The organism is Streptosporangium sp. NPDC006930 (assembly GCF_040635605.1).
In the GTDB taxonomy this organism is placed as follows: Bacteria; Actinomycetota; Actinomycetes; order Streptosporangiales; family Streptosporangiaceae; genus Streptosporangium.
Genome location: NZ_JBEYID010000002.1, coordinates 1 through 57,671, shown reverse-complemented (window position 1 = coordinate 57,671; position 57,671 = coordinate 1). Strand labels below are relative to the sequence as shown.

The 57,671-nt window shown below is 70.9% G+C and carries 43 protein-coding genes; 28 read left to right on the top strand and 15 right to left on the bottom strand.

Annotated features, from left to right (window positions below):
* Positions 1-91: 91 nt before the first annotated feature.
* Positions 92-460, bottom strand: a complete 369-nt coding sequence (locus ABZ664_RS03580) for an STAS domain-containing protein (protein ID WP_362502384.1) — start codon at positions 458-460, stop codon at positions 92-94.
* 57 nt (positions 461-517) lie between these two features.
* Positions 518-2,011, bottom strand: a complete 1,494-nt coding sequence (locus ABZ664_RS03575; protein ID WP_362502381.1) for an LCP family protein — start codon at positions 2,009-2,011, stop codon at positions 518-520.
* Positions 2,012-2,077: 66 nt separating this feature from the next.
* On the opposite strand from ABZ664_RS03575, the gene ABZ664_RS03570 reads away from it, so the two are divergent.
* Positions 2,078-3,109: a glycosyltransferase family 2 protein gene (locus ABZ664_RS03570; RefSeq protein WP_362503902.1), complete on the top strand. Its 1,032-nt coding sequence runs from the start codon at positions 2,078-2,080 to the stop codon at positions 3,107-3,109.
* A 151-nt stretch (positions 3,110-3,260) separates the two neighbouring features.
* On the opposite strand, the gene ABZ664_RS03565 is transcribed toward ABZ664_RS03570, so the two are convergent.
* Entirely contained in the window at positions 3,261-4,805 is a 1,545-nt protein-coding gene (locus tag ABZ664_RS03565) for an SDR family NAD(P)-dependent oxidoreductase (protein ID WP_362502378.1), read from the bottom strand.
* Positions 4,806-4,960: 155 nt separating this feature from the next.
* On the opposite strand from ABZ664_RS03565, the gene ABZ664_RS03560 reads away from it, so the two are divergent.
* The 7 genes from ABZ664_RS03560 to ABZ664_RS03530 all read left to right on the top strand — a co-directional run bounded on the left by ABZ664_RS03560 (position 4,961) and on the right by ABZ664_RS03530 (position 11,863).
* Positions 4,961-6,502 carry a CDP-alcohol phosphatidyltransferase family protein gene (locus ABZ664_RS03560; RefSeq protein ID WP_362502375.1) on the top strand — a complete coding sequence of 514 codons (1,542 nt, stop codon included), beginning with the start codon at positions 4,961-4,963 and terminating at the stop codon, positions 6,500-6,502.
* Positions 6,503-6,641: 139 nt separating this feature from the next.
* Positions 6,642-7,265: a DUF5941 domain-containing protein gene (locus tag ABZ664_RS03555; RefSeq protein WP_362502372.1), complete on the top strand. Its 624-nt coding sequence runs from the start codon at positions 6,642-6,644 to the stop codon at positions 7,263-7,265.
* Between the two features lie 106 nt (positions 7,266-7,371).
* Entirely contained in the window at positions 7,372-8,106 is a 735-nt protein-coding gene (locus ABZ664_RS03550; RefSeq protein WP_350946451.1) for a phosphocholine cytidylyltransferase family protein, read from the top strand.
* A 5-nt stretch (positions 8,107-8,111) separates the two neighbouring features.
* Positions 8,112-9,152 (top strand): iron-containing alcohol dehydrogenase family protein, encoded by a 1,041-nt coding sequence (locus tag ABZ664_RS03545; protein ID WP_362502369.1) that lies wholly within the window; start codon positions 8,112-8,114, stop codon positions 9,150-9,152.
* Positions 9,130-9,897: a CDP-alcohol phosphatidyltransferase family protein gene (locus tag ABZ664_RS03540; RefSeq protein ID WP_362502366.1), complete on the top strand. Its 768-nt coding sequence runs from the start codon at positions 9,130-9,132 to the stop codon at positions 9,895-9,897. The genes ABZ664_RS03545 and ABZ664_RS03540 overlap by 23 nt, the downstream gene beginning before the upstream one ends.
* A 195-nt stretch (positions 9,898-10,092) precedes the next feature.
* Positions 10,093-10,974: a glycosyltransferase gene (locus ABZ664_RS03535; RefSeq protein WP_362503899.1), complete on the top strand. Its 882-nt coding sequence runs from the start codon at positions 10,093-10,095 to the stop codon at positions 10,972-10,974.
* A gap of 13 nt (positions 10,975-10,987) precedes the next feature.
* The gene (locus ABZ664_RS03530) at positions 10,988-11,863 is read left to right on the top strand and encodes a sugar kinase (protein WP_362502363.1); all 876 of its coding nucleotides are present in this window, start codon (positions 10,988-10,990) and stop codon (positions 11,861-11,863) included.
* Positions 11,864-12,022: 159 nt separating this feature from the next.
* Here ABZ664_RS03530 and ABZ664_RS03525 read toward each other — a convergent pair whose 3' ends face one another.
* The 5 genes from ABZ664_RS03525 to ABZ664_RS03505 all read right to left on the bottom strand — a co-directional run bounded on the left by ABZ664_RS03525 (position 12,023) and on the right by ABZ664_RS03505 (position 19,529).
* Complete coding sequence (locus ABZ664_RS03525) at positions 12,023-12,760, bottom strand: acetoacetate decarboxylase family protein (RefSeq protein ID WP_350946455.1); 738 nt, start codon at positions 12,758-12,760, stop codon at positions 12,023-12,025.
* Entirely contained in the window at positions 12,745-13,848 is a 1,104-nt protein-coding gene (locus tag ABZ664_RS03520) for a glycosyltransferase (RefSeq protein ID WP_362502359.1), read from the bottom strand. Before ABZ664_RS03520 ends, ABZ664_RS03525 begins: the two co-directional genes overlap by 16 nt.
* Positions 13,849-13,948: 100 nt before the next feature.
* The gene (locus ABZ664_RS03515) at positions 13,949-16,051 is read right to left on the bottom strand and encodes an acyltransferase family protein (protein WP_362502356.1); all 2,103 of its coding nucleotides are present in this window, start codon (positions 16,049-16,051) and stop codon (positions 13,949-13,951) included.
* A gap of 247 nt (positions 16,052-16,298) precedes the next feature.
* Entirely contained in the window at positions 16,299-17,915 is a 1,617-nt protein-coding gene (locus ABZ664_RS03510) for an LCP family protein (protein ID WP_362502353.1), read from the bottom strand.
* Positions 17,916-18,071: 156 nt separating this feature from the next.
* Positions 18,072-19,529 carry a hypothetical protein gene (locus ABZ664_RS03505; RefSeq protein ID WP_362502350.1) on the bottom strand — a complete coding sequence of 486 codons (1,458 nt, stop codon included), beginning with the start codon at positions 19,527-19,529 and terminating at the stop codon, positions 18,072-18,074.
* 356 nt (positions 19,530-19,885) lie between these two features.
* Here ABZ664_RS03505 and ABZ664_RS03500 point away from each other — a divergent pair, with 356 nt between their 5' ends.
* The 3 genes from ABZ664_RS03500 to ABZ664_RS03490 all read left to right on the top strand — a co-directional run bounded on the left by ABZ664_RS03500 (position 19,886) and on the right by ABZ664_RS03490 (position 24,481).
* Complete coding sequence (locus ABZ664_RS03500; protein WP_362502347.1) at positions 19,886-22,312, top strand: hypothetical protein; 2,427 nt, start codon at positions 19,886-19,888, stop codon at positions 22,310-22,312.
* A gap of 171 nt (positions 22,313-22,483) precedes the next feature.
* Positions 22,484-23,377 carry a glycosyltransferase family 2 protein gene (locus ABZ664_RS03495; protein WP_350946463.1) on the top strand — a complete coding sequence of 298 codons (894 nt, stop codon included), beginning with the start codon at positions 22,484-22,486 and terminating at the stop codon, positions 23,375-23,377.
* The gene (locus ABZ664_RS03490) at positions 23,378-24,481 is read left to right on the top strand and encodes a glycosyltransferase family 4 protein (RefSeq protein ID WP_362502343.1); all 1,104 of its coding nucleotides are present in this window, start codon (positions 23,378-23,380) and stop codon (positions 24,479-24,481) included.
* Here the strand turns inward: ABZ664_RS03490 and ABZ664_RS03485 are convergent.
* Entirely contained in the window at positions 24,421-25,389 is a 969-nt protein-coding gene (locus ABZ664_RS03485) for a lysylphosphatidylglycerol synthase domain-containing protein (protein ID WP_362502340.1), read from the bottom strand. The genes ABZ664_RS03490 and ABZ664_RS03485 overlap by 61 nt on opposite strands.
* A gap of 123 nt (positions 25,390-25,512) precedes the next feature.
* Here ABZ664_RS03485 and ABZ664_RS03480 point away from each other — a divergent pair, with 123 nt between their 5' ends.
* The 6 genes from ABZ664_RS03480 (at position 25,513) to ABZ664_RS03455 (ending at position 33,740) form a co-directional block, all read left to right on the top strand.
* On the top strand, positions 25,513-26,352 hold the full coding sequence (locus ABZ664_RS03480) for a class I SAM-dependent methyltransferase (protein ID WP_362502337.1): 840 nt from the start codon (positions 25,513-25,515) through the stop codon (positions 26,350-26,352).
* Positions 26,353-26,461: 109 nt separating this feature from the next.
* The gene (locus ABZ664_RS03475) at positions 26,462-27,379 is read left to right on the top strand and encodes a lysylphosphatidylglycerol synthase transmembrane domain-containing protein (protein ID WP_362502334.1); all 918 of its coding nucleotides are present in this window, start codon (positions 26,462-26,464) and stop codon (positions 27,377-27,379) included.
* 92 nt (positions 27,380-27,471) lie between these two features.
* Complete coding sequence (locus tag ABZ664_RS03470; RefSeq protein WP_362502331.1) at positions 27,472-28,593, top strand: glycosyltransferase family 1 protein; 1,122 nt, start codon at positions 27,472-27,474, stop codon at positions 28,591-28,593.
* A 17-nt stretch (positions 28,594-28,610) separates the two neighbouring features.
* Positions 28,611-29,705 (top strand): NDP-sugar synthase, encoded by a 1,095-nt coding sequence (locus tag ABZ664_RS03465; RefSeq protein WP_362502328.1) that lies wholly within the window; start codon positions 28,611-28,613, stop codon positions 29,703-29,705.
* Between the two features lie 23 nt (positions 29,706-29,728).
* Entirely contained in the window at positions 29,729-30,625 is an 897-nt protein-coding gene (locus ABZ664_RS03460) for a DNA-3-methyladenine glycosylase 2 family protein (protein WP_362502325.1), read from the top strand.
* A 505-nt stretch (positions 30,626-31,130) separates the two neighbouring features.
* On the top strand, positions 31,131-33,740 hold the full coding sequence (locus tag ABZ664_RS03455) for a bifunctional FO biosynthesis protein CofGH (protein ID WP_362502322.1): 2,610 nt from the start codon (positions 31,131-31,133) through the stop codon (positions 33,738-33,740).
* A 217-nt stretch (positions 33,741-33,957) separates the two neighbouring features.
* On the opposite strand, the gene ABZ664_RS03450 is transcribed toward ABZ664_RS03455, so the two are convergent.
* Positions 33,958-35,277, bottom strand: coding sequence for a coenzyme F420-0:L-glutamate ligase (locus ABZ664_RS03450; RefSeq protein WP_362502319.1), 1,320 nt, complete (start codon positions 35,275-35,277; stop codon positions 33,958-33,960).
* Positions 35,277-36,311, bottom strand: coding sequence for a 2-phospho-L-lactate transferase (cofD, locus tag ABZ664_RS03445; protein ID WP_362502316.1), 1,035 nt, complete (start codon positions 36,309-36,311; stop codon positions 35,277-35,279). Before cofD ends, ABZ664_RS03450 begins: the two co-directional genes overlap by 1 nt.
* Positions 36,312-36,562: 251 nt before the next feature.
* On the opposite strand from cofD, the gene ABZ664_RS03440 reads away from it, so the two are divergent.
* The 4 genes from ABZ664_RS03440 to ABZ664_RS03425 all read left to right on the top strand — a co-directional run bounded on the left by ABZ664_RS03440 (position 36,563) and on the right by ABZ664_RS03425 (position 44,144).
* A complete protein-coding gene (locus ABZ664_RS03440) occupies positions 36,563-39,046 on the top strand; it encodes a hypothetical protein (protein ID WP_362502313.1) in 2,484 nt (827 codons plus the stop codon).
* 228 nt (positions 39,047-39,274) lie between these two features.
* Complete coding sequence (locus ABZ664_RS03435) at positions 39,275-39,535, top strand: WhiB family transcriptional regulator (protein WP_037969494.1); 261 nt, start codon at positions 39,275-39,277, stop codon at positions 39,533-39,535.
* A 314-nt stretch (positions 39,536-39,849) separates the two neighbouring features.
* Positions 39,850-42,732 (top strand): glycosyltransferase family 2 protein, encoded by a 2,883-nt coding sequence (locus ABZ664_RS03430; RefSeq protein WP_362502309.1) that lies wholly within the window; start codon positions 39,850-39,852, stop codon positions 42,730-42,732.
* The gene (locus ABZ664_RS03425) at positions 42,729-44,144 is read left to right on the top strand and encodes a DUF5719 family protein (protein WP_362502306.1); all 1,416 of its coding nucleotides are present in this window, start codon (positions 42,729-42,731) and stop codon (positions 44,142-44,144) included. Before ABZ664_RS03430 ends, ABZ664_RS03425 begins: the two co-directional genes overlap by 4 nt.
* Positions 44,145-44,270: 126 nt before the next feature.
* Here ABZ664_RS03425 and ABZ664_RS03420 read toward each other — a convergent pair whose 3' ends face one another.
* Positions 44,271-44,726 (bottom strand): metallopeptidase family protein, encoded by a 456-nt coding sequence (locus ABZ664_RS03420; protein WP_350946475.1) that lies wholly within the window; start codon positions 44,724-44,726, stop codon positions 44,271-44,273.
* 413 nt (positions 44,727-45,139) lie between these two features.
* Between ABZ664_RS03420 and ABZ664_RS03415 the strand changes: the two genes are divergently transcribed.
* From ABZ664_RS03415 to ABZ664_RS03395, 5 genes are read left to right on the top strand one after another with little or no spacing between them, the layout of a single operon-like run.
* Positions 45,140-45,508: a DUF3499 domain-containing protein gene (locus ABZ664_RS03415; RefSeq protein WP_350946476.1), complete on the top strand. Its 369-nt coding sequence runs from the start codon at positions 45,140-45,142 to the stop codon at positions 45,506-45,508.
* A 47-nt stretch (positions 45,509-45,555) separates the two neighbouring features.
* Positions 45,556-46,911 carry a phosphomannomutase/phosphoglucomutase gene (locus ABZ664_RS03410; protein ID WP_362502302.1) on the top strand — a complete coding sequence of 452 codons (1,356 nt, stop codon included), beginning with the start codon at positions 45,556-45,558 and terminating at the stop codon, positions 46,909-46,911.
* 4 nt (positions 46,912-46,915) lie between these two features.
* Positions 46,916-47,089 (top strand): Trm112 family protein, encoded by a 174-nt coding sequence (locus ABZ664_RS03405; RefSeq protein ID WP_350946478.1) that lies wholly within the window; start codon positions 46,916-46,918, stop codon positions 47,087-47,089.
* On the top strand, positions 47,086-48,192 hold the full coding sequence (locus ABZ664_RS03400; RefSeq protein ID WP_362502298.1) for an SIS domain-containing protein: 1,107 nt from the start codon (positions 47,086-47,088) through the stop codon (positions 48,190-48,192). Before ABZ664_RS03405 ends, ABZ664_RS03400 begins: the two co-directional genes overlap by 4 nt.
* Before the next feature lie 49 nt (positions 48,193-48,241).
* Positions 48,242-49,171: a cation diffusion facilitator family transporter gene (locus ABZ664_RS03395; protein WP_362502295.1), complete on the top strand. Its 930-nt coding sequence runs from the start codon at positions 48,242-48,244 to the stop codon at positions 49,169-49,171.
* Between the two features lie 68 nt (positions 49,172-49,239).
* On the opposite strand, the gene ABZ664_RS03390 is transcribed toward ABZ664_RS03395, so the two are convergent.
* Positions 49,240-49,581 carry a MerR family transcriptional regulator gene (locus ABZ664_RS03390; RefSeq protein WP_362502292.1) on the bottom strand — a complete coding sequence of 114 codons (342 nt, stop codon included), beginning with the start codon at positions 49,579-49,581 and terminating at the stop codon, positions 49,240-49,242.
* 219 nt (positions 49,582-49,800) lie between these two features.
* On the opposite strand from ABZ664_RS03390, the gene ahcY reads away from it, so the two are divergent.
* Together ahcY and ABZ664_RS03380 are read left to right on the top strand one after the other, a co-directional pair.
* Complete coding sequence (gene ahcY / locus ABZ664_RS03385) at positions 49,801-51,228, top strand: adenosylhomocysteinase (protein ID WP_362502289.1); 1,428 nt, start codon at positions 49,801-49,803, stop codon at positions 51,226-51,228.
* A gap of 86 nt (positions 51,229-51,314) precedes the next feature.
* Positions 51,315-52,565 carry an adenosylhomocysteinase gene (locus tag ABZ664_RS03380; protein ID WP_362502286.1) on the top strand — a complete coding sequence of 417 codons (1,251 nt, stop codon included), beginning with the start codon at positions 51,315-51,317 and terminating at the stop codon, positions 52,563-52,565.
* 69 nt (positions 52,566-52,634) lie between these two features.
* Here ABZ664_RS03380 and ABZ664_RS03375 read toward each other — a convergent pair whose 3' ends face one another.
* Entirely contained in the window at positions 52,635-53,693 is a 1,059-nt protein-coding gene (locus tag ABZ664_RS03375) for a DUF916 domain-containing protein (protein ID WP_362502283.1), read from the bottom strand.
* 155 nt (positions 53,694-53,848) lie between these two features.
* Positions 53,849-57,094: a M14 family zinc carboxypeptidase gene (locus ABZ664_RS03370; RefSeq protein ID WP_362502279.1), complete on the bottom strand. Its 3,246-nt coding sequence runs from the start codon at positions 57,092-57,094 to the stop codon at positions 53,849-53,851.
* Positions 57,095-57,671 lie beyond the last annotated feature (577 nt).

Here is a 57,671-nt window from a genome sequence, read left to right as displayed (position 1 = left end):
AGCCGTGTCCCCGAAGGGCTGTCAGGGCGGTTCCCGAGTGGCGGGAGAGGGCCCTGCGCCGGGTGGGAAAGCGGGCCTGAGCTGGGCGGGGTCAGCCTGCGGAATGACTCGGGGCCATGGCGTCCAGCGCGTCGCGCAGGGTGGCTCGCGTCTCGAAGTGCCTGTCGAGATTCGTGATCGTCAACAGGTGTGTGATCATGCCGGGACTCACCACCAGCATGAGGTGACCGTGGGCCTCCTTGATCCGGGTGAGCGTGCCCACGATGACCCCCAGCCCCACCGAGTCGCAGAACGGCACGCCCGTCAGGTCCAGCACCAGGTGCGGGCTTCCGGCGTCCTCCAGGGCGTGGTCGATCTCCGCGCGCAACCGCGGAGCCACGGCCATGTCGAGCTCGCCCGCCGCCTGTACGACCACACAGGTGCCACTGCGCCACGTCTGAACGTCGAATGTCGAGATCACAATCATCACCTCCGTGCCTTTTCAGCTGCCCTGGCAGAAGGTTGTTATGCACGTAGCTCACTTTTTGCAGATATTGTCCGTCGCTGTTCTTGCTGTCGGAGTTGCGGTAGGAGTGGCGACCGGTGTAGGCGCGGCGGTCTCCTTCACGGTGACCTTCTTCGCCCGCTCGTGTTTCCGGCCGACGACCACCTCGATCTTGTCGCCGAGGCTCTCCACCGGGCGCAGGTTCGCCCCGGGCAGCGCGGCGGCGACGGTGCGTGCCGAGTCCTCGCGGCCGGGGCCGTACCGGATGACGGTCTTGTCGAAGTCCTTCTGCGGGGTGTTGCCGGGGATCTCGGGCACCAGGAAGCCGACCCTCTGCAGGTCCGCCTTGGTCTGCGCGCCCAGGCCCGTGATCGTGGTGCCGTTGAGCACGGTGAGGGCGATCCGCGAGGGCGCGACGGTCAGCGCGGGAGCCGAGGGGGAGGCCGTCGGGGTGGGCGTGGCCTTAGGGGGCTTGGAGGGCTTGACGAGCGTCTCGTCGGCGGCGATCCTGCGGAACAACTCCTTGGCCGCCGCTTTGTCCCAGAGGACGGCGGACTCGCCGGTCGGCGTCTTGTAGTCGACGTCCGCGAGCGGGACCGTGGCGAAGGTCACGTCGTCGGTGGAGACGTCCTTGAGCTGGTCGGCCAGGCCGAGCAGGTCCCCGCGGAGCGCGTCGTCCACCCGGATCGTGTCGAGGGCCGTGTCGACGAACGAGGCGAGCCTGACCGGGTTGGTCAGCGTCTCGCCGCTGAGCGCCTGATTCAGCAACGCGGAGATCACCTGCTGCTGGCGATCGATGCGGTCGAGGTCGGAGCGGGCGGTGGCGCGGGTGCGGGCGTAGGCGAGCGCCTTGACGCCGTCGAAGGAGTATGTGCCCGGCTCCAGGTTGAGCGCGGTCTTCGGGTCGTTGATCGGGACCGGGGTACAGACCGAGATGCCGCCGAGGGCGTCGACCACCTCGATGAACCCCAGTACGTTGACCTCGACGTAGTGATGGATGGTCAGGCCGGTGACGGCCTGCACCGTGCGAGTCGTGAGCTTCGGGCCGCCGAACTGGTAGGCGGCGTTGATCTTGTGCTCGCCGTTGCCGGGGATCGCCGTCCAGGTGTCGCGGGGGAGGCTGACCACGGTGACCTTGCGGTGGTCCTCCGACACGTGGATCACCATCATGGTGTCGGTGCGCTCGCCGGTCTCGCGGCCCAGCTTGAGCTGGTTCTGCTGTTTGCGGGTGAGGTTGTCGCGCTTGTCGACCCCGACCACCAGGATGTTCATGGCGCCGGTGCTCGACCGCGATCCCTGGATCCCGGCGTCGACCGCCTCGATCTTCGTCGTGGCGTAGTTGGTCAACGCCCAGGTCACTCCCGAACTGCCCAGGACCAGGCAGGAGAGTGCGCCGGCGATCACCAGGCCGCGCCGTCTGGTGCGGGCGCCCCTCGCCGACCTGCGAACACGCCTCGGGTTCACCCGGACGCTTCCGTAGGCGTCACCGCCCACGTGCACACCCGAATCCTCCTCCGGGTCGCGCATGCATGGCCCCCTAGGCTCCAGCTGGGTCGATGAGGTACCCGTTCGTACAGTAGCGTGAGCGACGCCATGAAGCAGTTCCCCGACTCGCCCTCGCCGGCGTCGTCTTCCGAGACACGTGTCTGGCCCCCCATCTCCATCGTCATCCCGGTGCTGAACGAGGAGCGCCATCTGAGGGAGGCGGTGCGTCAGGTGCTGTCGCAGCGATACGCGGGACCGATCGAGGTCGTGCTCGCGATCGGCCCCTCCCACGACCGTACCCAGGAAGTCGCCGACGAAATCGCCGCAGCCGACCCCAGGGTGATCGTCGTTCCCAACCCGACCGGCCGCACCCCCAACGCGCTCAACGCGGCGATCGCCGCGTCCGGTAACTCGATCATCGCGAGGGTGGACGGCCACGCGATGCTCCCCGAGGACTACCTCCAGGTCGCGGTGGAGACCCTTGAGGAGACCGGCGCCGACAACGTGGGCGGCGTGATGGCGGCCGAGGGCGTCACTCCCTTCGAGCAGGCCGTGGCCCGCGCGATGACGTCCAAGATCGGTGTCGGCGGCGCCCGGTTCCACACCGGCGGCACCGCGGGCCCGGCCGACACGGTCTACCTCGGTGTGTTCCGCCGAGACGCGCTGGAGCGGGTCGGCGGCTACGACGAACACTTCCAGCGCGCCCAGGACTGGGAGATGAACCACCGCATCCGCGAGTCGGGCGGCCTGGTCTGGTTCCAGCCCCGGATGCGCGTCTCCTACCGGCCGAGGCCCAACCTCAGGGCCCTCGCCAAGCAGTACTTCCACTACGGCCGCTGGCGCAGGGTGGTCGCCCGCACCCACGAGGGCACGATCAACCTGCGCTACCTGGCGCCTCCGCTCGCCGTGCTCGCCATCCTGGCGGGCCTGGCGGTCTCTCCGTTCTTCTGGCCGGGGCTGTTGATCCCCGGTGGCTACCTGGTGGCGATCCTCGCCGGTTCCGCGATCACCGGCAGCGGCCTGCCCACCCCGGCGCTCGTCCGGCTGCCGCTGGTCTACGTCACCATGCACATGTCGTGGGGCTGGGGTTTCCTCACCAGCCCGAGAAGGTTGGGAAAGCCCGGCCACGCGGGCGGCTGACCCCTGTCGAGGCGCGCTCGGACCGGCCCTCGCCGGAGCGCGTCCGGGCTGACCTCGCCGGGGCGCGTGCCCGTCAGAGCGGAGTGAGCGTCCGAGGGGGGCGCATGTCTGCCAGAGGGGGCGCGTGCCCGTCAGGGCGGGCGCGCGCCGGTCAGGGGCGGGCGTCGATCACCTGACCGGTGACGCCGGAGGCGAGCACGTCCAGCGAGGTGCGGGCGACGGCGCGCGGGGAGGACGGACCCGAAGGGCCCGACGGCGTCGCGGCTCCGGCCCGTCCGGGGTTCACGCAGTTGACCCGAACCCCGTACTCCGCCCACTCCCTGGCGAGGGCGAGGGTCAGCCCGGCCACGGCGGCTCCCGCGAAGGAGCGCAGGCCCTCGCCCGCCCCGTCCCCGCCGGGAGAGGGGGAGTGGAACAGCAGCTGCCCCCGCGTCTCGCGGAGATGGGGGAGTGCCGCCCTGGCGACGGTGACGGGGCCCAGGTGGTCGGCGTTCACGGTCCCGGCGATCGCGGCGTCGTCCACCGCGTCGAGCCTGCCCGATGGTGGCGCGCCCGCCGCCCCGACCACGTAGTCGATCCCGCCCGTCTCCTTGACGACCCGGGCGAGCGCGTCGGCCACCGCCCGGGGGTCGTCCACGCGCACTTCGCCGGACGCGCCGGAAGGGCTCGGCATTTCGGAGAAGTCCGGTGCGCCGGAGGGACCTGGCGTTCCCGAGGTGTCCGGTGCGCCGGAGGGACCTGGCGCTCCGGAAGGGCTTGGCGTGTCGGAGGGGCCTGGCGTGTCAGGGGAGCTTGGCGTTCCCGAAGGGGCCGGTGATCCGGAGAAGGGGAACACCCGGGCGCCGTACTCTCCGGCGAGTCGTGCCACCTCGGCGCCGGCGCCGTCGTCCGCGCGGAAGACCACCACGGTCCTGCCCTCCAGCGCCTCACGCAGGGCGGTGTCCGAACGGGAGGGGACCTCGCTCGCGGCGAGCCTGAGGAGCTTGTCGGCGACGAAGAGGTCCACCGGGTGCGTGACCTTCATGTTCCGCTCGCTGCCCGGCACCACGTGGATCGGCACGCCGGGCAGGTAGCGCAGCACCACGCCGCAGTCGTCGGTGGCCGGTCGGTCGCCGAAGCCGGGATCGGCGAAGGCACGCTCGTACGCCTCGCGGATCACCGAGAGCCGAAAACACTGCGGGGTCTGGACGCGGCGCAGGCCGGCACGGTCGGGGACGTCGCTGACGATCTCTCCGTGCGGTCCCGGCGAGGTCACCACGATCGTGTCGGAACTCGGGATCGCCACCTCGACCGCCGAGAAGGTCCTCAGCGCCTCGACGCAGTCGGTGATGATCCTTCTGTCCGCCAGCGGCCGTACGGCGTCGTGCAGCAGCACGTGGCACTCCCGCGTCCCCAGGGCCTGCAGCGCCCGCCAGGTGGTCTCCGGGCGGCTCGCGCCGCCCTCCAGGATCCTGCCGACCTTCGTGAAGCCGCCGCGCTCGACGATCCGCTCCACCTCGCCGGTGAAGCCGGGCGCCATCAGGACCATGATCTCGTCGATCTCCGGTGCCCCCTGGAACAGGGCGAGGGTGTGTTCGAGGATCGTCCTGCCCGCTATCTCCAGCAGCTGCTTGGGGGTGTCGTTGCCGACGCGTCGGCCGACGCCGCCCGCCAGGACCACACCGACGGTTCGGGGACGCGGTTCAGGTTCGGCCACAATCGGATTCCTTTGACAGTTCGGGTATGGCGAGCGTAATGGGTGTGTACCTGATCGTCCGGCGTGCTCCCGTGCTATCCCGTCAAGATCTAGCTACGCTGAGTGCGCACTCCCCGATTCGTACGGTGATCCCGTCGGATACGAAGGAGCCCGGATTGCCTGACTCTCGCGCCACCGTCTCGTCCGACGCCTCGCAGGCGGTCGCGGTCGTGCTCGCCACCACCGAGGCGTCCGACCTGCGATGTTCCGCTGGGACGCTCCTCGACAGGCTGACCGGCCAGCTCGCCGCGCTTCCCGTACGGGATGTGCACGTGGTGGCCCGTTCCAGTGACATCATCCACGTGCCGGGCGGCACCCACATGATCGGGACGGAGGGGCCGAAAGGGCTCGCCGACGACCTGCGCAGGGTCGCGAAGGTGGCCCGCTCGTCCGTCGGGCCGGTGCTGGTGGTCGCCGGTGACCTGGTGGCGCACACCGAGGCGCTGGCCATGCTCGTGGAGCACCCGGCCCGCGACACCTGCGCGCTGGTGGGTGGAAAGGACGAGCCGCCGGGGCCGACGCGACCGCCGGTCAGGATCGAGGGCAGGTCGGTGGTGGCCGCGGGCACCTCCTTCCACGAGGTGGGCGAGACCAACGGCACCTTCAGGGGGGCGCTCCAGGTCGGCGTGCCCGACCTCGCGGGCTTCGCCGAGACCACCGAGACGCTCGCCGAGCTCGCCGAGGCGGGCGGCTTCGGCCCGACGGACGGCGGCGAGGCCCCCGGCCTGCTCCTGGTCGGACTCGTCCGCTCCGGCGTCCAGGTGCGCGCGGCGAGGCTGGGCCGCCTCCGCGCCGACCGGATGACCGTGCAGGCGGACGCCGACGTGGCCGTGCCCCGACTGGCCGAGGTCGACGAGAACGAGGCCAGGCTGGACGCCGCGGTCAAGAGCGACGACGGCTTCTTCGCCACGTACGCGGTGAGCTCCTGGTCCAGGCACCTGCTGAAGCCGATCGCCGGACTCGGCCTGACGCCGAACGCGGTCACCGGCATATCCGTCGGTCTCGCCGCGCTCGCGGCGGTCTGGTTCTCCGAGGGCACCAGGCCGGGGCTGATCGCGGGGGCGGTCCTGCTCTACCTGTCGTTCGTGCTCGACTGCGTCGACGGGCAGCTCGCCCGCTACACCCGCACCTTCTCTCCGCTCGGGGCGTGGCTGGACGCCACCTTCGACCGTGTCAAGGAGTACGCCGTCTACCTGGGCCTCGCCGTCGGGTACGCGGCGGGGACGGACGTCGCGGACGGCCCTGACGGCATCTGGGCACTCGCGGTGGCCGCGATGATCCTGCAGATGCTCCGCCACATGATCGACTTCTCGTACGCGGGGGCACGCGCCGACGCGAGCCGGGTGGGCGCGGCCTGGACCAGGGCGGCGGGCTCGCCGGGGAGGGCGGACTCCCTGGGCAGGGCGGCCGCCGCGGACGACGCCTGGCCAGGGGTAGGCAACCCGATCCTCCGGCTCTCGCGGACCATGGAGAAGGCGTCGCCCACCCGCTGGTTCAAGAAGATCATCGTGTTGCCCATCGGGGAACGGATGGCCCTGATCGCGGTGACCGCGGCCTTCTTCAACGCCCGGGTGACCTTCGTCGCGCTGCTGGTCTGGGGCGGGATCGCGGCCCTCTACGTCCTCTCCGGCCGGACCGGCAGGTCACTCAGCCGATGACCGGAGGCCGCGGGCTCGATGACCGGCGAGGGCGGATGTCCCGCCAGACGAGGGACGAATCTGTCCTCAGGTCTCTCCTCACCCGGGACGGATCTCCCGTCAGGCGACCCTCAGGTAAGTGGAAGAAGCAGGTGCGATCATGATTTCTGTGCATATGGCGCCGGTGCCGCGGAGCGCCGTGGTCGCCTACCGGGACGACGGGGTGCTGTCGAGGGGCATGGGCGCCATGGTGGCCGGGCAACTCCCGCCGCTGCCGCCCGCGATCGTCGGGATGTTCGTCACCGGAGTGCTGCTCCTCGTCGGCGTGGCCGGCAGCGACGGGCCCGCGGTGTTCGCCCCCGCGGTGGCGCTGCTGCTGGCCGGTCCCGGCAGCTCCCATCCGCACGACGGCCGGCTCGACTGGCTGGTGCCGCCGATCCTGCGCCTCACCGAGTACGGCTTCGTGGCCTCGGTGGGCTTCGCGCACGACGTGCCGCCGTGGTTGATCTTCATGTTGCTCGGTGCGATGGCCTTCCACCACTACGACGTCGTCTACCGGCTGAGGCAGCGGGTCTACCCGCCCTCCTGGCTGGCCACATCCGGCCTCGGCTGGGACGGCCGGATGCTGCTCATCGCCCTCGGCGGGCTCGCCGGGCAGGTCACGCTGACATTCGCCCTGCTCTCGCTCTACCTGTGGTGCCTCTTCTCCTGGGAAAGTGTCACCTGCTGGCTGGCCGCCCCGAGGTTCGGGGTGGCCGCGGCCGAACTCGGCGCCCACGATTGAGAACGCCCGGCGAACCCTCGATTACACGATCAGGGCGTGAAGGCAACTAATCTTTGGGGCCTAGGAGTGCCCGCCGGGAGGCTCTCACCCGAATGAGGAGTGCACGTTGCTGGGAATGGTGCTGGCCGCCGGGGCCGGACGACGCCTGCGGCCGTACACGGACACGCTGCCCAAGGCGCTTGTGCCGGTCGACGGCGACACCACGATCATGGACATCTCGCTGCGCAACCTCGCGGCGGCCGATCTTCGTGACGTCGTGGTCATCGTCGGCTACCAGGCGCAGGCGGTACACGAGCGCAAGGCCGAGCTGGAGCGGCGGCACGGTGTGAAGCTCACCCTCGTGCACAACGACAAGGCCGAGGAGTGGAACAACGCCTACTCCCTGTGGTGCGCGCGCGACTACTTCGACCAGGGCGTGCTCCTGGTCAACGGTGACACGGTGCACCCCGTCTCGGTGGAGGAGACGCTGCTCTCCGCGCCGGCGACCAGCGACATCCTGCTCGCGGTCGACGACGTCAAGAAGCTCGCCGACGAGGAGATGAAGGTGACCCTCGACGACGACCGCCACCTGCGGCTGATCACCAAGTTGATGGACCCGGCCGCCGCCGCCGGTGAGTACATCGGCGCCACGCTCATCCGTTCCGGCATCGGCGACCGCCTCGCCGACGCCCTCCAGGCCACCTTCGAGCGCGACCCGCAGCTCTACTACGAGGACGGCTACCAGGAGCTCGTCGCCCGCGGTGAGAAGATCGCCGTCGCTCCGATCGGCGACGTCCCGTGGGTCGAGGTAGACAACCACGACGACCTCGCCAAGGCGCGGGAGATCGCGTGCCGATACTAGCCAGGATGCTCCCGGCACCCCTGTCCATGGAGGTGCGCCGGGGCGCCGTCGCCCAGCTCGGCTCGTTGCTGGCCGACAGCAGGGTGGCGACCTCCGGGCGGGTGGCGGTGGCCGTGGGCGCGGGCCAGGGAGACAGGATCGCCTCGGTGATCACTCCCTCGCTCGGCCAGGCCCAGGTCTTCCGGGTGCCCGACGGCTCGGTCGACGCGGCGATCTCGCTCGGCGCCGACCTGCGCAAGGGGGCGTACGAGGCGGTCGTGGGCATCGGTGGCGGCAAGACCATCGACGTGACCAAGTACGCCGCGTCGCTGGCCGGGATCCCGATGGTGGCGGTGGCCACCAACCTGTCGCACGACGGGATCTGCTCGCCGGTGGCCTCGCTCACGCACGACGGAGGCAAGGGCTCCTTCGGCGTCCCCATGCCGCTCGCCATCATGGTCGATCTCGATTTCGTGCACGACGCGCCCGCCTCGCTGGTCAGGTCCGGGGTCGGTGACGTGGTCAGCAACCTCTCGGCGATCGAGGACTGGCAGCTCGGCGCGGGTGAGCGCGGGGAGCCGATCGACGGCCTGGCCTGCGCGATGGCCCGCACCGCGGCGGAGGCGGTGATCGGCAGATCCGACTCGATCGAGTCCGACGCGTTCCTGACCGTGCTGGCCGAGGCGCTTATCCTGTCGGGCATGTCGATGGTGGTCGCCGGATCCTCACGTCCTTCGAGTGGCGGAGATCATGAGATCCTGCATGCCGTGGATCAGCTTTTTCCCGGCACCTCCAACCACGGCGAGCTCGCCGGGATAGGTGCCGCGTTCTGTTTCTTCCTCCGCGAGGACTCACGGAGGCTCAATCAGGTCGTCGACTGCCTGCGCGGGCACGAGCTGCCGGTCACCCCCGCCGATGTGGGGCTGTCTTCGGCCGAGTTCACCGAGGCGGTCGCGCTGGCCCCGGCCACGCGTCCCGGCCGCTATACGATTCTTGAGCACCTGCGCCTGTCGGAGCCGGAGATTCGCGATCGGGTGGAGGATTATGTCCGGGCCGTCGGTCGCTGAGCTCCGTGCGGTGGCCCAGCCGCACACGACCATGGACCGCAACAGCGGCGAGCACTGGGCCGGCTCTCTCTACATGCGCAAGCTGTCGATCTACGTCACCTGGTTCCTCGCCAAGACGCCGATCACGCCCAACCAGACCACCTGGCTGATGATCTTCACCGGCCTGCTGGCCGGAGCGGTGCTCGCGCTGCCCGGACTCTGGGCGGCCGTCCTCGCGGCCCTGCTGGTCCAGCTCTACCTGCTGCTCGACTGCTCCGACGGCGAGCTGGCCCGCTGGACCGGCCGCACCTCCATCACGGGCGTCTATCTCGACCGGGTCGGCCACTACTTCGCCGAGGCCGCGATCCTCATCGGGCTGGGCTTCCGGGCGTCGGAGGTCCTGCCCGACTGGTACACCGTGACGGGGTTCGCCGCCGCGCTCGGCGCGATCCTGATCAAGGCGGAGACCGACCTGGTCGACGTGGCCCGCGCCCGCTCCGGGCTGGTCGCGGCGACCGAGGCCTCGGCCGAGCACTTCCGGTCGCGCGGGCTGGGCGTGGCGCGCAAGGCGGCCGCGGCGCTGAAGTTCCACCGGATCGTGCAGGCGGTCGAGCTGTCACTCCTCATCGTGGTCGCCGCGATCTGGGACGCGATCAACGGAGGACTGGCGGCGACGAGGATCCTCGTGGTGGCCTGCGTGATCGTCGCCGTGCTGCAGATGATCCTGCATCTGATCAGCATTCTGGCGTCCAGGCGGCTTTCATGAGGAACCGGATGGCGTCCCGGCGCGTCGTAGGTGCGAACACACCGCCGTTTGGCGGGTGTTCGTCGGCGGTTCCGATACGCTTGTGCCCCGGTATACCTGGAAACTCCAGCCCTGCCAGAATTCCCGACCCAGCAGACTCGGTGATCATGAAAGTATGCTCCGTACGTGCTCTCGACGCGTCAGGACGATGACCCGTTGAAGATCTCGTGCGTCATCCTCACCATGGGCAACCGTGTCCCCGAACTGGACCGGGCGGTCGAGTCCGCGCTGAACCAGGTCGACGGTGACGTCGAGGTGGTCATCGTCGGCAACGGCGCGGACGTCCCCGAGCTCTCGGCCACCGTGCCCGCGGGGTCCTCGGCCTCGATCAGGAGTGTACGGCTGAACCACAACGCGGGCATTCCCGCGGGCCGTAACCGAGGCGTCGAGGAGTGTTCCGGCGACGTCGTCCTCTTCCTCGACGACGACGGCTGGTACGCCGACACCGGGCTCGTATCCCACCTGCGGGAGCGCTTCTCCACCGAGCACGATCTCGCGGTCGTCTCCTTCCGGGTGAAGGACCCCGAGGGCGGCATCGGCCAGCGCCGTCACGTTCCCCGCCTGCGCGCGGGCGACCCCGAGCGGTCCTCCCCGGTCACCACCTTCCTGGGCGGCGCGTGCGCCATCCGCCGTTCGGCCTTCCTCCAGGTCGGCGGGCTCCCCGAGCGGTTCTTCTACGCCCACGAGGAGACCGACCTGGCGTGGAGGCTCCTCGGCGAGGGATACCGCATCGAGTACGACGCCGAGACGGTCATGTACCACCCGCAGGTCCCCCCGACCCGGCACACCGACTTCTACCGCCTCAACGCCCGCAACCGGGTCTGGCTCGCCCGTCGCAACCTTCCCTGGCCGCTGGCCGGGCTCTATCTCCTCAACTGGATGGTGCTCACCCTCGTCCGCGAGCGCTCCGGGCCCGCCCTGCGCGCGTGGTTCAAGGGCTTCACGGAAGGGCTCCGCGAGCCGGCGGGAGAGCGTCGTCCCATGGGCTGGAACACCGCCTGGCGCATGCTCCGCCTCGGTCGTCCACCGATCGTCTGACCCCCGATCACCAGTGGACGTATACACCCTCGGCGAGGCGTTCGGCGTCGTCACCAGCGGCCGGATCCGCCACGAGCACGAGGCCAGGCTGGACGTCGCCGGGGCCGAGTTCACCGTCGCGGTCGGGCTGTCCAGGCTCGGCCACCGGGTGGGCTGGCTGGGCAAGGTCGGCGGCGACGAGCTGGGAGCGAGGATCCTCACCGTGCTGCGCGGCGAGGGCGTGGACGTCTTCGACGCCCGGGTGGACGAGGGGTCACCGACCGGGATCCTCCTGAAGGAGTCGAGGCTCGGCCAGGCGGCGAGGGTCACCTACTACCGCACCGGCGTCAGGCTGGCCCAGGGGAACGTTCCCGTGGATCGGATCGCGGCCTCCCGCATCCTGCACGTGAGCGGGATCACCGCCGCGCTGAGCGCGCGCGACGCCATGCACGCGGCCGTACGCGCCGCGCGGACCGCCGGGGTCGCGGTCTCGGTGGCGATCGACTACCACGACCAGCTCTGGCCCGACCTGCGCGAGGCGGAGGAGATCCTCAGCGTGCTGGCCTGCTCCGCCGACGTGCTGTTCGTCCGGCAGAGCGAGCTCGACCTGGTCAAGCCCGCTCTCACCGGGGATCGCGAGGTCATCGTGACGCGCGGTGCCCGAGGGGCGAGCGTGCGGGTCGACGGAGTGCGCCACGACGCCGCGAGCCTCTCCGCGCCCGTGGTCGACCCCAACGGCGCGGGGGACGCCTTCGTCGCGGGCTATCTCAGCGCGCTGCTCGAAGGTCTCCACCCGGCCGACCGGCTGCGCAGGGGCGGCCTGCTCGCGGCCTTCGCCTCGTCGGGGCCGAGTGACTGGCAGGGCCTGCCGACGAGGGCCGAACTCCCCCTCCTGGAACTCGACACCTGACCCGCCGATCCGCGCGGCTCTCGCCGTGCGCGGGCGGCCAGGGCCTTTTCGAGGTCCGGTGCCTGATTTCTCGCCGTGCGGGGGCTCCCCGAGCGCTCCGCAGGGAACTCGGCGGCCGGGACGGTCGGGGCCGTCCGGCCGGACCTCTCGCGGGAAGTCTCAGGGCTCCTTGGCCTCGCCGAGGGTCATGGCCAGGTGGGAGATCGTGCTCGTCATCAGGGCGCGTTTGGGCAGACCGAGCTCGCTCAGCTCCTTGGCGATCGGGTGGTTGCCCAGGCGGATGAGAGCGCCCCCGGGACGCGTGCGGACCCCGCGGGGAGAGAGCGACCACGGGATGCGGCGGGTGACGCCGTCCAGATGGCTGTAGGCGTCGAGGGCGGTCATCATCCCGGTGCCCGGCACCGGGACGCCGGGCTTGATCAGCAGGTCCAGCACCAGGCGGCCGTCCTTGCGCAGGACGCACCGTTTGTAGGGGGAGGAGATCCGCAGGTCGATGTCGGCCAGCTCCTTGGGAAAGCCCCAGATGGCGCGGCCCGCCTCCAGGGTGAAGTCCTGGTCGACCGGGAGCCAGTGGACGAACGCCCCGGCGCCGGTGCGGCGCAGCTCGGACAGGTTCGCGCGCAGCCCTCCGCCGGGAACGTGGCCCGCGCCGGGCGGCCTCGCCAGGAAGGCGACGCCGAACTCGTGGTAGCGGCCCAGATCACCGTCGCGGTAGTCGGCGAACACCAGCGTGCACAGGGCCTTGCGGGGTAACACCTCGGCGACGTCCAGGTGCGAGTAGGCGATCACGGCCCGCGCGGCGTCCGCCCGGACCAGGTAGGACGCGCTGCAGACCATGACGTCGCGGACGCGGACCGGCATGGTGACCTCGCGCCCCTGGATCAGATGGCGTGCCATGCCTCCAGTACACCAATCTCCTGGCCGGACGTCACTGGTTTGCCGGCCCATTCCTCAAGCCGCCCGACGAAGGCGCCCGCGTGATCCGGCCAGTTGTGGCGGGCGAGGGCCTCGGCGTGGCCGCGCGCCCCCATCTCGGCCGCCCCTTCCGGGTCGTCCCGCAGCGCCAGCACCGCGCGTACCGTCGCCTCGGCGTCCCCGAAGGGTACGACGACGCCGCACCCGACCCTCTCGACCATGGACGCGGCGGCGGGCAGGGGGGTGCTGACCACGGGAACTCCCCTGGACATGTAGTCGATGATCTTGGCGGGTACGGGCCGGGTGCCGGGTGCGTCGTGCGGGAGCGACAGACCGGCGATCGCCCCCTCGGCCATCCGCAGCGCGTGCCGGTTGGGCACGTAGCCGTACCAGTCGAGCAGGCCCTCCCGCTGCGCGTCCCGCAGCAGCGGCCTGACGCGGACGTCGGCGGAGCCGATCAGGTCGAGCCTGATCCCGTGCGGGAGCAGCCGCCTCGCCGATTCGATCAGCTCGCCCACGCCTCCGGCCTTGGAGAGGTGGCCCACGTGGACCACCCGGTTCCTGCCGGGCGGCGCGGGCGGGCGCGGGGAGACGTAGGCGGTGTCGGGAACGACCTGGTGGGGGCCGGAGAACCGTTCCCGGTAGGAGTCCTCGGCCAGGATCAGGTGCAGGCGGTGCTTCGCGGGAGCCCCGATCCGGCGCGCGAGCGCGGGCAGGGCGCGGCTCAGGTGGCCGGGGAGGGTGAGGCCGACGCCGAGCGCGGCGGTCGCGCCCCAGCCGCCCCAGCCGTCCCCGATGTCCTCGCGCACGTCCAGGACGGTGACGGGACGGCGCCTGGGCAGGCGGAACAGCAGTTCCCTGTCGTGCACGACCAGCAGGTCCGCGCCCTCCACCCCGCGCTTGAGAGCCCCCCGCGCGGCCTTCAGCGCGCGTCTGCGACGGTTGGCGGTCGCCCGGGGCACGTCGATCGCGCGGATACCGGGATCCGGGGTGACGTTGCAGTCGGTGAAGGGGGCGACATAGGTGATCTCATGCCCGGCGTCGAGGAGCGCCCGGATCTGCCGATGCATGATCCGGGCGTCCTCTGGGTGATGAGCGATCGTCGCGACGCATACCCGCATGTCCCGATGTTGAGTGTTCGTTCCGTCATCACCGGATGTGTTGCGTTAATTACCGGGGAACTGAGGCTGAACTCTCCTTGGCGGCGGGTGCGTCCTCGGCCGGTGCGGTGGTAGCGGCGGGGGGAGGGGACGGTCGGCGGTAGAGCCATACGAGTCTGGGTTCGAGCATCCACTTGAAGAGCTTGCGGGTCTCGGGCAGGCACAGCACGATGGCGAGGGCGAGCGAGCTCGACGCGATCGCCGCCACGCCCAGCGGGCCGTACAGCCAGGGGAAGCTCAGCCAGCCCTGGTCCTTGGCGATGACCACCACGACGCCGTGGAGCAGATAGGCGTACAGGGTGCGGGTGCCGAGGTCGGAGAACCAGGTCTCGCCCCGGGGCACCAGCGCGAGCAGCGCCACCGTCATGGCGAGTGCCGCGATCAGCAGGGCGCCTCGCACGCCGAGGCCCAGCCACCAGGACATGTCCATCGCCTTGAAGCTGTAGCGGAAGTAGATCGGGTCGCGCGGGACGTGGGGCGCGATGAGGATCGCCACCCCGGCGGCGCCGAGGAGGACGACCGCTGAGGTGATCTTGACCCAGAGGGGCTTGAGCAGGTCGAAGTGCTCCGGCTTGAGCAGCAGGCCGAGCACGTAGAACGGCAGCAGGCCGAAGAAGCGGTCGATGCTGAAGTCACCGGAGATCTCCGAGAAGCCCGCGACCAGGTAGATGACCACCGCGACCAGCAGGGGCTGTCGCATCCGCGTCCAGATGGGCGTGGAGATCCGCCAGAGGACAAGGGCCACCAGATACCAGTTGAGCCAGGCCGGATCAATGATCGTCAGCGTCCACTTCTGGCCAAGCCCGTAGCGGAGCAGCGCGTAACCGATCTCCACGACGATGTACGGGATCAACAGGGTGTCGACCAGCTTGTTGATCTTCGCGTTGGAGTTCCAGAAGTTGCGCCCCAGATAACCGCTGATCAGCACGAACGCCGGCATGTGGAACGTGTAGATGAACAGGTACGCGGCCTCCGACGAGTGCGCCTTCAGGGTGGGGACGAGCGAGTGGCCCATCACCACCAGGGCGATCAGGACGAACTTCACGTTGTCGAGGTACGGCTCGCGCTTCTTCTTGACCGGAGGGGCCGGGGGCTCCTCCTCGGCGACCGTCTCGCGCTCGCGCTCCGCCCGCAGCTCCTGCTCGGCCTGCGGTCCCTGGTTCCAGAACGAGGGGCCGCCATCCCTCGTGGTGTTCTCCCAGTACGAGGGACCGCCGTCCCTGGCGGTGTTCTCCCAGTACGAGAAGGGGCGCTCACCGGACGGTCGCGGCTCCTGCCGGGGGCTCGGGGCCTCCGCGTTCGGAAACCGCACGGGAGCCTGGGGCTCTCCGGGGAGCCTGGGGCGTCCGGGAAGCTCGGATTCCTCGGGGAACCGGGGCTGCCCCGGAGCGGGCGCCCAGCCGGGAGCCTGAGGGGGCGCGACTCCTGGCGGTGGGGAGGCCGGTGCGGGGACGCGCGGCGTCGTGGGTGGCGGGGCCCAGTCGGGCCGGGGGGACGGCGCACGGGGGGCGCCCTGCGGAGGGGTGGGACCCTCCGCCCACGACGGCGTCTCCTGTGCCCACGGCGACTCCCGCGTCCACGACGGGCCGTCCTGCGCCCAGGCGGGCTCCTCGCGGTCCCACGAGGGGTCCTGGAGGACCGGCTCGGGCGCGAGGGGCTTCGACAGGTCGAGCGGGTCGTGGGAGCCGTGGGCCCCGCCGAACGAAGGGCCGCCGGGACGCTCGCCGAAGTAGGACTCGCCGGGACGGGGCTCGCCGGGGTAGGTCCCGCCGAAGGGGGGTCCGCCCGGGTGGGATTCGCCGACGGGAGGGCCGCTGGGACGGGTCCCGCCGGGGTGGGGCTCGCGATACGCCGGGTAGCCCCCCCACTCGGTGACCTCGCCGGGGCTCTCCTCGCGACCGTCCCCGGCGTCGCGCCGGGACGCCCCGCCGGAGGTGACCGGTCCCGGTGGCTCCGGCCACGAGGGCTGGGATCCACCGGACGCCTGCGCGTGACCGGGCATGGGCCACGGAGCGGACCTCCGGCCCTGCCCGCCGCTGGACCCACCGGAGCCGGGGTCGGAACCGCCGTCGTCCTGGGGGGCAGGCACCTGGAAGGGTCGGATGTCGCTCACGAGGGGGAGGCTCAGCTATCTGTCGGAGACCGGGGGAAGTGTCGGGCAGATCGGCGGGGCGCCCAGGGGAGGGTCGGGGACGCGGGCAGGTGTTCGCCTCGCCGCCTTGACCAACCCTAAACCGACTGTGCGCCCTCTGTCGCACGCATGCACTTTGATTCGGACGGTTCTCGGGTAATCGTGACTGTCCACGGGGTCACGGGCCCGGCCGTGCCCCCTCGGGGTGGCCGGGGTGAGGGGAGGTGTCTCAGCTGCAGGGGTTGGTCTTGCTGTCGACGACCTTGTCCGTGAGGGCGTCGGGGATCTTCGGGAGGGCGCGGACGCCCGGCCAGTCGGCGCCGATGACGAGCTGGATGATCGGCCCGGTCGGAGCCTTGCCCTCCGGGGTGGGCGGGGGCGCCACGGCCGGGACGTACTTCTCGGTGGTGACCGGCTTGACCTTGCCCGCGACCGGGGTCCGCTTGTCGCCGGAGAGTCTGGCGGCCACCGCGTCGCCGTACGAGAGGCCGTCGGCGGCGTCCTTCTTGGCGTAGCGCACCGTGGTGGTGGGCACGTTGGCGGTCGCCGGGCGGGCGTTACCGACGTGGGTGACCACGAACCCCTGGTCGGCCAGCTCGGCGGCGACCTCCCTCGCCCTGTTCGGTGTGTCCGTGCCGTTGAAGACCTGGAGTCTGACCTGCTCGCGCTTGACGGCCGGCTTGGCCTTGGGGTCGGGGGGCGGGGTGACCTCGGTGTCGTTCTTGATCGCGGCGAACAGCTGGTTCGCGTACGGCTGCACCCAGGCGACTCGGTTCGGGTCGTCGGGGTGGGGGCCCCACGGGACGGTGATCAGCTTGACGCCGCTCGCGGTCAGCTTCTGAGCGCTCTGCCCGATCTGGAGCAGGGTGTTGGTGTCCCTGGCCAGTTCCTCGTCCATCCGGACGGATTTGGCGGCGGTGGTGATGAAGTTCAGCATCTTGGCGGGGTCGGTCAGCAGCTCGCTGCTGGTCGCCTTCTTCACCACCTGGCTGAGGAAGACCTGCTGGCGCTTGATGCGGCCGATGTCGCTGCCGTCGCCGTAGTTGCGCAGCCGGACGTAGCCCAGCGCCTTCTCGCCCGCGAGGAGGTGCCAGCCCGCGGGGAGGGTGAGCTTGGACTTCTTGTCGTCGACCGGCTTGGTCAGGCAGATCCTGACGCCGCCGAGAGCGTTCACGATGTTCTTGAAGCCGGTGAAGTCGACCTCGACGAAGTGGTCGATGCGGATGTCGGTGAGCGCCTCGATCGTGGTGATCGTGCAGGTGATGCCGCCCTCGTTGTAGGCGGCATTGATCATTTCGGTGCGGGCCGCGACCGGCGCGCCGGTCTCCGACTTGCAGGGGGGCATCTCGACGACCGAGTCGCGGGGGAAGCTGATGAAGGTCGCCTTGTCGCGGTCGGGGGAGACGTGCATGAGGATGATCGTGTCGGTGCGCTTGCCCGCGTCGGCCATCTTCTGGCCGTACTTCAGGTTGTCGCCCTCGCGGGTGTCGGAGCCCACGATCAGCACGTTGAGGGCGCCCTTCACGGCCGCCGGCCGGTTCTGGCCGAGTTTGCCGCTGAGGTCGACGGTCTGGAACTCGCCGAGGGTGTCCCGGTAGACCTTGTAGCCGCCGAGGGTGCTGAGCACCAGCACTCCGGTCGCCGCGATGCCGGCCCAGGCGCCGATGCTGAGCCGCCGCTGCTTGCGGCCCCGGCCCTTCGGCGCTTTCTCCTGCGGAGTCGGCGGGAGGTCTCCCGGCGGGCTCTGGAGGGGGGCGTCCCCTCTTGAGCGCCGCGATACGCGGTGGCCGGGAGAGGTCGGTTCGCTCCGGCGGTCTCTGACGGCCGCCTGCCGGTGGTCGCTCATGCGATCCTTCCGCTCGGCGGCGTCGTCCGGTGCTCATGCTCGGTCATCGAGCCCAAAGGGTAGATCACGAGATGCGCGCCAGGAGACATGATGATGCGAACTTGGCCAAGACCGCCCCCTGACAACCGCCATGTTTGGATCCGGCGGCCAGCATACTCAAATGCGGACATTGGTAGGAATGTTACTGAAATTAGGTTTACGTACGGCAAGTGCCGCTGCCAGGCAGGCGGCGGGTACGGCCGGCAGGACGTACCGGTAGTCGAACTCCGCCACCGCCGGCGGCAGCACCAGCAGCACCACCGCCACCGACCAGGGCAGCGCCCACGCCGTGGACTCCGGGCGGAAGCGCCGGACACACGCCGCCGCGGGCGGCAGCAGGAGAACCACCAGGACAGCCGCGCCAGGCAGTCCTGCGATTCCCTGATAGGTACGGATCCAGCCCGCGTACGGTTCGACGATCCGGGTGGAGATCTGCCCCCGCTCGTAGCGCTTCGCGGCCTCGGCGCCCACCGTCGCCGGATAGCGCCCCGGCGGCGCGGGCGGTGTCGCGGGGAACCGGTAGTAGTCGTAGATCTCCTGATCCGGGTAGACCGGGCGGCCCACGGTGAACGAGCGGGCCAGTTCCGAGGTGACCGAGCCGAGATAGTCCAGCGGCTGGCTCATGATCGCCAGTGACGCGAACCGCCCGGCCAGCGTGTCGTTCGTCCGGGTGAAGGTGATGCCGGGCAGTTTGACCAGCGGGGAGTCCTGCGCCCAGACGTACTCCTGCGCGGGAGGCCGCAGGTGCGGCGGGCGGGGATCGCAGAGCACCGCCAGGTCGGGCGGCGGGCGCATCACGTCGCAGTCGGCGAAGGTCATCGTCTTGCCGTACAGGAAGACGCCGTTCGCGCCCACGATGCCGATCCGCTGGTACGTCGCGTAGAACCAGGCCCCGTACCCCACGATCGGCAGCGTCGCGGCGGCGATCATCACTCCCGCCGCGAGCACCCGCCCCCGCTCCCTGAAGATCAGCCAGGCCGCGAAGAGCGCCACCAGCGGCAGCCCGACGGTCCTCGTCAGCGTCGCCGCCGCGAGCAGCAGTCCGATCCCGCCCGCCGTACGCCACCCGACGGAGTCGCGCACGGCCAGGCAGGCCGCCGACACGACCAGGACCGCGAACAGGGTGTCGGAGACCAGCAGGTGCTCCAGCTGGATCTGGTAGGCGTCCAGGAGGGAGGGCACCGACGCGAGCGTCGCGGCCCAGCCCGGCGCCCGCAGCCGCCGCGCGGTGAGATAGACCAGCACGCCGATGAGCAGCCCCAGCAGGTGCTGGGCCGCCACGACGACGGCGAACTCGTGGAACGGTTCGAGCAGTCGCATGAACATCGGGTATCCGGCGGGACGGACCAGGTCGGGCCGGGGTTTCAGCGCGGTGACGACGTACGTGTAGGAGTCGGGGAACCAGAGCGCGGGCCGGTAGCCGAGCATGGTGATCACCCGCAGCGCGATCCCCGCACCGAGCACGGCCAGGAACCAGCGGTGGTCGGTCGGCCGGCGGTGACCGGGGAGCCCGCGGCGCTCCGGAAACTCGCGATCGCCCGAGACCCCGCGACCACGCCGCACCCACCCGATCACTCGTCCCCCTCCTCGTACGCTGCGCGTACGCTACCGGCTCTCACCCCGGCTCCGTGCTCGCACCGGCCCTCGTGTTCGCTCTCCCAGGCCCGTCCGGGCCCCTGCCGGGCCCCGTCTGGACCTCGTGCCTGTCCGGCCCCAGTCCGGCCCCGCCGGGATCTTCCCGGCCCCGTCAGGACTCCTGCCCGTCAGGACTTCTACCCCGTCAGGACCCCTGCCCCGTCAGGAACCCCGCACCCGCCCGGACCCGTGTCCGGCCGGGCCCGGCGTGTCCGGCCCCGTTTCCAGCACCGTGTCCGGCCCAGGCCCGGCGTGCCCGGTGCGGGCGGGAAGTGGCACTACGCTCGATTCGAATCATGACCATCGGCTGGCTGGACCGTACGCGCAGGCCCTCGGCGGGCAGGGTGCTCGCCGTGGTCTCCGTCGTGCCCGTGCTCGTCCTGGCGGGCTGGCTGCTGGCAGGACTGCCGCTGCTGCTGCTCGGCTGGTTCCGGCCGCTCGCCGCGGTCCCGCTGGGGCTGGTGGCCATCGCGCTGCTGTGCCGGTACGGCCTGCGCCGCCTGCCGGAGATCGTCGAGGCGACCGCCTGGCAGGTGACCGGGGTGGTCGCCGTCGCCCTCGCCTCCGGGATCTTCAACGGCCTGCTCCACGGCGAGCAGCTGATCGTCCGTCGCGACCCCGCCACCTACGCGCAGTACGGCATCTGGCTGGCCAGGAACGGCTCGCTGCCGGTCCCCTTCCAGGATTGGGCCTTCGGCGGCACCGACCCGGCGCTCCACTTCGACAGCGTGGGCTTCTACGTCTCCGACGGCGCGGTCGTGCCGCAGTTCATGCCGGGCGCGCCGATGCTGCACGTGGTGGGCGCCTGGCTGGGGGACATCGCGGGGTTGCTGCTGGTGCCGCCGGTGCTGGGCGCGGCGGCCGTGCTCGTCCTCGCGGGGGTCGTCGCCCGGCTCGCCGGGGCTCGCTGGGCGCCTCTCGCGGCGCTGGTCTTCGCCGTCTGCCTGCCGATCCTCTACACCTCGCGGACGACCTTCAGCGAGATCCCGTCCCTCGTCCTGCTCTTCGGCGGTCTCGCGCTGCTGTACGACGCCGAGGCGAGGCTCCGCTCCCACACCGTCGGCGTCGGCGACTCACCGCACCGGCTCTCCGACCCCGGCCCCGCCCTTGACCTCAACCCCGGCCCCGGCCTCAACCCCGGCCCCGGCCTCAACCCCGGCCCCGGCCTCAACCCCGGCCCCGGCCTCAACCCCGGCCCCGGCCTCAACCCCGGCCCCGGCCCCGGCCTCAACCCCGGCCCCGGCCTCAACCCCGGCCCCGGCCCCGGCCTCAACCCCGGCCCCGGCCCCGGCCTCAACCCCGGCCCCGGCCCCGGCCTCAACCCCGGCCCCGGCCCCGGCCTCAACCCCGGCCCCGGCCCCGGTCCTGGTCTCGGCCTCGGTGGGCACCCGGCGCGAACGGGCGGTGCCCGGACGGCCGCCGCCCTGGCGGGGCTGGTGTTCGGGCTGGCGGTCCTGATCAGGATCGACGGGCTGCGCGACGTGCTCCCGGTGCTCGTCTACGCCGGGCTGCTCATCGCCCTGAGCCGGGCGGGGAACCACGACGGGGGACGGCTGGGCGTGCCGCTGCTCGGCGGGCTCGCGGCGGGGACCGGGCTGGGTCTGGCCGCCGCCTACCTGCTGTCCAGGCCGTACCTGAAATACCTGTCGGACTCGCTGATCCCGTTGCTCGCCGTCTGCGGCGCGGTCGTGGTCCTCACCGTGGTGGCGGCGGTGCTCGCCCCGTGGCTCGCGGCACCGTTGCGGCGGATGGCCGGGGTCGGGAGACTGCCCGAGATCGCCGCCGGACTGGTGGTGCTGGTCGCGGCGGCCTTCGCCGCCCGGCCGTGGCTGGAGACCGTGATCCGGCCACCCGTCACCTCGGGAGACCGGATGACCGCGCAGTTCATCGAGGGGGTCCAGCAGGTCGAGCGCCTGCCGCTCGACGGCTCCCGGCTCTACTACGAGAACTCGGCGCACTGGGTGATCTGGTACGTCGGGCTCCCCGTGGCGATCATGGCCACCCTCGCCGCGGCCGTGCTCGCGCGCAGGCTCGTCACGGGGACCGCGCCCGGCTGGCTGCTGCCGCTCGCCGTCATCGGCTGGACCACGGTCACCACGCTCTACCGGCCGGGTATCACCCCCGACCACCCGTGGGCCGCCCGGCGGCTCGTCCCCGTCGTCATCCCCGGTCTGATCCTGCTCGCCGTCTGGGGCCTGAGCTGGGCGCGCGACAGGGCGCGGAGGTCGGGGTACGGCCAGGGCGTGCGCAGGGGCCTCGTCGCGGTCGGCGCGGTCCTCTTCCTCGTCCCGCCGGTGATCACCTCGGGGGGGACGGCGTTCAGCCCGGTCGACCGCGGCGAGCTCGCCGCGGTCGAGGCCATGTGCGCCGCCCTCCCGCCCCGCGCCTCGGTGCTCGTCGTCGAGCGTGTCACCGCCGCCCGCTTCACCCAGGTCGTCCGGGGTGTCTGCGGCCTTCCCGCCGCCAGGCTCACCATCTATCGCTCCGACCTTCCCAAGGCCGCCGACGTCGCCCGCCTGGCCGCCCGCGTCCGCTCCGTCGGCCGCACCCCCGTCCTGCTCGCCGCCGAGTCCCGCCAGCTCTCCCGGTACGGCGCCCCCGTCCACATCATGAACCTCCGCACCCGCCAGGACGACCGTTCCCTCATCACCCCGCCCAACGGCACCTGGTCCCTCGCCGCCGACGTCTGGATGACCGTCCCGCGTGCGAACACCGACACGTGAGGGGAAAGCCAGGTCGGTGAGGGCGCGGAGGGGAGCCGAACCGGTCCGGTGGGGCGGCTCAAGGGTGCGCAGGGAAGCCGTCGTAGGAAGGCGATGTGCGCTCGGGGTCTGTCCGGGCAGAGTATCCTCGCCCGTCGAGAGCATGCCCGAGAGCCCGAGAGTGGATCAGCCGTGGACGCAACGCCGTACGTGACCATCGTCCTGCCGTGTTACAACGAGCAGGACCACGTCATCGCCGAGGTCGAGCGCATCTGCGAGGCGATGGACCACAGCGGATACACCTACGAGCTCGTCGCCGTCGACGACTTCTCCACCGACGAGACCCTGGCGAGGCTGAAGGAGGCCGCGCCCAGGTTCCCGAACATGCGGATCAGGGCCTTCCACCGCAACGGCGGCTCCGGCACGGTGCGCAGGATCGGCACGCAGGAGGCGCGTGGCGAGATCGTCGTGTGGACCGACGCCGACATGACGTACCCGAACGAGCGGATCCCCGAGCTCGTCCAGATCCTGGAGAAGGACCCGACGATCGACCAGGTCGTGGGCGCGCGGACCAGCGAGGAGGGCTCGCACAAGTTTCTGCGGGTCCCGGCCAAGTGGTTCATCCGCAAGGTGGCCGAGCGGCTGGCCGGGCAGAAGATCCCCGACCTCAACAGCGGGCTGCGGGCGTTCCGCAAGTCGGTCGCCAAGCCCTATCTGCGGCTGCTGCCCCCCGGCTTCTCCTGCGTCACGACGATCACGCTGTCGTTCCTGTCGAACCAGCACGACGTCTACTACCTGCCGATCGGCTACAGCAAGCGGGCCGGCAAGTCCAAGTTCAGCTTCGTCTCCGACGCCTACCGCTACATCCTGCAGGTGCTGCGGATGGTGATGTACTTCAACCCGCTCAAGGTCCTCATGCCGCCCGCGCTCTGGCTGGTCGGCATCGGCCTGGTCAAGGGCGTCGTCGACATCGTCCGCTACGGGTTCTACCTGACCAGCAACACCATCGTGATCTTCCTGTCCGGCCTGCTCATCGGCTCGCTGGCGCTGCTGGCCGACCTCATCGTGCGCTCCAGGAGCGAGTAGATGCGGATCGCCGTCATCGGGCCGACGTACCCCTACAAGGGCGGCGGGGCCGCGCACACCACCGAGCTGGCACACCGGCTGCGGGCCGCGGGGCACGACGTGGTGATCGAGTCGTGGCGGGCGCAGTACCCCTCCTTCCTGTATCCGGGGCGGCAGACCGTCGACACGCCCGACGGCGAGCCGTTCCCGCACGTCCTGCGCGACCTCGACTGGCGCCGCCCGGACGGCTGGGTCCGCGCCGGGCGGCGGCTCAGGAGCGCAGACCTTGTCGTCCTCGTCGTCCTCAGCCCGGTGCAGGTCCCGCCCTACCTGGGCATCCTGTACGGCCTGGGCCGCAGGACCCGGGTCGTGGCGCTCTGCCACAACGTCCTGCCGCACGAGCGCAAGCCGTACGACACACCGCTGATGAAGGCGCTGCTGCGCCGGGTGGACACGGTGCTCGTCCACTCGGAGGGGCAGGCGGGCAAGGCCCGCGACCTGGCGGCCACGCCCGTGCGGGTGGCCGAGATGGCGCCGCACCTCCCGTCGGGGACCGACCGGTGCGGCCCGGCGGAGGGTGTGCACGACAGGCTGCTGTTCTTCGGGCTCGTCAGGCCGTACAAGGGGCTTGACCTGCTGGTCCGCGCGCTGCCCGACGGGGTGTCACTGCGGGTCGCCGGGGAGTTCTGGGGCGGCCTCGAGGAGACGACCAGGACGCTCGCCGCCGAGCTGGGGCTGGACGGGCGGGTGGAGCTGCGGCCGGGATACGTGGCCTCGGCCGACCTGCCGGGGCTGTTCGCGGACGTGGACGCGCTCGTCCTGCCCTACCGGAGCGGGACGGCGAGCCAGCAGGTGTGGCTCGGCCACGAGCACGGGGTGCCGGTCATCGCCAGCAGGGTGGGCACGCTCGGCGACCACGTCACCGACGGGGTGGACGGGCTGCTGGTCGAACCGGGCTCGGTGGAGGGGCTGCGTGCCGCGCTGACCGCGTTCTACCGGCCCGGCGAGCCCGAGCGGCTCCGCGCGGGGGTCAAGGCCGTCGACCCCGAGCCTTACTGGACCTCCTACGTCGAGGCGCTGGTCTCGGACGCCGCTCCGGACGCGGACCCGGGTTCCTCGCGCTGACCCTCGGGACGGGAGAGGCGTCCCCACAGGAAGCCGATCCCGGCCCAGCTCAGGTCGGCGAGGGTGAACATCACCCTCGACACCACCGCGGCCACCAGCGCCCTGGGGGAGTCGAGCACCGGTGCCAGGGCGAGCACCAGCGCCCCTTCGCGGACGCCGATCCCGGCGGGGACGATCACCGTGACGATGCCCGTCGCCCAGGCCAGCGCGTAGGCGCCGACCGCCACCGGATAGAGGGAGTCGCCCCAGGCGCCCAGGTCGGCCATGGGGAGCAGCAGGTGGGCGCCGTACACCACCCAGCCGGTGACCGTGAGGGCGACCGCGAGGAGCACGGCCCCGCCGCTGAGCAGCCGGCCCTGGCCGAGGGGCTCCTGGCGGGCGATCCGCAGGGCCAGGTTGAGCCCGAACGTGAGCACGGCCGGGTGCAGGCAGACGGCGATCACGGGGACCAGCGCCAGCAGGTACCACGCCTGTGTCATGGTCTCGCGCAGGGTGACCGCCGCGACGAGGAGGGCGCAGCCCAGGGAGATCAGCAGGGCGAGGGAGACGGAACCGAACATGCGCCGGGGCGGGACGTCGTGGTCGCGGCCGAGCTCCATCATCGCGGCGTACGCCCAGACGCTGCCCGGCACGTACTTGCCGAGCTGGCCGACGAAGAACACCCTCGCGGTGCTTCCGAGGGGGAGCGGCGAGCCCATCCCGGCCAGCACCGTCCGCCAGGCCAGCACCATGACGCCGATCCCGGCCATCACCGAGAGGTAGGAGCCGCCGAGGGACCACCACGACAGCTGGGAGATCGCGGCCGTCGTCTCCTCGCGGTTCCTGACCAGGCCGTACCCGAGGAAGCCCACCGCGACCAGCGCGAGCAGCACCCGGAGGAGGCGGCTTGACCGCAGTCGGCTGAGCATCCGCCAAGGGTACGACGGCCTCCTTACCCGACGGTAGGGTCGCGGGTCACCGGTACTCTTGGGCGGCGTCGTGCGAAGTCGCGGAGTCGCGTGGAGGGGAAGAAGAGGAGCGGTGAGCGAGTGATGAGCGCCGAGCGGGTCGCCCAGCTTGAGTACTCCGAGTTCCAGGCGGCGATGCTGGACGAGGAGAAGCGCCGCAGGAAGGCCGCGAAGATCGTCGCTGTGCTCGGGCACTTCCTCGGCAGGGACACCGACGTCCTCGCCGGTCTGACGGTCGCCGACATCGGCTGTTCGGCGGGCTTCATCGCCGACGAGCTGGCCTCGGCGGGCGCGAGCCACACGTTCGGCGTCGACATCGACGTGCCGGGCCTGCGCAGGGCGTCCCAGAGGTTCGGCGAGCGGGTCGAGTTCGTGTGCGCGGACGGCACCGCGCTGCCCTTCCCCGACGGCTCGATCGACGTGCTGGTCTTCAACCACATCTACGAGCACGTGGTCGACCCTGACGCGATCATGGCCGAGATGCGCCGGGTGCTCTCCGAGGACGGCGTCCTCTACCTGGGGCTGGGCAATCGGCTCGGGGTGATGGAGCCGCACTACAAGCTGCCGTTCCTGTCCTACCTGCCGCCCGCGCTCGCCGACCGCTATGTGCGGCTCTTCGGCCGGGCCGACAGCTACTACGAGCGCTACCGCACCAGACGGGGCCTGCGGAAGATGGTGCGCGGCCTGCGGGTGTGGGACTACACCTTCCCCGTGCTCGTCACCCCGGCCTCGTTCGCCGGGAACGAGCTCTTCCCCGGCGTGGTGGGACGGGTCGCGGGCGGGGTGCTGTCGAGGCTGCCCCGCCCGGTGCTGCGGGCGCTGCTGCCGGTGGTGCCCACCTACCTGTGGGTGGCGACCAGGGGCGACCGCCGCCCGGCCGGTTCCTCCCTGCCCCGGCCGCCTGAGCCGGTGCGCCCCCTGTGAGCTCCTCGCGGGCCCGCCGCGGGTCCTTCCCGCTGCGGGCCGCCGCTGTGACCCCGGCGGGGCTCTCGTGACCGCGGGTGCCGGATCCGGCAGGTCCACCCTGAGGCGGGTGGCCCGCGTCGCCTTCCTGCTCGTCGCGCTCGGGTTCGGCGCGTGGGTGGTGGTGGACCAGTGGGAGGAGATCCGCGCGGGGTTCGCCCGGCTGTCGTGGACGTCCCTCGCGCTGTCGCTCGTCGCGGTGCTCGCCGCGCTGTGCGGCGGGATGATGACGTGGCGGGCGCTGCTGGCCGACCTGGGCTCGCCGCTGCCCCTGCGCGCGGGGGCGAAGGTCTTCTTCGTGGGCCAGCTGGGCAAGTACATCCCCGGCTCGCTGTGGCCGGTGATCGCCCAGATGGAGATGGGCAAAGAGCTGGGTGTGCCCCGGTCGCGGAGCGCGGCGGCGTTCTTCCTGACGCTGCCGGTGCAGCTCGGCAGCGGGCTCGTGGTCTCGGGGGTGACCCTGCTGGCGGCGATGCCGGGGGCCGTGGCGCCGTACGCGTGGGCGTTCCTGCTCATCCCGGTGCTCGCGGTGGCCTTCGAGCCGAGGGTGGTGAACGCGGTTCTCGGGTTCGGGCTGCGGAAGCTGGGGCGCGAGCCGCTGGAGCGCCCGCTCACCCGCAGGGGCATGCTCACCGCGCTGGGCTGGGCGCTGCTCGGCTGGATCGCGTACGGGCTGCACCTGGCGGCGATCGTCCACGACCTCGGGTCCTTCGGTCTTTCCGCGGTCCTGTTCTCGATCGGCGCGTTCGCGCTCTCGTGGTGTCTGGGGATCATGACCTTCGTCGTCCCGGCGGGGGCGGGGGTGCGCGAGGTGGCGATGGTGGCCGTTCTGGCGCCGGTCCTGGACCGGGGATCGGCGATCACGGTGGCGCTCTGCTCCCGGATCGTGATCATTCTCGGAGACCTTCTCTGCGCGGGTCTCGCCGGTCTGACCGCGCGCCGCGCCGAGGGCTCCCGCAAGGACCGCGCTTCGGGAAAAGCAGTGTGATTTCCCCCACGGTTTCAGAGACTCTGGCAATAGAGTAAACAAGAGGAAGGGGACGGTCGTCCCGCTGTGGATCATGAGGGGGGCGATCCTTCTTGACGCCGAGAGTGCTCGTCGACGCGGCCGCGGTTCCGGCCGATCGCGGTGCGCTGATCAGGTATGTCGATGGGCTCGTCGCCGCACTGGACAGGGCGGGCGCTGATCTCGCGGTCGTCTGCCAGCGCGCCGACGCCGCCCGATACGCCGGGTTGGCGCCCTCCGCGCGGATTGTGCCCGGGCCTCACGGGATCACCAACCGGGCCGCCCGCCTGACATGGGAACAGACGGGTCTGCCGTTTCTGGCCCGGCAGGTCGGCGCCCAGGTCATCCACGCCCCTTACTACTCGATACCGCTGAGTCCCGGCCTGCCCACCGTGGCGACCGTGCACGACCTCACCTGCTTCACCGAGCCCCTGCAGCACGACGCGGTCAAGGCGGCGTTCTTCCGGGCCGCGACCCGCACGGCGGTCCGGCACGCCACCCGGGTGATCGTGCCCTCCAAGGCGACCAGGGACGAGCTGATCAGGATCCTCTCCGCCGACCCGACCCGCATCGACGTCGCCTACCACGGCGTCGATCCCGCGCTGTTCCACCCGCCGTCCGAGCGGGAGATCACACACGCCTCCGATCGGCTCGGCCTGCACGGCACCCCGTACGTCGCCTTCCTCGGCCCGCTGGAGCCGCGTAAGAACGTGCCGAACCTGATCCGCGGCTTCGTGCGGGCCGTCGAGAACATCCCCGCCCCGCCCGCCCTGGTGCTCGCGGGGGGCGTCCGCGACGCCGAGGTGGACGCCGCGGTGGAGAAGGTCCCCTCGACCGTTCGGGTGCTGCGTCCGGGTTTCCTGTCGTTCTCCGACCTGTGCGGCTTTCTCGGCGGTGCGGTGGTCGCGGCCTTCCCCTCGCGGGGCGAGGGCTTCGGGCTGCCGGTACTCGAGGCGATGGCCTGCGGTGCGCCGGTGCTCACCACCCACCGCACCTCGTTGCCCGAGGTGGGGGGCGACGCGGTCGCCTACACCGAGCCGGACGCCGAGAGCATCGCCGAGGCGCTGCGCACGCTGCTCTCCTCGCCCGAGCGCAGGGAGGCGCTGTCCGTGGCCGGGATCGCCCGCGCCAAGGAATTCACCTGGGAGGCCTCGGCGGAGGCACACCTGCTCTCCTATCAGCGCGCGGCCGAGTAGTGAGTTAACCTCTCGGCATGACGGAGACCCCCTTGCCCGATCTAGAGGCGATTCTCCTTGTCGGTGGACGAGGGACACGCCTGCGTCCGATGACGCTCGGCACCCCCAAACCCCTGCTGCCCACGGCCGGGGTTCCCTTCCTCGCCCACCAGCTCGCCAGGGCGAGGGCCTTCGGGGTGCGGCGCATCGTGTTCGCGACCTCCTACCGGGCGGAGATGTTCTCCGAGGCGTTCGGAGACGGCGAGGCGTTCGGCCTCGCGCTCGAATACATGACGGAGGAGGTCCCGCTCGGCACCGGTGGGGCGATCCGCAACGCCGCCGAGGCGCTCACCTGCGGTCCCGACGACCCGGTGCTCGTGCTCAACGGTGACATCCTGTCCGGTCACGACATCGGCGACCAGATCGCGACGCACGTCGCGAGGAGGGCCGCCGTCACCCTGCACCTGACCGAGGTGGAGGATCCCTCACGCTTCGGGTGCGTGCCCACCGACGAGGAAGGGCGGGTCACCGCCTTCCTGGAGAAGACCCCCAACCCGGTCACGAACCGGATCAACGCCGGATGTTACGTCTTCACCCGCTCGGTGATCGACACGATCCCCGAGGGCGAGGTCGTCTCGGTCGAGCGTGAGACCTTCCCCGGCCTGATCGAGGACGGCGCCCTGGTGCTCGGCTACGCCGACGCCTCCTACTGGCTCGACGTGGGCACGCCCGCGGCCTTCGTGAAGGGCTCCCGCGACCTGGTGCTCGGCCGTCTCGCCTCGCCCGCCCTGCCGGGGCCCACCGGTGACTTCCTCGCCCTGCCCGGCGCCATGATCTCGCCGGAGGCGAAGGTCTCCGGCGGTTCCGTGATCGGCGCCCGCGCGATCGTGGAGTCGGGAGCGCAGATCAGCGGCAGTGTCCTCGGGGACGACTGCGTCGTTCACTCGGGCGCGGTCGTGGTCGACTCGGTGGTCGGCATCGGCGCGCGTGTCAACTCTGGAGCGGTCCTGAGGGACGTCGTCCTCGGTGACGGCGCCGTGGTCGGCTCGGGGAACGAGCTGCTCGCGGGCAGCCGGGTCTGGCCCGGCGTCGTGCTTCCCGAGTTCGCGATCCGCTTCTCCAGCGACATCTGAGCGTCCGGGGCGCGTGGACCTTCGTGAGGGAACGCGAGTGGTGCCCGCCCTGGCCGGTCGACCTGGCGCTCGCGCTCGACCCGCACCGGCGCGGGACCGGCGACCCCACCCTGAGGTCGGTGCCCGGCGGCGCCTTCTGGCGGACCTCGCGCACGCCCGACGGTCCGGGGACGCTACGGGTGGCCCTCACGGGCGGCCGGGTGGCGGCCTCGGCGTGGGGGCCCGGGGCGGAGTGGATGCTGGAGACGCTTCCCGCGCTGCTGGGCGAGGGTGACGACGTCTCGGGGTTCGTTCCCGGGCACGAGGTGCTGCGGAACGCGGCGAGACGCTATCCGGGGCTGAGGATCGGCAGGACCTCACGGGTGCTTGAGGCGCTGGTCCCGGCCGTGCTGGAGCAGAAGGTGGTGTCCACGGAGGCGCGGCGGGCGTGGCGGTGGCTGCTGGGCCGCTACGGCGAGCCCGCGCCGGGTCCCGCGCCCGAGGGGATGAGGGTCTTTCCCCCACCCGAGGTGTGGTGGTCGATCCCTTCGTGGGACTGGCACCGCGCGGGGGCGGAGGCGGTGCGGGCCCGTACGATCGCGAACGCCGCCCGGCACGCGGGGAGGTTGGAGGCGGTCGAGGGCAGCGCCGACGCGGATCGGCTGCTGAGGGCGCTGCCCGGGATCGGGGTGTGGACGTCCGCCGAGGTGCGCCAGCGCTCGCACGGTGACGCGGACGCGATCTCGGTGGGCGACTTCCACCTGCCGTCGCTGGTCGGCTGGTCGCTCAGCGGTGAGCGGGTGGACGACGCGCGGATGTTGCGGCTGCTCGCTCCCTACCGGGGGCACCGGCACCGGGTCAGCCGGCTGCTGGGGTTGGGCGGTGTGCGGCCACCCGCTCGCGGGCCGAGGATGCCCGTGCGCGACTATCGGTCGTTCTGAGCACTCCCTCGGACGCCGGTGCGTGATCACCGGTCGTCCTGAGGATTCCCTCGTCGGGGAAGGGTTCGCCGCGTTGCCAGTCGAGGCTGTCGCGCGTGTCGGCTCCGATCAGCGGGGCGAGGACGGCGACGGCGGCGAGGGCGAGGAGAAACCAGAGCATTTTCGGCTCCTGCTGGGTGAGGTCCGAGGGGGTTCCCGCGGAGGATCGGGGCGGGCTTCCCGCGGGTGCGGGGTTCCGGTTGATGTCTCTAATTTATGCATCTGCAAGTATTTACGTCTATCGAGACTTACTTGACGGCATGCTTTAGAAACGCTGAAGTGTTCGGCCTTCGCTGCCGTCCGGTGCGGGTGGTGTCCTGGCGCCCGGACAGGGCCGTCGCCGGCTTGCGGCGTCCGGGCATTCGAGTGGGGCGGGCATCGGCTCCGGGGCCTGTGGTGCGGGCGCCGGGACCGTGAGCGGGTACCCGCCGCCCCACGTTCTCGTGTCGCGCCGTACTGTGCGGACATGAGCGCTAACCCCACCGACAACGCGATGCGCCGGGCTCTGGCCAGGGCCCGCGACGGCAAAGCTCTCGACATCACCGAAGCCACCGTCCTGCTGCACGCGCGGGACGAACATCTGGAGACCCTCCTCGACCACGCGGGGAGGGTGAGGGACGCCGGCCTGGAGGCGGTCGGCCGGCAAGGAGTCATCACCTACAGCCGCAAGGTCTTCATCCCCCTGACACGCCTGTGCCGCGACCGCTGCGGATACTGCACGTTCGCCACAGCCCCACACAAGCTGGAAAGCATGTTCCTGAGCCCCGACGAGGTGCTGGAGATCGCCGGGCAGGGCGCGGCGATGGGGTGCAAGGAGGCGCTGTTCACCCTGGGCGACCGGCCTGAGGACCGCTGGCACCAGGCCCGCGAGTGGCTGGACGCGCACGGCTACGACGACACGCTGTCCTACGTCCGCGCGATGGCCGTGCGGGTGCTCGAGGAGACCGGGTTGCTGCCGCACCTGAACCCGGGCGTCATGACCTGGCGAGACCTGCAGCGGCTCAAGCCGGTCGCGCCCTCCATGGGGATGATGCTGGAGACGACCTCGCGGCGGCTCTTCGAGGAGAAGGGGCAGGCGCACCACGGCTCGCCGGACAAGGATCCCGCCGTGCGGCTGCGCGTGCTCGAGGACGCCGGGCGGACGAACGTGCCGTTCACCAGCGGCATCCTCATCGGCATCGGGGAGACGGTCGCCGACCGCGCCGAGTCGCTCTTCGCGCTGCGCAGGGTGGCGCGCGAGTACGGCGGCATCCAGGAGATCATCGTCCAGAACTTCCGCGCCAAGCCGGACACCGCGATGCGCGGCATGCCGGACGCCGACCTGCAGGAGTTGGCCGCGACGATCGCGGTGACCCGGCTCGTGCTCGGACCGAAGATGAGGGTGCAGGCCCCGCCGAACCTGGTCGACTCCGAGTACGAGCTGATGATCAGGGCGGGCATCGACGACTGGGGCGGCGTCTCGCCGCTCACGCCCGACCACGTCAACCCCGAGCGTCCCTGGCCGCAGATCGACGACCTCGCCGCCCGGACGGCCGCGGCCGGGTTCGCGCTGCGCGAGCGGCTCACCATCTACCCCGAGTTCGTGCTGGCCGGGGAGCCCTGGCTCGACCCGAGGCTCAACGCGCACGTCGCAGCCCTGGCGGACCCCGAGACCGGGCTCGCCCGCGAGGACGCGGTCCTGACCGGCCGCCCCTGGCAGGAGCCCGACGGCGGTTTCGTCTCCCTGGGCCGCGTCGACCTGCACACGGCGGTCGACACCGAGGGGCGCGGCGCCGACCGCCGCGACGACTTCGACAGCGTGTACGGCGACTGGGAGGCGCTCAGGGAGCGTCTGCCCGCAGCCACCTCGGCCGTGAGGGGTGACGTACGGGAGGCCCTGAACCAGGCCGAGAGCGACCCGGCGGGCCTGAGCGACGCACAGGCGCTCGTCCTGCTGGACCTCGCGGGAGACCAGAACGGGGTGGGCGCCGACGACGCCGCGCTGGACGAACTCTGCCGGATCGCCGACGGCCTGCGCAGGGAGGCCGTCGGCGACGAGGTCACCTACGTGGTGAACCGGAACATCAACTTCACCAACGTCTGCTACACCGGCTGCCGCTTCTGCGCCTTCGCGCAGCGTCGTACCGACGCCGACGCCTACACCCTCTCCCTGGAGCAGGTCGCCGACCGCGCCTGGGAGGGCTGGCAGGCCGGGGCGACCGAGGTGTGCATGCAGGGCGGCATCCACCCCGACATGCCGGGCACCGCGTACTTCGACATCGCGAAGGCGGTCAAGGCGAGGGTGCCGGAGATGCACGTCCACGCGTTCTCACCGATGGAGGTGATCAACGGTGCCAGCCGCACCAACCTGTCCGTCGAGGACTGGCTGGTCGCCGCGAAGGAGGCGGGCGTCGACTCGCTCCCGGGCACCGCGGCGGAGATCCTCGACGACGACGTCCGCTGGGTGCTGACCAAGGGCAAGCTTCCCACCAGGGAGTGGGTCGAGGTCATCTCCACCGCGCACCGGGTCGGCATCCCGACGACCTCCACGATGATGTACGGCCACGTCGACAACCACGGGCACTGGGTGCGGCACATCCGGCTGATCCGCCGCATCCAGGAGGAGACCGGCGGGTTCACCGAGTTCGTACCGTTGCCGTTCGTCCACCACAGTGCGCCCATCTACCTGGCGGGGATCGCCCGTCCGGGTCCGACTGCGCGGGAGAACCGGGCCGTGCACGCGCTGGCGCGCGTCCTGCTGCACGGCGCGATCGCCAACATCCAGTGCTCGTGGGTGAAGCTCCAGGACGAGCTCTGCCGCGAGGTGCTGCTTGGCGGGGTCAACGACCTCGGCGGCACCCTGATGGAGGAGACGATCAGCAGGATGGCCGGGTCGGAGAACGGCTCCTTCAAGACCATCGGTGAGATCGAGGCGATGGTCGCCCCGACCGGGAGGCCGCTCCGGCAGCGGACCACCTCCTACGGCGTGCCGGACGCCGAGCGGGTGGCCGCGGCGAGGGCGAGTGACGGCGTCTGCCGCAGCGTTCGCCCCAACGCGCTTCCGCTGCTCTCCCTGGAGCCCTCGGCGAAGTTATAACAAGTTCTACGTCTGGCCGTCTTCGCGGAAGGTTCGTCGGCGCAATCGGCACTCCCCCTGTAGCCATATGTAGGGAGAGGTCCCGGTTTGTCGTCATCCGGCGGACACCGCGTGGCAGCCGGCATCGAACGCCGCCGGCGTCAGGCACGCGTACGTCTGTCGCCGGCGGCGGTCGCGGTCGCCGGGTCCGCCCGAACAGCCGACCCGGTGGCTCCCGTCAGCGGACGACGACGAAGTCGGACGCGAGCCTGGGGGGGCGGTCCCTCGGCGGGGCGGCAGGGTGGCCGATGGCGACGGCGCCCATCGGGTCCCAGTCCAGGGGCAGGTCGAGGACCTGCCTGACCACGTCGCGGCAGAACATGGTGGACGACACCCAGGCGGAGCCCAGGCCCTCCACCGCGAGCTGGACCAGGAAGTTCTGCACCCCCGCGCCGGTCGCGACCACGAACATCTCCCGCTCGGCCACATCACGCCGGTCGTCGCCGTAGGTGTGCGAGCCGTCCATCACCAGGCAGGGCACCGCCAAATAGGGGGCCGCGCGCAACACGTCGCCCCGCCTCACCCGCTTGGCGATCGACTCCTCGGAGAATCCGTCACCGCGCAGGTCGGCGATCCAGGCCTCCCGCATCGCGTCGAGCAGCTTCTCGCGGGTCTCCGCCGACTCCAGCAGGACGAACCGCCACGGGGTCGTGTGGTGCGGGGCGGGCGCGGCGATCGCGGCCTCGACCGCCCTGCGGACCTTGGCGCCGTCCACGGGGTCGGCGGAGAACTCGCGGACGGTCCTGCGGGCGAAGACCACGTCGCGCGAACCGTACCGGAACATGTCCTCGGCGGACGGGCGGAGCAGCTCACCGACTCCCGGACCGTCCTCCTCCGTGGTGTACTCCGCCAGACCTCTGATCACCGCCACCGGGGTCTGCGAGACCTTCCCCTTGACCAGGTCCCCGGCCGCCGCGAACTCGTCGGCGACGGCGGTCAGGGTGACCTCGAGCGGGTTGCCGTGGTCGTCGGACATGCCCCGGTAGTCGAGCGCGGGCGTCACCCCCGCGAGGCCGACGGCGAGGTCGGTCTGGCCGTTGCGCCACGGGCGGCCGAAGGTGTCGGAGATGACCACGCCGACCGACACGCCGAGCAGCTCCCTGACGCGCGCCCTGACGGCCGAGGCGGAGGCGTCCGGGTCGGCGGGCAGCAGGACGACCGTGCCGGGACGGGTGTTGGAGGCGTCGACCCCGGCGGCGGCCATCACGAACCCGTGCGCCGTCTCGGCGATCACGGTCTCACCCCTGCGGGCGACCACCCGCCTCGTCTCCGCCTCGACGGCCTCGGCGCGGGTCACGTCGTGCAGCACCCGGCCCTCGGCCTTGCTGGAGATCTTCGAGGTGACCACGAGGATGTCGCCGTTGCGCAGGTCGGGCAGGGCCGTGGCGATCAGTTCACCGACGTCGTCGCCCTCGCGCACCTCGGGCATACCGGGGACCGCGAAGACCTCCACCTTGACGTCCGAGGACTTCTCCTGCCCGCGCCTGAACCGGCTCATCACACACCTTCCTCAGGGGTCTCGCGGGTTCTCGTGGGTACGCCGGATCCGTTCGCGGCGGGAGAACCCGCGTACGGCGCCGGGGGGTCGGCGCGTCGGCCCGCGAGCCGTACGGCCATGTCCAGGGCGGCACGGGCGATGGCCGCGACGGACTCGATGTCGTGCATGATCAGCGGGCGGGCCTCGACGTCGACGCCGTCGAGGGCCACCCCGGCGTCCTCCTCCGCGACCAGCCAGCCGTCCACCAGCGATGATCCGTACAGTTCGAGGACCGCCTGCGCGGTGGTCTCCACGCCGATCGCGGTCAGGCAGGCGTCGGCCATGCCCCGGACGGGGGCGCCGCCGACGATGGGCGAGACGCCGACGACGGTCTTGCCCCCAAGGGCCTCGCGGACGCCCTTGATCTGCAGGATCGTGCCGATGCTGACGACCGGGTTGGACGGCGGGAGGATGACCGCGTCCGCGGCGGCGATGGACTCCAGCACTCCGGGGGCGGGGGAGGCATCGTCCGCGCCGACCAGGATGATCTGCTCGGCGGGGACCGAGGCGCGCAGCCGCACCCACCACTCCTGGAAGTGGATGGCGCGACGGCCCCGCTCGTCGGAGATGACGACGTGGGTCTCGGTCCTGTCGTCGCTCATCGGGATCAGGCGTACGCCCGGCTGCCAGCGCGCGCACAACGCCTCGGTGACCGCGGACAGGGGGTATCCGGCGTCGAGCATCTGGGTGCGCACGATGTGGGTGGCGAAGTCACGGTCGCCGAGGCCGAACCACTGCGGTTCGACGCCGTAGGCGGCCAGTTCCTCCTTGACGACGTGCGACTCGAACCGCCGTCCCCAGCCCTGCTCCTCGTCGATGCCGCCGCCCAGCGTGTACATCACGGTGTCGAGGTCGGGGCAGACTCGCAGGCCGTAGAGGTTGATGTCGTCACCGGTGTTGCCGATGACGGTGATCTCGGAATCGGGGGCCGCGGTGAGGAGGCCCCGCAGGAAACGGGCGCCGCCGATTCCGCCGGCGAGGGAGACGATGCGCATGCCGTCCAGTGTTCCACTAGGTCACCTGACCCGTTGTCGGGGTGCCGGCGGGCGATTCACACTACTCTTTTCATGATCGTTATGAGGGGCGCCCGCCCTGCCGGATCGCCTGGTAGGCCGCCCGAAATATGGGCTTATAGGGTGTCAACAAAGGGCTTGTGGGGTTGGTGGGCTTCCCGGGACCACCGGCAGCAAAGTCAGCCATGTGCAAAACTGGCCCGGGTTTACCTAAAGACCCTCTGGGGGTAGTTGTGATCAATGTCGAGGCAGGCCGGCTCCGGGGACCGGCGGCGTGGCTCATGGTCGCCTTCGGGTCCGCGAGCGTTCTCGTCGGCATCGAACGCCTGCTTTTCGGGGGTGGGCCGTCGTCCTCCTTCGCCGAGCGCTCGTCGGTCTTCACGGGGCAGTTCACCTCGCCGGTCGCGTCCGCGTTGCTCGTGGGGGCCGTGCTGCTGGCGACCAACTTCGGCCCGGTGATCGAGCGGCTGAAGGTGATGGCCCTCGTCGTGGTCGGCACGCTCGGGCTCTCCGCGCTGTTCGGCCTGATCGGCCTGTTCGGTGGGCTGTTCGGGGGCGTGGAGGGCTTCCTGGGGAAGGTCGAGTTCTTCCTCGTCAACCTGCCCGCCCTCGCGTTGACCGTGGTCGCGCTGCTGTACGTGCTGCCGAAGGCGATCCCGCCGGGCCAGCGCGACGACCCCTTCCGCGCCGGTGGCGGCTTCGGCCACTCCCCGGATCCGCAGGAGCAGCGGTACGCCTACGGCCGGCCGCCCGTCCCCGGGCAGCAGCCTCCCTTCCAGGGCCCCCAGAGCCCTCAGGGCGTTCCGGGACAGGGCGTTCCGCAGGGCGCGTACCCCCAGGCCCAGGGCGGCCCCCCTCCCCACGGTCCCCAGGGGCAGATGCCCCCGCAGGGCGTCCAGGGCTACCCGCAGGGGCAGGAGCCGCAAGGCGGTCAGGGCTATCCGCAGGGCCAGGGGCCGCAGGGTGGCCAGGGGTACCCGCAGGAGGCCCCGCCCGTCCCGGCCCCGCAGCCCCCGTACGACCGCCCCGCGCTCCCGCCGGCGCCCGCGCACAGTTCCGCCGGAACCCAGGAGGGATACGGCCGGCAGGAGGCCCCCCACGCGCAGCCCGCGCCGCAGGCCGGTGAGGGATATTCCCAGGCCCCCTACTCGCCGCCCGTCGAGAACCAGCCCTACGCCGCCCAGCCCGGCTCCTACGCTCAGCCGTCCCAGCAGCGGGAGCCGCAGGGGCAGGGATACGCGCAGCAGGAGCAGAACCACCCGCAGCCCGCCTCCCCTGCGGAGAGCTACACCCCGAACCCGTACGTCGCGGCGGACGTCCAGCCCTCGACCCCGGCCAAGCCGTACGACCCCCCGACCACGGCCTACGACCCGCCGATCTACGCCGCCCCGGTGGAGCCGCACGCCCAGACGGAACCCCGTCTGCCGAGCTATCCGCAGTTCCCCGACTCCTCGTCGTACGGTCAGGAGTCGCAGGACTTCGGCAGGCAGGCTGAGTCTTCGGCGTCCCCGGCGTCCCCGGCGTCTTCGGCGTCTTTGGCGTCCCCGGCGTTCCCCGAGTCCCCGGCCTCGCCGGTTTCCCCCGCGTACGGTCAGGAGTCGCAGCCGTCGGGATCCGGGCGGCACTCCAGCCCCCGGCTGCCGAGCTACTCCCAGTACTCCGAGTCTTCGCCGTCCTCGTCGTCCTCGTCGTACGGTCAGGGGTCGCAGGACTTCGGCAGGCAGGCCGACTCGTCCGCGTACGGTCACCAGTCGGACCGGTCGCGGTCCGACTACGGACAGACCGCTTCTTCCGGACAGTCCGACCCGCTCTTCGGCCGCCAGGACGAGCCCCCGACTTCTCCGGTCTCGCCGGTTTCTCCCGCGTACGGTCAGGAGTCGCGACAGCCGGGCTACCCGCAACCGGAGCAGCCGAGCTACTCGCAGCCCGATCCGCAGGGATACCCGCACGCCGACTCGCAGGGCTACCAGCGGTCCGAGGCCCCGGGCTTCGGCGGGCACCGGGAGTCGCAGTCCTTCCCGCAGCCGGAGCCGCAGTCGCCCGGCTACGGGCACCAGCCCGAGCAGCAGGCCGAGGGGCACCAGGGCCGGTCGGCGGACAGCCGGCAGCACCCGCCGTTCGACGGCCCGCCGCAGCCTTTCCCGCAGCCCCCGGAGAACTACGGCCAGCCGTTCACCGGCTACTCCGGCGCCGAGTTCGGCCGCCAGGGTGAGCAGAGCCAGGCCTACCCGGCGCCCGACCCGGTGGACCTCAGGTCCCAGCAGATGGCCCAGGCCTACCAGCAGGCGGAGAGCTACCAGCAGCAGGCCCAGCAGGGCGGCACCGAGCCGCAGCTGCGCGTTCCCGAGTACGGTTCCCCGGGTTATGAGGGCCCGTTCGGGCACCCGCAGACCCCTGAGGCCCCGCAGTCCCCGCAGCCCTCGCAGCCCCCTCAGGCTCCGCAGGACTCCCAGGCGCCGTACCAGTCCCACCAGTGGGACCCCCAGTCGGAGACGACGGTCCGGTTCGACCCGAGCGCCTACCAGGGAGACCCGCTGAGCGGTCCCTCGCCCGCGGCCAGGACGTGGGATTCGCAGCCGATAGACCCCACGGCGATCTACAAGCCCGAACAACGCCCAGGTCAGGTCACGGATGAGGAAACCCCGGATAGAGAGAGGGTGGGCCCCGGTCAGGATCAGAACATGTCCTGGTACGGTTCCGACCGCCGAGAGCACTGAGCCCCTGGCGGTCGAAGCGATCACCTGGTGCAATTGCCGTCGTGGCAGGCACACGACCCACAACCGGGGAGAGCAGGTCTTTCCCCGGATACCAGCATGCCGCTTGACGCCACACCGAGCACACGCGTGTAATTACACACGTGTTGTTACGCCTTCCTCTGGGTGGGTAAGGGGGAGGCGTTCATAGGGGGGCTCCAATTTTGCGGGCTTGCGGCAGGGAGGTGTGCAGTGGCCGACCTGGTCATCGCACAGGAGAGCATCGCTGAAGAGCAGCTTGGCTGGCAGGAGCGCGCCTTGTGCGCGCAGACCGACCCGGAGGCGTTCTTCCCGGAGAAGGGAGGGTCCACCCGCGAGGCCAAGAAGGTTTGCCGCTCCTGCGAGGTGCGTGCCGAGTGTCTTGAGTACGCACTTGAACACGACGAGCGGTTTGGAATCTGGGGTGGGTTGTCGGAGCGTGAACGCCGCCGCATCAAGCGTGAGGCGGTCTGAGCCGTCCGGAGACCGGGTGGCTGGAAGGCTTGAGCGCTCCGGGACGTCCGGGCACCGACGAACACTATGAACACGACGAACACCATGAACGCCGATCGAGACCGAGACGCCGAACCGGCGGCGAAGAGGCTTGATCGGTCTGGCAGAAGTGCATGACGCCTCTCGGAGGCGTTTGACGAATATGTCCACGGGGTCACGTGACCGTCGGTCACGTGACCCTTTTTTCATGCCCGCGACCAGGTGTAAGACATAGTCCGACAGAGGGTGCCGTATCGTTAGCGCGCCGATCATCACCACTCCTGAACACGGGACATATGTCCATCACCGACCCCCCGCACCCCCAGCGCCCCCACCACACCGTCACCGCGATCGTCGTCTCCCACGACGGTTCCCGCTGGCTGGGGGAGACCCTGGAAGCCCTGCTCAAACAGACCCGCCCGGTGGACCGGGTCGTCGGGGTCGACAACGGCAGCAGGGACGGCAGCGCCGCGCTGCTCACCGCGGCCCTCGGCTCCAGGGCGGTGCTGACCCTGCCGCGCTCGACCGGTTTCGGCGAGGCCGTCGCCGAGGTCCTCGACCGGCTCGGCCCCGGTGGCGGACAGGAGTGGATCTGGCTGCTGCACGACGACTGCGCCCCGGACGTCCACGCCCTGCGGCTCCTGCTGGAGGCCGCCGACGAGGACCCCAAGGCGGCGGTGCTCGGGCCCAAGCTCCGCGACTGGCTCGACCGGCGGCTCCTGCTCGAGGTCGGCGTCACCGTCGACCGTACCGGCCGCAGGGACACCGGGCTGGAGGCCCGCGAGTTCGACCAGGGGCAGTACGACGGGACCAGGGACGTGCTCTCGGTCTCCACCGCGGGCATGCTGGTCCGCAGGGACGTCTGGGAGGAGGTCGGCGGGCTCGATCCCGCCCTGCCGCTGTTCCGCGACGATCTCGACCTGTGCTGGCGCGTCAGGAACGCCGGACACCGCGTGCGGAACGTCACGGGGGCGATCGCCTGGCACGCGGAGGCGGCCACCCGGCGGCGGCGCCGCATCACCGCGAGCGGGGACCACCCCCGCCGCCTGGATCGCCGCAACGCACTCTTCGTCGTCATGGCGAACCTGCCCCTGCGCCCGCTGCTGTGGGCACTGGTGCGCAACGCCTTCGGGTCGATCTTCCGTACGGTGTTGTTCCTCGTGGCCAAGCAGCCCGCCAACGCGCTGGACGAGTTTCTCGCGTTCGGCTCGGTGTTCGGCCACCCCATCCGGATGATCAAGGCAAGGCGGGTGCGGGCGAGGGGCCGCAGGCAGGGGTACGCGGCGGTGGGCCGGCTCCTCACCCCGCCGGGCGCCGGTTACCGCCGGCTCGTCGACAGGGCACAGAGCTACCTGGCCGGGGGCGGGTTCGTGGAGTCCGCGGGACGCCACCACGCCATGGCGGCCTCGCCGCACGCGCAGGAGGACGGCGAGGAACTGCTCACCGACGCCGGGGTGATGCAGCGCGTCTTCGGAAACCCCGGCGTCCTGCTCTTCCTGGCGCTCGTCCTGGTGACGCTGGTCGCCGAGCGCGCGGTGACCGGCGGGGCCAGGCTGGGCGGCGGCGCGCTCGTCCCGGTGATCGGCGGGGCCTCCGACCTGTGGGACCTCTACCGCGCGAGCTACCACCAGGTGGGGCTGGGCACCGACGCGTGGGCCCCGCCGTATGTGGCGGTGCTGGCCGTGCTCTCCACGGTGCTGCTCGGCAAGACGTGGCTCGCGGTGTCGCTGCTGCTGCTCGGCTGCGTGCCGCTGGCGGGGATCTCCGCGTACGCGGCCACCCGGTCGATGATCCCCGGCCGCTGGACCAGGGTCTGGCTCGCCTCCTCGTACGCCCTCCTGCCGGTCGCCACCGGCGCGGTCGCCGCGGGACGGCTCGGCACCGCGGTGGTCTTCGTGCTGCTGCCCGTCTACGCGGCGCTCGCCACCGCCGTCCTCACCGCGGAGCGCCGTCGCGCCCGCCGCGCCGCCTGGGGCCTGGGACTCCTCCTCGCCGTCGGCACGGCCTTCGCCCCGCTGGTCTACCCGCTGGCCGCGATCCTCGGCGCGCTGGCGGCGCTCGCCTTCCCGCGCAGGGGCGTCGCGGTCTCGATGCTCGTGGCGTTCGCCGTTCCCGTGGCCCTGTTGTTCCCCTGGCTCGTCCAGGTGGTCGCCGACCCCGGGCAGCTGCTGCTGGAGGCCGGGCTGCACCAGCCGGAGCTGGTCGACCCCGCGCTGCCCGCCGGGTCGCTGTTGTTGCTCAGCCCCGGCGGTCCCGGCATGCCGCCGCTCTGGGTGACCGGCGGACTCCTCGCCGCCTGCCTGCTCGCGCTGCTGATGCGCCGCAACCGGATGGTGATCGCGGTCGGCTGGGGCGTCGCGCTCTTCGGGGTGCTGGTGGCGATCCTGGTCAGCAGGACCACCGTCACCTCGATCAACGGCGACGTCGAGGCCCCCGCGTGGCCGGGGGTGCCGCTCGCCTTCGCCGCCACCGGCATGCTCGTGGTGGCCGCGCTCACCGCCGACAGGATCGTGGAGTTCCGGGCCGCGGGGGGAGTACGCAGGCTCGCCGCGCTCGGTGTCGTGCTGGTCGCGTTCTCCACGCCGCTGCTCGCGGCGGGCATGTGGATCGTGAAGGGCGTGGACGGCCCGCTCCGGGGGACCGTGCGCGACGTCATGCCGGCCCTCGCCGTGAACAACTCCTCGGGCGGCGAGCGAACCCTGCTGCTGCGCTCCTCACCGGGCGGTCTGCTCTTCACCGTGCTGCGCGGGCGCACCCCGGTGGTCGGCGAGGCCGACATCCCCGTCCCCGACGGTCCCAGGGAGCTGGTCCGCCTCGCCGCGGCAGGGCTGGTGTCCGGCAGGGGCGGTGACGACGCCCGGGTCCTCGCGGCCCACGGCGTGCGGTTCGTCGTGGTGACCGCGCCCGTCGATCCGGAGATCAGCCACGCGCTCGACTCGCAGCCCTCGCTGGCGAGGATGAGCCTGTCCCGTTCGGTCGGCGTGTGGCGGCTCACCCAGCCGATCGCCCTTCCCGTGCCCCCGCCGGGAGACCCCTGGCACGGCCGCTGGCTCTGGGCCCAGGCCGTGCTGGTGCTGGTCGTCTCGGTCCTGGCCGCACCCGGGGCGCGTACCGAGTCCGACGAGCCCGCGCTCCCCCAGAACCTGCCCGAATCTCGCAGAGAGCTGGCCGCCCGGTGAAATCCCTGATCGAGAACCGGTTCAGCCTGCTGGTGCTGGTCCTGGTGGCCCTCCTCGCCCTGTACGGGGTGGCCTACGCCACCCAGCCGCAGGCCGTCGTCGTCCCCGCCCCGGGGTTCGAGAAGGTGCCCGTCGCCTCGGTGACGGCCGTCTGCCCGGCGCCCGGAGACACCTCCGTCGGGGTGGTCGTCCCGCCGGGCAGCCGGGAGCCGGGCTCCGCGACGCTCGTCACGGGCGACAAGAGCCTCGCCACCGTCGATGTCCCCGGACGTCTCTGGCACAACGAGGTGCCGGCCTCGTCGCCGCCCCTCGTCGTCGCGGCCACCGGGAGCATGGCGGCCGGTCTGGAGATGTCGCAGACCCGCAGGGAGAAGTCGGGCGAGCAGCGAGGACTGGCGGGGACACGCTGCACGGAGCCGACGGCGAGCACCTGGCTGGTCGGGCCGGGGCCGGCGGCGGCGGACGTCACGCTGTACCTGACCAACGCCGATCTCGCCCCGGCCATCGCGGAGATCATGGTCTACACGGGCGAGGGGCCGGTGTTCGACGACTCGGGCGGCGTGTTCACCCTCAAGCCGGGCCAGAGCCGCTCGATCAAGGTCGTGGACATCGCCCCCTCGGCGCTCGTCGTGGCGATCCAGGTCCGTACCAGCGCGGGGCGGGTCACCGCCGCGGCACGGGCGATCATGAACGACGGGCGGGGCGTGGACTGGCTGCCCGCCTCCGCGCCCCCCGCCACCCGCGTCGTCGTGCCGGGCATTCCCGGCGGCGGGGGGAAACGCGAGCTGATCGTCGCCTCCGCCGAGGAGTTCGACACCCTGGTGGAGGTCAAGGCACTCACCCCCGAAGGGACGTACGCGCTCCAGGGCCGCGAACTCGTCGAGGTGCCCGCGGGTTCCGTGACGAGCCTCGACCTGTCCGGCGGGATCGGCGGCCAGCCGTCCGCGCTGGTGCTCACCTCGGACACCCCGATCGTCGCCGGGCTCGTCGCCACCGGCACCGGTTCGAAGACCGACGTGGCCTTCACGGCGGGGGCGGCCCCCATCGACCTGGGCAGCGTCGTCGCCGACAACCGTACGGGCGGCAAGGTGAGCTCCCGGCTGCTGCTGACCGCGCCGGACACGGCCGGCCTGGTGAGCGTGCAGGTGATCTCGCGCGAGGACGATCCGCGCGAGCCGTTCCAGGTGGAGATCCCCGCCGAGCGGACCAAGCAGGTCGCGCTCACCAAGGTGGACGGGCCCTTCGCGGTGGTCGTGCAACCGCTGCCCGGTTCGGGGCCGGTCTACGGGGGGCGTGTCCTGGAGGAACGGCTCAAGGGCGGGCCCGCGCTGACCGTGCAGCCGCTCGCTCCCGCCCGCATGTGGGCGCTGATCCCGCCGATCGCCGAGTCCGCCGCGACCGTCCTGCCCTGAATGGTCCTGCCCCGAACGGGGTTCTGCGTCGGAAGGCCACGGGACCGTCGTGATCTCCCGTGTCGTGCCGGGTCGGTCGTGGCCGCCTCGGGACGCGGCGGGGACGGCCCTCTGCGGCGCGGCGGGTCAGTCGTGGTCGTCGAAGCCGGGATCGACCGACTCGGGGGAGAGCCCGAACAGGCCCGCGACCTGCTCGACCACCGTCTCGTGCACCATCGCGCCCAGGTGGTCGCGGTCGCGCGCCCTGCTCTCCAGAGGGCGACGGTAGATGATCACAACGGCCGGGCGGCTCCCCGCGGCGGGCTCCGAGCGCCCGAAGGGGATGGGGTCGCCGTTCAACAGTCCGGGACCGTCGCCCAGCTCGCTGATCGGCGGGACCTCCTCGACCGCGAACTCCACGGCGGACAACTGCTTGGCCCACCGGGGCTTGAGACGGTCGACGGCGTCCAGGACGAGATCGTCGAACCGCTCGCTGCGGGCCTTGGCGATCGGCACGTGCGAGGGCGCCAGCGGGCCGCGCAGGCCGCGACCATGCCTGTCGCGCCTGCGGGGAGGGCGGGGTCTGCCGGGTGCCGGGCTCACGGCCCCAGCTTAGACGTGACCCGGACAAGGGCGGGAGGTGCCGTGACCGGAGTGCGGGCGGACGGAAGGTGTGACGGCGGGGACGTGGGTGAAGGGGGATGCCGAGGAGAGGTGCGCGGACGACAGGAGTGATGTGGCAGAGCGGTAGGGGGAGGGGCACGGGCGGAAGGAGGGCCGCGTGCGGGAGATCCTGTCGTTCGCGCCAGGCGCACGGCGGTGAAACGAGAACCCCCGTCGGGGAACGCCGCTCGCAGCGGCTCGTTGATCCTCCCGGAGAAACACCGGGAATCAGCGAACGGTTGTAAGCCGTACAGGCAGGTGGAACCCGGGACACGTGTCCGAATTGTGGCGACACGCTCGTTAAGAGCGCTCAGATAGTGGCGCCCCGGACGCTTACCGGATACGGTCCCACCGTGAGCCCCGTCCGCCGCTGTTCCCGCACCGCGTGCAGTCAGCCTGCCGTTTTCACGCTCACGTACGTCTACGCCGATTCGACCGCTGTTCTCGGGCCCTTGGCGACGTACGCCGAGCCGCACTGTTACGACCTGTGTGCCGAGCACGCCGAGCGGCTCACCGCCCCCCGAGGTTGGGAGGTGGTGCGCCTGCCGACCGATGGCGCGCCGCCGAGCACGGACGACCTGGAGGCCCTCGCGAACGCGGTCCGCGAGGCGGCCAGGCCCACGCCGAGTGGCGGCACCGAGCCGGTCGGCCAGGGGGTCGAGGTCGGCCGCCGAGGTCACCTGCGAGTGCTTCGCTCCGCCCAGCCCCAGCGCGACCGCTGACCCTACTAGGCTGGGGCACGAGACACGACGCAAGGGGTGGAGCTGGAGTGGGCGACCTCGCCAAGATCTTCAAGGCGTACGACGTCCGTGGCGTCGTGCCGGACGAGCTCGACGAGGAGACCGCAGAGGCGGTCGGCGCGGCCTTCGTGGAGGTGACCGGGGCGAAGACCGCCGTGGTGGCGTACGACATGCGCGAGTCGTCGGTGCCCCTGGCCGCGGCCTTCACCCGGGGGGCGACCTCGCGGGGGGCCGACGTGATCAACGCGGGCCTGGGCTCCACGGACCTGCTCTACTACGCGAGTGGCAGCCTCGGCCTGCCCGGGGTGATGTTCACCGCGAGCCACAACCCGGCCCGCTACAACGGCATGAAGATGTGCAGGGCGGGCGCCGTGCCGATCGGTGGCGCCACCGGGCTCGTCGAGATCCGCGAGCGGGCCGCCGCGATCCTTGCCTCGGGCACCCTCGGCGGCGAGGGGGGCGGGAAAATCTCCGAGCGCGATCTGCTGCGCGGCTACGCCGACCACCTGCGCACCCTGGTCGACCTGTCGGGCATCCGGCCGCTGCGGGTCGTGGTCGACGCGGGCAACGGGATGGGCGGGCACACGGTCCCGACGGTGTTCGAGGGGTTGCCCGTCGAGCTGACGTCCCTCTACTTCGAGCTCGACGGCACCTTCCCCAACCACGAGGCGAACCCCATCGAGCCCGACAACCTGCGCGACCTGCAGAAGGCCGTGCTCGACGTGGGCGCCGACATCGGGCTCGCCTTCGACGGGGACGCCGACCGCTGCTGGGTCGTCGACGAGCGCGGCGAGTCCGTCTCCCCGTCCACGATCACCGCGCTGGTCGCGGTCCGCGAGCTGGGCAGGCACCCCGGGGCCCCGATCATCCACAACCTGATCACCTCCAGGGGCGTTCCGGAGATCGTCGCCGAGCACGGCGGCCGTCCGGTCCGCACCCGCGTGGGTCACTCGTTCATCAAGGCCGAGATGGCCGCGACCGGCGCGGTCTTCGGCGGCGAGCACTCCGCCCACTACTACTTCAGGGACTTCTGGTTCGCCGACTCCGGCATGCTGGCCGCGCTGCACGTGCTGGCCGCGCTGGGCGAGCAGGAGAAGCCGCTCTCGGACATCCTCACCGCGTACACTCGCTACGCGGCCTCCGAGGAGATCAACAGCACGGTCGCCGACCAGGGTGCGGCGACGACGCGGGTCCGCGAGATCTTCGCCGCCCGTGAAGGCGTCACCTTCGACGAGCTGGACGGCCTGACCGTCTCCGGCCCCGGATGGTGGTTCAACCTCCGTCCTTCCAACACAGAGCCGCTGCTCAGGCTGAACGCCGAGGCGGCCGACGAGATTCAGATGGCAGCGATCAGGGACGAGGTCCTTGCTGTCGTGAGGAGCTGAACGAGTGAAGATCGACGACTGGCTGCTGGAGATCCTTGCCTGCCCCAACTGCAAGTCCCCCCTGAGGGCCGATCCCAAGGTGGACGAGCTGTCCTGCACCTCCGCCTCGTGCGGCCTGGTCTATCCGGTACGGGACGACATCCCGGTCCTGCTTGTCGACGAGGCCCGGAAGTCGTGAGCTGGGAGCCCGATCGGCTCGACGACCAGAAATGGCTGATCGAGGGCGACCCGGCTGGCATGTTACGGGCGGTGGCCGACTCGGCCGCGCAGGTCCGCACCTCCCGCAGGGCCGCCCTGGAGTCGGGCCTGTCCTCGCTCGCCGAGGACGGCAGGCCCCGGGCGGTCGTGGTCGCCGGTATGGGCGGTTCGGGCATCGCCGGTGACATCCTCGACGTGGTGTGCGGTCAAGGCGCCCCGCTGCCGATCGTGACCGTCAGGTCCTACCGGCTGCCCGGCTGGATCGGCGCGACCGACCTGGTGATCGCGGTGTCGCGTTCCGGCAGGACCGAGGAGACACTCGCGGTCGCCGCCGAGGCCGTACGCAGAGGCTGTCGCCTGCTCGCCGTCGGCGCGCCCGACTCGCCGCTCCACGCGATCGCCAGGCAGGCGGGAGCGCCGTTCGTTCCCGTCGCGGGCGGCGGGCAGGCGCGCGCCGCGGTGTGGGCGGCGTCGGTCCCGCTGATCGTCGCCGCCGCCCGGCTCGGCCTGGTCGAAGCCGGGGAGGAGGTGTTCGAGGAGGTGGCCACACGCCTTGAGGACCTCGCCCACCGCTGTCGCCCGGCGAGCGAGTCATTCATCAATCCGGGCAAGTCGCTCGCGATGGAGTTCGCCGAGACTGTGCCGATGATCTGGGGATCCTCCCCGCTGGCCGCCGTCGCGGCCCGCCGGTGGGCCGGTGCGCTCAATACGAACGGTAAATACCCGGCGATGTGCGGCGAGTTGCCCGGGGCCGGTCACGACCAGGTGGCCGTCCTCGACGGCCCGCTCGCCCAGCGGGACATCTTCGCCGACGAGAGCGGCAGGTCGCTCCGGCTGTTCGTGCTCCGCGACGTGGAGGAGCACCCCCGGGTCGTACGGCAGCGGGAGGCGTCGGTGCGGCTGGCGGAGGATCGCGGCGTCCCGGTCACGCAGATCGCCGCGGAGGGGAGGCATCCGCTGGAGCGGCTCGCGACATTGATCGCGCTCGGCGATTTCGCGAGTACGTACCTCGCGCTCGGGTACGGGATCGACCCGGCAACTGTGTCGGCCATCACAGGACTCAAGGCCAGGGTTTCGCAATAGGATCCCTTGTCTTGTTCTTTCCCGAACAACCAGCTGAGCGGAGGCTGCCGTGAGCGCGGGCGGCGGTACTAAGGCAATCATCGCGGCATTGGCGGCCAACCTGGCGATCGCCGTGGCCAAATTCGTGGCGTTTCTCTTCACGGGTTCGTCATCGATGATCGCCGAGTCGGTTCACTCGGTGGCCGACTCGGGCAATCAGGCGCTGCTGCTCCTGGGCGGTAAGCGCGCGCAGCGGGCGCGCACGCCCCAGCATCCCTTCGGATACGGCAGGGAGCGTTACTTCTACGCGTTCGTGGTGGCGGTGGTGCTGTTCACCATCGGCGCGGTGTTCTCCCTCTACGAGGGCTGGCACAAGATCCACGCTCCCGAGCCGCTCACGTCGCCCCAGTGGGCCTTCGGCGTGCTGATCTTCGCGATCATCGCTGAGGGGTTCTCGTTCAGGACGGCGATCATCGAGTCCAACCACGTCCGCGGGAAGCAGTCGTGGGTGCAGTTCATCCGCCGCTCCAAGTCGCCCGAGCTGCCGGTCATCGTGCTGGAGGACCTGGGCGCGCTGCTCGGCCTGATCTTCGCGCTCTTCGGCGTGACGATGGCCGTGGTGACCGGCAACCCCGTCTGGGACGGCATCGGCACCATCATGATCGGCGCCCTGCTCGCGGTGATCGCGGTGATCCTGGCGATCGAGACCAAGTCGCTGCTGATCGGCGAGAGCGCGGGGCCCGAGGTCGAGACCCGCATCGCGGACGCCCTGGAGAGCGCGCCCGAGGTGACCCGGGTCATCCACATGCGCACGCTCCACCTGGGCCCCGAGGAGATCCTGGTCGCCGCCAAGATCGCGGTGGACCACGACGACACGGCCGCCGAGGTGGCCCGCGGCATCGACGAGGCCGAGCAGCGCATCCGCGCTGCCGTTCCCGAGGCGCGCGTCATCTATCTGGAGCCCGATCTCGACAGGGCCGGCGTCGGCGACCGCGTCTGAGTCTCACCGGACGGTCCGGGGCCGCGACAGGCTCCGGACCCGGTGGGGGTCATCCGGGATTCGCGGTGTCACCGCTGGGTGCGGCGCTGGAGCAGGCGCAACGCCTTCTCCTTCTCGAAGTCCAGTGCCCTGCGAGGTGCCTGCAGGCGGCCGATCCGCAGCCCCAGGTCCCGTACGGCCTGCGCGACCGCGGGTTCGCTCAGTGTGCGCAGCGCGAAGGCGAGCTCGGCGGGGGAGATGTCGAACCGTTTCTCCAGTTCGACGCTCTGGGCGACGGCCGAGAGCTCTTCCGGGCCGAACCGCCGGTGCGCGCCCCGGTCCCTGATCGGGGGGAGGAGTCCGAGTGCCTCGCGGTAGCGGAGCATCCGGGGAGACATGCCCAGCTTTCTGGCGGCCTCGGTGATCCGCATGGTGACCTCTTTCCAGCGATTTCCCGGAAAAGCTTACATTCTTGTGTCAGGTTACCCGCTCAGAGGGTGCGCGGAGCCCTTCTGGCCGCCTAAACTCCCAGACATCGACTGTTCCGATGGAACGGCGAGCCCGGCCCCAGAGCGAAGCACGATCGCGAGACGAGCGCGACGGGCGAGGGTGTGAGGCGAACGCCGCCCATCAACCAGAGGGGTAACCACATGGACTTCAAGGTCGCCGACCTTTCTCTCGCGGCCTTCGGCCGCAGGGAGATCCAGCTCGCCGAGCACGAGATGCCGGGCCTGATGGCCATCCGCAAGGAATACGCCGCGGCCCAGCCGCTGGCCGGTGCGAAGATCATGGGCTCGCTGCACATGACCATCCAGACCGCCGTGCTCATCGAGACCCTGGTCGCGCTCGGCGCCGAGGTCCGCTGGGTGAGCTGCAACATCTTCTCCACCCAGGACCACGCCGCCGCCGCCGTGGTCGTCGGCCCCGAGGGCACCCTGGAGAACCCGCAGGGCGTCCCGGTCTTCGCCTGGAAGGGCGAGACCCTGGAGGAGTACTGGTGGTGCACCGAGCAGGCTCTGACGTGGCCCGGTGACGACGGTCCCAACATGATCCTCGACGACGGCGGCGACGCCACCCTGCTCGTCCACAGGGGGGCCGAGTACGAGAAGGCCGGTGCCGTTCCCAGCGCCGACGAGAACGACTCCGAGGAGTGGAGCGTCATCCTCGACCTGCTCCGCCGCACGGTCACCGACGAGAAGCGCTGGACCAAGGTCGCCTCGCGCATCAAGGGCGTCACCGAGGAGACCACCACCGGGGTGCACCGCCTGTACGAGATGTTCAGGAACGGCACGCTGCTCTTCCCGGCGATCAACGTCAACGACTCGGTGACCAAGTCCAAGTTCGACAACAAGTACGGCTGCCGCCACTCGGTGATCGACGGCCTCAACCGCGCCACCGACGTGCTGATCGGCGGCAAGGTGGCGGTCGTCGCCGGATACGGCGACGTCGGCAAGGGCTGCGCCGACGCGCTCAAGGGCCAGGGCGCCCGCGTCATCATCACCGAGATCGACCCGATCTGCGCACTGCAGGCCGCGATGGACGGCTTCCAGGTCACCACCCTGGAGGAGGTCGTCGGCATCGCCGACATCTTCGTCACGACGACCGGTAACTTCGACATCATCACGGCCGACCACATGTCCCGGATGAAGCACAACGCGATCGTGTCCAACATCGGTCACTTCGACAACGAGATCGACATGACCGGCCTGGCCCGGATCCCCGGCATCGAGAAGACCGAGGTCAAGCCGCAGGTCCACACCTGGCGCTTCCCCGACGGCAAGCAGATCATCGTGCTCGCCGAGGGCCGTCTGATGAACCTGGGCTGCGCCACCGGCCACCCCTCGTTCGTCATGTCCAACTCCTTCACCAACCAGGTGATCGCGCAGATCGAGCTGTTCACCAAGACCGACGACTACCCGGTCGGCGTCTACGTGCTGCCCAAGCACCTGGACGAGAAGGTCGCCCGCCTCCACCTCGACGCCCTGGGCGTGAAGCTCACCGCGCTCACCAAGGCCCAGGCCGAATACATCGGCGTGGACGTCGATGGCCCCTACAAGTCCGACCACTACCGTTACTGATACCCGCGGTCGGGTTTCACCGGGCCCCCGCGACTTCGCGGGGGCCTTCCGGCGATTCCGGGGTTCGGGTAGATCTGGGGAGACACGTGGACAGCGCTGAGCGCGCCCTGGTGGCCGCGGGGGAGTTGAGGATCGGGTGGGCGGCGCGGGCGATGCCCGTGCTCACCGCCCTCGGCGAGCGGTTCGCCGCGGAGCGGCCCTTCGACGGGCTGCGGATCGCCGCGTGCCTGCACGTCACCGCCGAGACCGCCGTGCTCATGGGCACCCTCAAGGCGGGCGGGGCCGAGATCGCCCTGGCCGCGTCGAACCCCCTGTCCACCCAGGACGACGTCGCCGAGGCGCTCCGTGACTACGGCGTCGTCGTGCACGCGCGGGCCGGGGTGACCATGGACGCCTACTACCGCCACATCCACCAGGCGCTCGACATCGTGCCGGACATCGTCCTGGACGACGGCTGTGACCTCGTCAACATCCTGCACACCGAGCGGACCGAACTGCTGGAGACGGTCTCCGGGGGGTGTGAGGAGACCACCACCGGGATCATCAGGCTCCGGCGGATGGCCGCGGAGAAGGCGCTCAGGTTTCCCGTGGTGGCGGTCAACGACACGCGGACCAAGCGGATGTTCGACAACCGCTACGGCACCGGTCAGTCGACCATCGACGGGATCATGCGCGCCACGAACACCCTGCTCGCGGGCAAGACCGTGGTGGTCGCCGGGTTCGGTTACTGCGGCAGGGGCGTCGCCGAGCGGGCGAGGGGTTTGGGGGCGCGGGTCGTGGTGACCGAGATCGACCCGGTCAAGGCACTGGACGCCTTACTGCAGGGCTACGACGTACGGTCGATGGCGGCCGCGGCCCGCGCGGGGGACGTGTTCGTCACGGTCACCGGCAACCGCGACGTGATCAGGGGTGAGCACCTGGCGGAGATGAAGGACGGGGCGATCCTGGCCAACGCCGGGCACTTCGACGTCGAGATCGACGTCCGTGCCCTGGACGACCTGGCGCACGCCGTCCACCGGGGGGTCCGCCCCAACACCGACGAGTACGTGCTCGCCGACGGCCGCAGGCTCCTGCTGCTCGCCGAGGGCCGCCTGGTGAACCTCACCGCCGCCGAGGGGCATCCCGCCGCCGTCATGGACATGTCCTTCTCCGCGCAGGTGCTCTCGGTGGCGTGGCTGGTCCGCGAGCGGGCGCGGCTGGAGCCGGGGGTCTACGACGTGCCGGGAGAGGTCGACGTGGAGGTGGCGCGGCTCAAGCTGGCCGCGGCCGGGATCGAGATGGACGATCTCACCGTTGACCAGGAGGAATACCTCCACTCGTGGCGGCTCGGTTCCTGACATCCTCTCCGTCGGTCACAGAGGGGATACGCCGCGCACGCGGCCTCGGCCCGGGGAGAAAGGTCCTCCTCATGATGACTTCTCCGGCTTGTTGCCGTACTGGGCGATCAGTTCGCTCGCCTCGCGCAGGATCGCGGCCTGCTGCTCGCGGCGCTTGCGGCGCCGGGAAAGCAGCGTCCGGACGACGAGGAAGGCGAGAACGAGGAGGACGAGGAAGACGATTTGCGGCCACGGCAACGCCCAGAGTGAGGTGTCGACCGTGGTCTGCTGGGCGGCGACGCCCTGGATCGACTCACCCACGACGGTGGGGGTCGCCACGACCTGTGAGGTGATCGGTCCCAGCGGCCAGACGCCGGTCACCTGTACGGTGAACTCGCGGCTGCCGCCCGGCATGACCTCCCTGGTCTTGGCGTCGGAGGTGTCCTTCCATCCGCTTTCGCCCACGAATCCGGAGGTCCGGACATTCGTGTCCGCGGCCACCCGGACATTGCCTTCGTTGGTGACGGTGTAGGTCATGTCGATGGACCCCGAGGAGAAGGGGTTCCACGAGCCGCTGTACTCGGCCCGCAGACCGGTCACGGCGACCTTGGCCACGTAGTCGCCGCTCACGCGGAGGTTCATCCGAACGCCCACCCGGTTCTGGACCCTGACCTGGCCGGAGATCGTGTCCACGGACGCCGTGACCCCCGCGGGGTGATCACCCGGTGTCGCGTTCTTCGGCACCGAGATCTTGACCGGCACGACGGCGGTGCCACCGGCGGGAATCGTCACCCGCTCGGGAATCTTGATCCATGCCCCGCCGTCGGTCGGCGTGGCGTCCGAGGGCCGCATGTCGAACAACCCCTTGGCGGTCAGGTAGCCGTCGTTGGCGTCGATCGCGAAGGCGACCTCCTTGGTGGAGCGATTGATGACCGCGATGTGCTCGGTCACCTCCTGCCCGCCGGCGAGCTCGACGTCGATGGCGCTGCGGCCGTCGGGGCCCTTGGCGTCGGCCGGCGCGACCGACCAGGTGATGTCCCCCGGGCCGGCGGCGGCGGCCGGGAGGGCGAATCCTGTCAGAGTGGTCGCGCCGACAGCGCAGAGGGCGGAGAAGAGGGCGAGTGCCCTCCGCGAACTGCTCGTGAACAACGGTGGTATCTCCTGTTTCATGGTGAACATCCGGGACGTGTGCGTTAGGTTCGCACACGTCCCGGACACGCACAGCGGGGGGTGGCGTTCTGCCCCGCCATTGGCTCAGGACCGGTTGAACAAGATGGCGTTCACTGGTCGGCGTCGGGATCGGCTCAGCCGCAGCTGAGCGTGTTGTAGGTGGTGTCGTAGGTGGAGGTGGCCGGCTGGCCGTTGACGGTCGCGGCTCCCGTGACGGTCACGGTGCCGGCGGCGAGTTGCCCGGTCCGGGTGTTGAAGGACTGGTAGGCCTGCTTGCCCGGGGCGACGTCGGCGACGGTCTTGGAGCCGTAGGGGGTCGACAGGGTGATGGTGGCGGGTACGGTGCCGTTGTTGACGGCCGTGACCGCCAGGTGCGCCGTCGTGCCCACGCAACGAGACTCCGCCGTCACGGTGAGCGGGAGGGTCGGGGCGACCGGCACCTCGACGGCCTTGATCTCCTCGACGTTCCCGGCCTTGTCGACGGCGCGGTACCGCACCTCGTGCCGCCCCTGCCCCGAGACGATGACCGTCCCGGTGTACGTCGTCCAGGCGCCGCCGTCCAGGGAGTGCTCGATCTTCTCCACACCGGACGTCTCGTCCGTCGCGGAGAGGGTGACCGGCACGCCGCCGTTGTCCTGCGAACCGACCGTCGAGGTCGTCGTGGGCGCCGTCGCGTCCACCTTGACGGTGAGCGTCATGGTCGCCTCGACGTTGCCCTCCTTGTCGACGGAGCGGTAGGCCAGCGTGTGCGAGCCGTCGCCGGTGATGGTGATCGGCGCGGTGTACGTGGTCCAGGCGCCGCCGTCGAGCTGGTACTCGGTACGGTCGACCTTCTTCCCGTCCTTCCCGGGGGTCGCGGACAGCGTCACCGACACCGGGCCGGTGAACCAGCCTCCGGCCGGCTGGGCCGGGGTGACCGTCGCGGTCGTCACCGGCGCCTTGTTGGTGACCTTCACGGTCTGCTTGCCGTAGTTCGCGCCGTTGCCTTCCGGCTTGTAGTTCCTCTCGACGTTGCCGGCGATGTCGACGGAGAACCAGGACACCTCGGTGGTCTTGTCGACCGTGATCTTCTGGGCCGCCTCACGCATGCCCGCCGCCCGCAGCTTGGGCGAGTCGAACGTCGGCCGCGTGCCGTCCAGCGTGTAGTACACGTTGGCGGGCTCGTTCACCTCGAAGGTGAACGTGGTGGAGCCTTCGGTTCGATCGGTGATCTTCAGGCTGGAGGTGGGGCGCTTCTGGTCGTCGGCGAAGGCGCGGGCGACCTCCAGGATGGCGATCTGACCGTTGGCGAACTCCATCGCCTCCTGGTGACCCTCGCTGAAGGGCGGCTGGAAACCGACCGCGGTGAACCGCTTGGTGGCCGGGTCGTAGATGTCGGCTCCGACCTCGAAGTCCCAGCCGATGATGCCCCGGTTGTACCAGTGCTCGTCGGCGCTGTTGCCGGCCGCCGAGTAGAGGACGTCGGTGACGGGACCGGTGCGGCCCGGCCAGATCGCCGTGCCACGGTGGGTCTGCACCGCGGACAGGATGTGGTCGGAAGCGGACCAGAAGTAGTTCTCGGTACCGAAGTCGACCCGCGGCAGCACCTCGCGTCCGGCGGTCTTGTAGGCGCCGGGAGGCCACATGAAGTAGCCGCCGTAGGAGTGCGTGTTCATCGCGAACTTGATGTTCGGGTACTCGTTGGTGAGCCACACCTCGTTGCGGGCCTCCGGCTCCGAGAGCTTGGAGGGGCCGGCGTAGGTGTCGCTGGTGCAGGTCGCCGAGGCGCCGTTGTACCCGTCGGAGAAGGCGCCGACCGAGAAGTTGCGGTTCAGGTCGACCCCCCAGGCGTTGCGGTTCGCGGGGTCGGACGCGTTGACGGCGCAGTGGTTGGTCATGTTCCTGCGCTGCATGTTGTAGTCGTACATCGAGTAGTGCGAACCGTCGGGGTTGGTGGTCGGCAGCACGAAGATGTCGAGGTCGTCCACGAGCTTCTTGGTCTCCCTGTCCTGCGCGTAGTTGCGCAGCAGCCGCTCGGCGGCCTCCAGACAGGTGATCGGGGTGACCCACTCACGAGCGTGCTCCTGGCAGTAGAGGAACACGCCGGTCTTGGAACGGTCCCGCTTCTTGCCGATGCGAAGGACCTTCATCTGGAAGGGGTCGCGTGACACGCTCGCCGGCGCCTTGAGGAAGTCGGTGAGCCGTACGGCCGCCGCGGCGGTCACCACGCCCGCGCCCGCGTTGCCGCGGTAGGTGCTCGCCGTCACCAGAGCGGACGCCGCAGGGGCGGCGTTGACGGCGTCCACCACCTGCTTGGCGGTGCTGGTGATCGCTCCGGAGGCGTTCGTGGCCAGGTTGACCACGATGTCCTTGCCGCTGACCGCGACCGAGAGCGGGGAGTCCGCGGTGTTCGGGTTGACGAGCGCCGCGGTGATGTCGTTGCCGCCCTCGTGGCCGTAGCTCTTGGAGCTCAGGTAGACGATGGAGGCCGAGCCCGTGCCGAACTGCGCCTGGGCGAGGCGGCGGTAGCCGTTCGTCTTGTACGGCAGATCGACGATCTCCGAGATCTTCGGGAACTCACCGGCGAGACCGACGATCCGATCGGTGATCTCGGTCGGGTCCATGTAGCGGTCGACGAAGTCGGAGACGTAGTGCGGCTTCGGTGCCTTGCGTGCGGCACCCAGCCACTTGGTCACCTTCGCCGTCACCGAACCGCCGCGGTTGCTGGTGACCGTGACCTTGGACGGCTCCTGGTCGATCGCGAGCGGCGAGGTGAACCGGTGGTACATGTACTGGCCGGCGTCGGTGAAGCGGGACATCGTCGCGGTGCCGCCCGAGTCGGGGGCGGTGTTCTTGCCGCTGTCCCAGGTGGTGGTGAGGACGGTCTGCGCGTCGGTCGCGCTCGACTTCACCTCGACCGACAGGAAGCGCTGCTTGTCCACACTGGTGAACCACTCCGCGCGCAGGACCGTGAGAGTGTCCTCCGCGGCCTCGGCCGCGGCGCTCTTGGCGAGAGCCTTGGACCGCTCGACCTTGTTGGCGGCGAAGTCGCTCTCGTCGGAGATGGCGCCACGAAGATCGAAGCCCTGGTCCCTGAGGCTGTCGGCCTCCTCGGGGCTGAGGACGGCGTGCACCTCGATGCCGTCGTCCAGGGGCTTCTTGTATTCGGCCAGGTCCACCCCCATGTCGGTCAGCCGGTCCACGTCGGACTGGTCGGGCACGACGATCCTGATCAGGGCGACGCCGTTCTGCTCGGTGGCGGGCAGCCGGTCAGGGGCGACGTCGCTCACCGGCGGGCCCGGATCGGCGAGCACCGGGAGCGAGCCGACAGTGATCGCTATGGGTAATGCGAGCAGGACGATGGAACGTCGAACTCGTCTGCTGTAGGCAGCGCCTCTCACTGATCCTCCATCTGCGTGCTGCCAGGTAGGGGGTCGGCCTGGCGGGACGCACGCAAGTCGAAGGCAGTCTTTTGCAACGTTCCGTTTTCCGTCAAGCGGTCATATAGCCCGATTTTGGACTTTTAGATAACGGTATGGTTTCTAAGGATTTTTCGGTATATAGCGCCCTAAGGCCCTGCCCGTGGTGCCGTACGAACCCCCGTGAACAGGGGGATCGAACGGTCAGGTGTCAGGGAAGGCGGTGGCGCCGGTGGAACCCGGGAGTTCCACCGGCGCCGAGTTGCGGCACGCCCGTCCAGCGGTGTCGTACGTGCCGGAAGGAAGGCCGGCAGGTATCGCGTCGGTCGTCGTCGGTCGTCATGTGATGGTGTGCCGGCGGGTGTGGGAGCAGGTGCCGGATTCCCCTCTCATGACTCGTCACGACTTGTCACGACAATGGACGTGGTCTCGCCACAGCGGGCGGAAACGTGCTACCCGTTGGCTCAGGACTGGTTGAACAGTGAGAGCGTGAGGGTGGAGTTGTACTCGCCGGCGGTGACGTCGACGGGGGTGCGCAGGGCGAGGTCGGCGTTGACCT

Excerpts from the sequence above, each read along its gene's own strand:
- ABZ664_RS03450 (WP_362502319.1), bottom strand. The coding sequence starts at position 35,277 with ATGAGCCGGTTCAGGCGCGGGCAGGAGAAGTCCTCGGACGTCAAGGTG.
- ABZ664_RS03455 (WP_362502322.1), top strand. The coding sequence starts at position 31,131 with ATGAGCGCTAACCCCACCGACAACGCGATGCGCCGGGCTCTGGCCAGG.
- ABZ664_RS03525 (WP_350946455.1), bottom strand. The coding sequence starts at position 12,760 with ATGGCACGCCATCTGATCCAGGGGCGCGAGGTCACCATGCCGGTCCGC.
- ABZ664_RS03500 (WP_362502347.1), top strand. The coding sequence starts at position 19,886 with ATGACCATCGGCTGGCTGGACCGTACGCGCAGGCCCTCGGCGGGCAGG.
- ABZ664_RS03480 (WP_362502337.1), top strand. The coding sequence starts at position 25,513 with ATGAGCGCCGAGCGGGTCGCCCAGCTTGAGTACTCCGAGTTCCAGGCG.
- ahcY (WP_362502289.1), top strand. The coding sequence starts at position 49,801 with ATGGACTTCAAGGTCGCCGACCTTTCTCTCGCGGCCTTCGGCCGCAGG.
- ABZ664_RS03540 (WP_362502366.1), top strand. The coding sequence starts at position 9,130 with ATGTCCGGGCCGTCGGTCGCTGAGCTCCGTGCGGTGGCCCAGCCGCAC.
- ABZ664_RS03555 (WP_362502372.1), top strand. The coding sequence starts at position 6,642 with ATGATTTCTGTGCATATGGCGCCGGTGCCGCGGAGCGCCGTGGTCGCC.
- ABZ664_RS03510 (WP_362502353.1), bottom strand. The coding sequence starts at position 17,915 with ATGAGCGACCACCGGCAGGCGGCCGTCAGAGACCGCCGGAGCGAACCG.
- ABZ664_RS03390 (WP_362502292.1), bottom strand. The coding sequence starts at position 49,581 with ATGCGGATCACCGAGGCCGCCAGAAAGCTGGGCATGTCTCCCCGGATG.
- ABZ664_RS03430 (WP_362502309.1), top strand. The coding sequence starts at position 39,850 with ATGTCCATCACCGACCCCCCGCACCCCCAGCGCCCCCACCACACCGTC.
- cofD (WP_362502316.1), bottom strand. The coding sequence starts at position 36,311 with ATGCGCATCGTCTCCCTCGCCGGCGGAATCGGCGGCGCCCGTTTCCTG.
- ABZ664_RS03485 (WP_362502340.1), bottom strand. The coding sequence starts at position 25,389 with ATGCTCAGCCGACTGCGGTCAAGCCGCCTCCTCCGGGTGCTGCTCGCG.
- ABZ664_RS03520 (WP_362502359.1), bottom strand. The coding sequence starts at position 13,848 with ATGCATCGGCAGATCCGGGCGCTCCTCGACGCCGGGCATGAGATCACC.
- ABZ664_RS03545 (WP_362502369.1), top strand. The coding sequence starts at position 8,112 with ATGCTCCCGGCACCCCTGTCCATGGAGGTGCGCCGGGGCGCCGTCGCC.
- ABZ664_RS03465 (WP_362502328.1), top strand. The coding sequence starts at position 28,611 with ATGACGGAGACCCCCTTGCCCGATCTAGAGGCGATTCTCCTTGTCGGT.
- ABZ664_RS03575 (WP_362502381.1), bottom strand. The coding sequence starts at position 2,011 with ATGCGCGACCCGGAGGAGGATTCGGGTGTGCACGTGGGCGGTGACGCC.
- ABZ664_RS03490 (WP_362502343.1), top strand. The coding sequence starts at position 23,378 with ATGCGGATCGCCGTCATCGGGCCGACGTACCCCTACAAGGGCGGCGGG.
- ABZ664_RS03570 (WP_362503902.1), top strand. The coding sequence starts at position 2,078 with ATGAAGCAGTTCCCCGACTCGCCCTCGCCGGCGTCGTCTTCCGAGACA.